Annotated in this window: 54 protein-coding genes, 5 tRNA genes and 1 other RNA gene (1 of these 60 running past the window's edge); 33 read left to right on the top strand and 27 right to left on the bottom strand. The window is 37.1% G+C overall.

The window, feature by feature from the left end:
• Positions 1-298, bottom strand: partial view of a 30S ribosomal protein S2 gene (gene rpsB, locus B4C08_RS06700; RefSeq protein WP_296091572.1) — the 5' end (the start) only. It extends 569 nt beyond the left edge of the window; only the first 298 of its 867 coding nucleotides appear in the window; its start codon is at positions 296-298; its stop codon lies off the left edge, out of view.
• A gap of 135 nt (positions 299-433) precedes the next feature.
• Complete coding sequence (locus B4C08_RS06695; protein WP_296664105.1) at positions 434-1024, bottom strand: Maf family protein; 591 nt, start codon at positions 1022-1024, stop codon at positions 434-436.
• Between the two features lie 55 nt (positions 1025-1079).
• On the opposite strand from B4C08_RS06695, the gene B4C08_RS06690 reads away from it, so the two are divergent.
• Positions 1080-1153, top strand: a tRNA-Arg gene (locus tag B4C08_RS06690).
• Positions 1154-1308: 155 nt separating this feature from the next.
• Here B4C08_RS06690 and B4C08_RS06685 read toward each other — a convergent pair.
• The 3 genes from B4C08_RS06685 to B4C08_RS06675 form a co-directional block, all read right to left on the bottom strand.
• On the bottom strand, positions 1309-2046 hold the full coding sequence (locus B4C08_RS06685) for a HEAT repeat domain-containing protein (RefSeq protein WP_296664104.1): 738 nt from the start codon (positions 2044-2046) through the stop codon (positions 1309-1311).
• A gap of 69 nt (positions 2047-2115) precedes the next feature.
• Positions 2116-2712, bottom strand: a complete 597-nt coding sequence (locus B4C08_RS06680; protein WP_296664103.1) for a hypothetical protein — start codon at positions 2710-2712, stop codon at positions 2116-2118.
• Positions 2713-2809: 97 nt separating this feature from the next.
• Positions 2810-3478: a hypothetical protein gene (locus tag B4C08_RS06675; RefSeq protein ID WP_296664102.1), complete on the bottom strand. Its 669-nt coding sequence runs from the start codon at positions 3476-3478 to the stop codon at positions 2810-2812.
• 157 nt (positions 3479-3635) lie between these two features.
• Between B4C08_RS06675 and coaD the strand changes: the two genes are divergently transcribed.
• The 4 genes from coaD (at position 3636) to rnc (ending at position 5621) form a co-directional block, all read left to right on the top strand.
• A complete protein-coding gene (gene coaD / locus B4C08_RS06670; protein ID WP_295797086.1) occupies positions 3636-4133 on the top strand; it encodes a pantetheine-phosphate adenylyltransferase in 498 nt (165 codons plus the stop codon).
• Positions 4134-4281: 148 nt separating this feature from the next.
• On the top strand, positions 4282-4470 hold the full coding sequence (gene rpmF / locus B4C08_RS06665; RefSeq protein ID WP_013701408.1) for a 50S ribosomal protein L32: 189 nt from the start codon (positions 4282-4284) through the stop codon (positions 4468-4470).
• Positions 4471-4484: 14 nt separating this feature from the next.
• Positions 4485-4721: an acyl carrier protein gene (acpP, locus tag B4C08_RS06660; RefSeq protein ID WP_013701409.1), complete on the top strand. Its 237-nt coding sequence runs from the start codon at positions 4485-4487 to the stop codon at positions 4719-4721.
• A 153-nt stretch (positions 4722-4874) separates the two neighbouring features.
• On the top strand, positions 4875-5621 hold the full coding sequence (gene rnc, locus B4C08_RS06655) for a ribonuclease III (protein ID WP_296664101.1): 747 nt from the start codon (positions 4875-4877) through the stop codon (positions 5619-5621).
• Between the two features lie 5 nt (positions 5622-5626).
• On the opposite strand, the gene B4C08_RS06650 is transcribed toward rnc, so the two are convergent.
• On the bottom strand, positions 5627-7030 hold the full coding sequence (locus B4C08_RS06650) for a CCA tRNA nucleotidyltransferase (RefSeq protein WP_296664100.1): 1404 nt from the start codon (positions 7028-7030) through the stop codon (positions 5627-5629).
• Positions 7031-7070: 40 nt separating this feature from the next.
• Between B4C08_RS06650 and B4C08_RS06645 the strand changes: the two genes are divergently transcribed.
• Positions 7071-7757, top strand: coding sequence for a thiamine diphosphokinase (locus B4C08_RS06645; RefSeq protein ID WP_296664099.1), 687 nt, complete (start codon positions 7071-7073; stop codon positions 7755-7757).
• Here the strand turns inward: B4C08_RS06645 and B4C08_RS06640 are convergent.
• Positions 7754-8110 carry a hypothetical protein gene (locus B4C08_RS06640; protein WP_295797100.1) on the bottom strand — a complete coding sequence of 119 codons (357 nt, stop codon included), beginning with the start codon at positions 8108-8110 and terminating at the stop codon, positions 7754-7756. The genes B4C08_RS06645 and B4C08_RS06640 overlap by 4 nt on opposite strands.
• Before the next feature lie 75 nt (positions 8111-8185).
• Here B4C08_RS06640 and B4C08_RS06635 point away from each other — a divergent pair, with 75 nt between their 5' ends.
• From B4C08_RS06635 to B4C08_RS06625, 3 genes are read left to right on the top strand one after another with little or no spacing between them, the layout of a single operon-like run.
• On the top strand, positions 8186-9016 hold the full coding sequence (locus B4C08_RS06635) for a hypothetical protein (protein WP_296664098.1): 831 nt from the start codon (positions 8186-8188) through the stop codon (positions 9014-9016).
• A 17-nt stretch (positions 9017-9033) separates the two neighbouring features.
• Positions 9034-9420 carry a chorismate mutase gene (gene aroH, locus B4C08_RS06630; protein WP_296664097.1) on the top strand — a complete coding sequence of 129 codons (387 nt, stop codon included), beginning with the start codon at positions 9034-9036 and terminating at the stop codon, positions 9418-9420.
• Positions 9417-10994: a glycogen synthase gene (locus tag B4C08_RS06625; protein ID WP_296664096.1), complete on the top strand. Its 1578-nt coding sequence runs from the start codon at positions 9417-9419 to the stop codon at positions 10992-10994. The genes aroH and B4C08_RS06625 overlap by 4 nt, the downstream gene beginning before the upstream one ends.
• A gap of 71 nt (positions 10995-11065) precedes the next feature.
• Here the strand turns inward: B4C08_RS06625 and B4C08_RS06620 are convergent, their stop codons facing one another.
• The 4 genes from B4C08_RS06620 to B4C08_RS06605 all read right to left on the bottom strand — a co-directional run bounded on the left by B4C08_RS06620 (position 11066) and on the right by B4C08_RS06605 (position 16557).
• Positions 11066-12769, bottom strand: coding sequence for a P83/100 family protein (locus B4C08_RS06620; protein WP_296664095.1), 1704 nt, complete (start codon positions 12767-12769; stop codon positions 11066-11068).
• A gap of 65 nt (positions 12770-12834) precedes the next feature.
• Entirely contained in the window at positions 12835-14568 is a 1734-nt protein-coding gene (locus tag B4C08_RS06615; protein ID WP_296664094.1) for a hypothetical protein, read from the bottom strand.
• Entirely contained in the window at positions 14565-15794 is a 1230-nt protein-coding gene (locus B4C08_RS06610; protein ID WP_296664093.1) for a class I SAM-dependent RNA methyltransferase, read from the bottom strand. The genes B4C08_RS06615 and B4C08_RS06610 overlap by 4 nt, the downstream gene beginning before the upstream one ends.
• Before the next feature lie 109 nt (positions 15795-15903).
• Entirely contained in the window at positions 15904-16557 is a 654-nt protein-coding gene (locus B4C08_RS06605; protein ID WP_296664092.1) for an HAD family hydrolase, read from the bottom strand.
• A gap of 204 nt (positions 16558-16761) precedes the next feature.
• On the opposite strand from B4C08_RS06605, the gene rpmE reads away from it, so the two are divergent.
• Both rpmE and B4C08_RS06595 read left to right on the top strand, forming a co-directional pair.
• A complete protein-coding gene (gene rpmE / locus B4C08_RS06600; RefSeq protein WP_013701421.1) occupies positions 16762-16977 on the top strand; it encodes a 50S ribosomal protein L31 in 216 nt (71 codons plus the stop codon).
• A gap of 84 nt (positions 16978-17061) precedes the next feature.
• On the top strand, positions 17062-18516 hold the full coding sequence (locus B4C08_RS06595; RefSeq protein WP_296664091.1) for a DUF3943 domain-containing protein: 1455 nt from the start codon (positions 17062-17064) through the stop codon (positions 18514-18516).
• On the opposite strand, the gene B4C08_RS06590 is transcribed toward B4C08_RS06595, so the two are convergent.
• From B4C08_RS06590 to B4C08_RS06550, 9 genes are all read right to left on the bottom strand, one after another.
• Positions 18503-19618 (bottom strand): class I SAM-dependent methyltransferase, encoded by a 1116-nt coding sequence (locus B4C08_RS06590; RefSeq protein WP_296664090.1) that lies wholly within the window; start codon positions 19616-19618, stop codon positions 18503-18505. The genes B4C08_RS06595 and B4C08_RS06590 overlap by 14 nt on opposite strands.
• An 18-nt stretch (positions 19619-19636) precedes the next feature.
• The gene (locus B4C08_RS06585; RefSeq protein WP_296664089.1) at positions 19637-20191 is read right to left on the bottom strand and encodes a GNAT family N-acetyltransferase; all 555 of its coding nucleotides are present in this window, start codon (positions 20189-20191) and stop codon (positions 19637-19639) included.
• A 6-nt stretch (positions 20192-20197) separates the two neighbouring features.
• Positions 20198-21235: a S66 family peptidase gene (locus B4C08_RS06580; RefSeq protein ID WP_296664088.1), complete on the bottom strand. Its 1038-nt coding sequence runs from the start codon at positions 21233-21235 to the stop codon at positions 20198-20200.
• A gap of 56 nt (positions 21236-21291) precedes the next feature.
• Positions 21292-21441, bottom strand: coding sequence for a hypothetical protein (locus B4C08_RS06575; RefSeq protein ID WP_296664087.1), 150 nt, complete (start codon positions 21439-21441; stop codon positions 21292-21294).
• Positions 21442-21521: 80 nt separating this feature from the next.
• A tRNA-Phe gene (locus tag B4C08_RS06570) sits at positions 21522-21594 on the bottom strand.
• A 190-nt stretch (positions 21595-21784) separates the two neighbouring features.
• Positions 21785-21857, bottom strand: a tRNA-Pro gene (locus tag B4C08_RS06565).
• An 8-nt stretch (positions 21858-21865) separates the two neighbouring features.
• Positions 21866-21939, bottom strand: a tRNA-Val gene (locus B4C08_RS06560).
• A 72-nt stretch (positions 21940-22011) separates the two neighbouring features.
• On the bottom strand, positions 22012-22356 hold the full coding sequence (locus tag B4C08_RS06555) for a helix-turn-helix domain-containing protein (protein WP_295800350.1): 345 nt from the start codon (positions 22354-22356) through the stop codon (positions 22012-22014).
• Between the two features lie 183 nt (positions 22357-22539).
• Entirely contained in the window at positions 22540-22818 is a 279-nt protein-coding gene (locus B4C08_RS06550) for an HU family DNA-binding protein (RefSeq protein ID WP_295800347.1), read from the bottom strand.
• A 411-nt stretch (positions 22819-23229) separates the two neighbouring features.
• Here B4C08_RS06550 and rpsF point away from each other — a divergent pair, with 411 nt between their 5' ends.
• The 18 genes from rpsF (at position 23230) to B4C08_RS06460 (ending at position 43142) form a co-directional block, all read left to right on the top strand.
• On the top strand, positions 23230-23520 hold the full coding sequence (rpsF, locus tag B4C08_RS06545) for a 30S ribosomal protein S6 (protein ID WP_295800344.1): 291 nt from the start codon (positions 23230-23232) through the stop codon (positions 23518-23520).
• 23 nt (positions 23521-23543) lie between these two features.
• Positions 23544-24032: a single-stranded DNA-binding protein gene (locus tag B4C08_RS06540; protein ID WP_296664086.1), complete on the top strand. Its 489-nt coding sequence runs from the start codon at positions 23544-23546 to the stop codon at positions 24030-24032.
• Positions 24033-24080: 48 nt separating this feature from the next.
• Positions 24081-24395: a 30S ribosomal protein S18 gene (gene rpsR, locus B4C08_RS06535; RefSeq protein ID WP_295800339.1), complete on the top strand. Its 315-nt coding sequence runs from the start codon at positions 24081-24083 to the stop codon at positions 24393-24395.
• 68 nt (positions 24396-24463) lie between these two features.
• On the top strand, positions 24464-24985 hold the full coding sequence (rplI, locus tag B4C08_RS06530; RefSeq protein WP_295800335.1) for a 50S ribosomal protein L9: 522 nt from the start codon (positions 24464-24466) through the stop codon (positions 24983-24985).
• Between the two features lie 143 nt (positions 24986-25128).
• Complete coding sequence (gene dnaB, locus B4C08_RS06525; RefSeq protein ID WP_295800330.1) at positions 25129-26457, top strand: replicative DNA helicase; 1329 nt, start codon at positions 25129-25131, stop codon at positions 26455-26457.
• A 73-nt stretch (positions 26458-26530) separates the two neighbouring features.
• Entirely contained in the window at positions 26531-27475 is a 945-nt protein-coding gene (locus tag B4C08_RS06520; RefSeq protein ID WP_296664085.1) for an MBL fold metallo-hydrolase, read from the top strand.
• On the top strand, positions 27472-28527 hold the full coding sequence (gene mltG / locus B4C08_RS06515; protein ID WP_296664084.1) for an endolytic transglycosylase MltG: 1056 nt from the start codon (positions 27472-27474) through the stop codon (positions 28525-28527). The genes B4C08_RS06520 and mltG overlap by 4 nt, the downstream gene beginning before the upstream one ends.
• A 6-nt stretch (positions 28528-28533) precedes the next feature.
• The gene (gene dnaG, locus B4C08_RS06510) at positions 28534-30336 is read left to right on the top strand and encodes a DNA primase (RefSeq protein ID WP_296664083.1); all 1803 of its coding nucleotides are present in this window, start codon (positions 28534-28536) and stop codon (positions 30334-30336) included.
• Between the two features lie 3 nt (positions 30337-30339).
• The gene (gene rpoD, locus B4C08_RS06505) at positions 30340-32298 is read left to right on the top strand and encodes an RNA polymerase sigma factor RpoD (protein ID WP_296664082.1); all 1959 of its coding nucleotides are present in this window, start codon (positions 30340-30342) and stop codon (positions 32296-32298) included.
• Between the two features lie 79 nt (positions 32299-32377).
• Positions 32378-33241, top strand: coding sequence for a zinc ribbon domain-containing protein (locus B4C08_RS06500; protein ID WP_296664081.1), 864 nt, complete (start codon positions 32378-32380; stop codon positions 33239-33241).
• A gap of 4 nt (positions 33242-33245) precedes the next feature.
• An RNA gene (gene rnpB, locus B4C08_RS06495) (RNase P RNA component class A) lies at positions 33246-33639 on the top strand.
• A 69-nt stretch (positions 33640-33708) separates the two neighbouring features.
• On the top strand, positions 33709-34671 hold the full coding sequence (locus tag B4C08_RS06490) for a tetratricopeptide repeat protein (RefSeq protein ID WP_296664080.1): 963 nt from the start codon (positions 33709-33711) through the stop codon (positions 34669-34671).
• Positions 34672-34708: 37 nt separating this feature from the next.
• A complete protein-coding gene (locus B4C08_RS06485) occupies positions 34709-35761 on the top strand; it encodes a rod shape-determining protein (RefSeq protein ID WP_294016051.1) in 1053 nt (350 codons plus the stop codon).
• A 20-nt stretch (positions 35762-35781) separates the two neighbouring features.
• The gene (gene mreC / locus B4C08_RS06480) at positions 35782-36660 is read left to right on the top strand and encodes a rod shape-determining protein MreC (protein ID WP_296664079.1); all 879 of its coding nucleotides are present in this window, start codon (positions 35782-35784) and stop codon (positions 36658-36660) included.
• 23 nt (positions 36661-36683) lie between these two features.
• Positions 36684-37196 carry a rod shape-determining protein MreD gene (gene mreD / locus B4C08_RS06475; protein WP_296664078.1) on the top strand — a complete coding sequence of 171 codons (513 nt, stop codon included), beginning with the start codon at positions 36684-36686 and terminating at the stop codon, positions 37194-37196.
• Entirely contained in the window at positions 37193-39106 is a 1914-nt protein-coding gene (mrdA, locus tag B4C08_RS06470; RefSeq protein ID WP_296664077.1) for a penicillin-binding protein 2, read from the top strand. The genes mreD and mrdA overlap by 4 nt, the downstream gene beginning before the upstream one ends.
• Positions 39103-40422: a rod shape-determining protein RodA gene (gene rodA, locus B4C08_RS06465; RefSeq protein ID WP_296664076.1), complete on the top strand. Its 1320-nt coding sequence runs from the start codon at positions 39103-39105 to the stop codon at positions 40420-40422. The genes mrdA and rodA overlap by 4 nt, the downstream gene beginning before the upstream one ends.
• Positions 40419-43142 (top strand): TIGR03960 family B12-binding radical SAM protein, encoded by a 2724-nt coding sequence (locus B4C08_RS06460; RefSeq protein ID WP_296664075.1) that lies wholly within the window; start codon positions 40419-40421, stop codon positions 43140-43142. The genes rodA and B4C08_RS06460 overlap by 4 nt, the downstream gene beginning before the upstream one ends.
• 118 nt (positions 43143-43260) lie before the next feature.
• Here B4C08_RS06460 and mfd read toward each other — a convergent pair whose 3' ends face one another.
• Entirely contained in the window at positions 43261-47001 is a 3741-nt protein-coding gene (mfd, locus tag B4C08_RS06455; RefSeq protein ID WP_296664074.1) for a transcription-repair coupling factor, read from the bottom strand.
• Positions 47002-47110: 109 nt separating this feature from the next.
• Between mfd and B4C08_RS06450 the strand changes: the two genes are divergently transcribed.
• The 3 genes from B4C08_RS06450 (at position 47111) to B4C08_RS06440 (ending at position 48638) form a co-directional block, all read left to right on the top strand.
• A complete protein-coding gene (locus tag B4C08_RS06450; protein ID WP_296664073.1) occupies positions 47111-48088 on the top strand; it encodes a hypothetical protein in 978 nt (325 codons plus the stop codon).
• Positions 48088-48477 (top strand): zinc ribbon domain-containing protein, encoded by a 390-nt coding sequence (locus B4C08_RS06445; RefSeq protein ID WP_296664072.1) that lies wholly within the window; start codon positions 48088-48090, stop codon positions 48475-48477. Before B4C08_RS06450 ends, B4C08_RS06445 begins: the two co-directional genes overlap by 1 nt.
• 77 nt (positions 48478-48554) lie before the next feature.
• Positions 48555-48638, top strand: a tRNA-Leu gene (locus tag B4C08_RS06440).
• A gap of 4 nt (positions 48639-48642) precedes the next feature.
• Here the strand turns inward: B4C08_RS06440 and B4C08_RS06435 are convergent.
• A complete protein-coding gene (locus tag B4C08_RS06435) occupies positions 48643-49362 on the bottom strand; it encodes an HAD family hydrolase (RefSeq protein WP_296664071.1) in 720 nt (239 codons plus the stop codon).
• 323 nt (positions 49363-49685) lie between these two features.
• On the opposite strand from B4C08_RS06435, the gene alr reads away from it, so the two are divergent.
• Positions 49686-50837 carry an alanine racemase gene (gene alr / locus B4C08_RS06430; RefSeq protein WP_296664070.1) on the top strand — a complete coding sequence of 384 codons (1152 nt, stop codon included), beginning with the start codon at positions 49686-49688 and terminating at the stop codon, positions 50835-50837.
• Here alr and B4C08_RS06425 read toward each other — a convergent pair.
• Genes B4C08_RS06425 through B4C08_RS06405 form a run of 5 tightly spaced genes read right to left on the bottom strand, consistent with a single transcriptional unit; the run spans position 50831 to position 56969 of the window.
• On the bottom strand, positions 50831-52264 hold the full coding sequence (locus tag B4C08_RS06425) for a bifunctional folylpolyglutamate synthase/dihydrofolate synthase (RefSeq protein WP_296664069.1): 1434 nt from the start codon (positions 52262-52264) through the stop codon (positions 50831-50833). The genes alr and B4C08_RS06425 overlap by 7 nt on opposite strands.
• On the bottom strand, positions 52261-53109 hold the full coding sequence (locus tag B4C08_RS06420) for a hypothetical protein (protein ID WP_296664068.1): 849 nt from the start codon (positions 53107-53109) through the stop codon (positions 52261-52263). The genes B4C08_RS06425 and B4C08_RS06420 overlap by 4 nt, the downstream gene beginning before the upstream one ends.
• Positions 53106-55337: a GldG family protein gene (locus tag B4C08_RS06415; RefSeq protein WP_296664067.1), complete on the bottom strand. Its 2232-nt coding sequence runs from the start codon at positions 55335-55337 to the stop codon at positions 53106-53108. The genes B4C08_RS06420 and B4C08_RS06415 overlap by 4 nt, the downstream gene beginning before the upstream one ends.
• Positions 55334-56053: an ABC transporter ATP-binding protein gene (locus B4C08_RS06410; protein WP_296664066.1), complete on the bottom strand. Its 720-nt coding sequence runs from the start codon at positions 56051-56053 to the stop codon at positions 55334-55336. The genes B4C08_RS06415 and B4C08_RS06410 overlap by 4 nt, the downstream gene beginning before the upstream one ends.
• Entirely contained in the window at positions 56043-56969 is a 927-nt protein-coding gene (locus B4C08_RS06405; protein ID WP_296664065.1) for a ribonuclease Z, read from the bottom strand. The genes B4C08_RS06410 and B4C08_RS06405 overlap by 11 nt, the downstream gene beginning before the upstream one ends.
• Between the last annotated feature and the right edge of the window lie 87 nt (positions 56970-57056).

Below are 57056 nucleotides of genomic sequence, written 5' to 3'. Positions count from 1 at the left end.
TTCCACCAAGCCAGCGGTTGTTTACATAGTACATTCCGCAGCGTTCTGCTTCTTTTGCAATAGCCTGCTGAGCCTGTTTTTTTGTTCCTACGAAAAGAACTGATTTTCCTGATGATGCAACTTTGCGTACAACATCATAGCTGTCTTTGATTGCAGTGATTGTTTTCTGCAGGTCGATAATGTGGATTCCATTGCGTTCTGCGAAGATGTACTTCTTCATACGTGGATCCCAGCGTTTTACTTGATGTCCGAAATGAACTCCAGACTCAAGAAGACTTTTCATGGTTACAACTGCCATGATTAACTCCTTCACCGGAAAATTCTTCTTAATGTTTAAAATTTTCCACCGGCTTTGTTTCTCGTAGCTGACTAATCAGCCCGGATGATTTCGTAACATATTTTCTTATGAAAAAATGTCCGGCAAAATCGTTTATCAAACTGTAAACTTATAATTTTGCTCTTTAAGCATATCATATAGCTCGAAGATAGGCAAGCCCATTACAGAGCTTTCAGTTCCTTCGATTTTTTTTATAAAACAAGATGCTTTTCCCTGAATTCTATATGCTCCTGCCGCTCCGTGCCATTCGCTTGTTTCAAGATAAGATTCAATTTCGGCTTCTGACATTGCGGCGAAAGTTACTTTGTTTACGCTTGTTCTTGTTGTCATGTAGTGAGCACTTCCGTTAAAAAGCGCGATTCCGGTGATTACTTTGTGGGTTGTTCCTTGCAGTGAATTTAGAAAGTCTCTTGCTTCATCCTGATTTTTTGGTTTGCCGAAAATTCTGTTTTTGTGGAGAATTACTGTGTCCGCTGCCAAAATCCATCCGATTTCATTTTCCGCTGGAATCTTTCTTGCGACAGCGTCTATTTTTCTTGCTGCTAAAAATTCTGCGGCTTCCTCTGGCTTTATGTCGGCAGGAATTGCTTCGTCAATATCCGCAGGATTTACAATAAAAGGAATGTTTAGGAATTTTAAAATCTCTTGCCGCCTAGGAGAAGAGGATGCTAATATTATTGGTTCCATAATGTTTTTTCAGTTGACATTTTAAAAGCAAAAATATAATCTATTCATGCTTTTCGGGAGATTAGCTCAACTGGATAGAGCGTCGGCCTCCGGAGCCGAAGGTTGTGGGTTCGAATCCCGTATCTCTCAGTTAATTTTCTAAAAATAAATTTCTTTTCAAAAACAAAACTGATTGTGTAGAAAAATCCGAATAGAAAAATTAAGAGTAATTGTAGTAAAGCGACTGCGTTTGAATATTTCAGCCGCTTTTGTAAAACTTGCAGGCGGAAAATGCCCGCAGTCTTTTATTTTCCCTCTTTATCTTTGTTTGAATTATTGCTGCCCTGAATGGACTTTAAAAGCTGCAATGCCTTTTGTCTTACAGGTCTTACATATTTGTAGTTTGTTCCAATTGAAGAAATTGACTGAATCATTTCGTTTTTATTCTGAACTGTAGGAGCAAGCTTTTCGTAAGCATTAAGAACTTCAAGTGCAAGCGAGCTTGTAGGATTGAGGGCTGCATACTTTTTGTGCACGAATTCAATCATGTTTACAACTTCGTCATTGTCGTTCATGCCGATATTTCCCAATGAACGGATAGCTGCTGTAACAACCATAGGTTCTTTGTCTTCTGTGGCAATTGAAATAAGCATGTTTTTCGATTCAACTGTAGGAATTTCTCCAAGAAGGTCGCAGGCTTTTGCGCGGATGTCTGGGAAGTTGTTCATTATGCGGCCGTTTGTGCGCGATTGGCTTTTTATTCCTTCACCTGCAAGGCGGGAAAGAGCTGCTGTCATGTCTGGAGAACTTCTTCCAGCTCCAACAGCTTCTTCCAAGTACTGCAAGGCTACAATCTTATTGTCATATTCATCAGAAGCAGCAAGCTCTCCAATTATTACATCTTGCACGCTGCTTAAGTATTCATCTTCTACAGTCGTTTCGTTTCTTGAAGTCTGGTCTTTTCCATTCTGCTGTTCCTGTGCAAAAACTGCCTGACAAATAAAAATACAACAGGCACCTGCAATCAGCTTTGATACTTTCATAACTATTCCTCCTTATGGAATCTTTTCAAGTTTAGAATATATTTCACAAAAAAGCAAGAAAAATGTAATTTAGTCCGGGTTCTTTGGAAGTACAAGTTTCCACTGGTCATTGACTTTATGGAAGTTGTAGTAAACTACGTCTGTGTTGTTCTGAACTTGGACAGCTTTTACAAGCGACTTTGTTTCGTAACGGATTTCGTCAACTGTGTGTCCAGCTCTTGCTGGAATAAAAACAAATTTGAAATAGTCTTCGATTGTATTTAGCCGAAGTCCTTTTTTTGGTAGCCTGTTCGCTGCTTTCTGAAGGTTCTGTCTTTTTGACCAATAGTTCAGGCTGTCTGCATCAAGATATGAAATCCATCCGCGGTAGTCCATGTTTTTCATATAAGTGTCAAGGTCTTTGATTATATTGAGGATTCTTGACTTGTCTTCATTGAAAACTTCCTTTGAAACAGAAACTGCCGATGTTGATCTTGTGTATTCATCGTCTGTTTTTTCAATAACAACCGGCTCTTCTTCAATTTCTTGAACTGGCTCTGGTTCTTCTATTACTATTGGTTCTGTTAGCTGCTCTTCTATCTGTGGAGTTTTTTCTACAGGCGCAGAGGCGCAGGATAAAAATGCAAATACTGAAATTAAGCTTAGTTTTGTAAAGAATTTTTCCATGGGAACAATTTTAATATCTTTATCTTGTTTGGTCAATTAAAAGAAGCGGCAAAAATTAAGGGCGCTTGCATTGCTGCCGGCACCCTTTTGCGGGAAACTAGAATTTCCAGCATATTCCTATTGTAGGAACAAATTTAAAAGCGCCTTTGTAGTCAAATTTTTCATCGCCATCAAAAATTTTTGTTCCATTTACTTTTTGTGTTATTTCAGCTTCTACTTTTGCAGGGAACATATAATTTGCGCACACTGAAGCAAAAACTGAAAAATGCTTTGCAGGAGTGTAAACAAATGTTGCGTTTGCTCCAAGAACAGAGGCCGCATGTGTCATGCTGTATTTGGATTCTGACTCATAATAATATGAAGATTTAGTATACTCGCGGAAAAGCACGGTTACATCTGCTCCAAGAACACCGTATAGTCCAAGAAACATCTTGTCTGTGCAAATTGGCGCATATCCAGCTCCGATAAGAAAAAGTCCGTTTAGTCCATTAAGTTCGTCATCATCATCTTCGACTGTAAGATTTGAGCTTGAATAATTGATGTCAAAAATTCCGCGCACAGAAAATCCGCTTTCGTGTGTTCCTGCATAGTCAATTGAAAGTCCTGTCTGGTTCTTGAATTTGATGTCGTCCATTCCGTCTTCGTCTGCTTTTACAGTTGTTGATGTCGGAAGTCTCCATCCAAATCCTGCGTAGTTTGTCCAAGTTTTTGCAGAAACAGACAATCCTAATACAAGTGCGGCAAAAAGTGTTGTGAATTTTTTCATAAAAATCTCCTAACTAACTTTAATAGTTGTGTTTTATAATGTATGTTATATAACAAATGTAATTTTATTGCAATATATATTGATTAAAAAAAATTTTCAGCATTTAACTAATTTTGTTTTCATTGTTAAAAATTTTGAAATCTGCTAAAATAGAGACATGACTACAGCTGTTTTTCCGGGCTCTTTTGACCCTCCGACTTACGGACATTTAAATATAATAGAAAGAGCGAGCCGCCTTTTTGATAAGATTGATGTTTTGATTTCTGTAAATCCTGACAAAAAGTGCCTTTTTTCTGACAAGGAACGCTATGATTTGCTTATAAAGCTTACTGAGAATTACAAGAATGTTACCGTTCATATATGGAATACTCTTGTTGCCGACTACTGCAGAAAATCCGGCGCAAATGTGCTGATTAGGGGGGTGCGGAACGCTATGGACTTTTCGCATGAGTTTGATCTTTCCCTTATGAATAAACATTTGAACAGCGATGTTGAAACTCTTCTAATTCCGACTGCGCAGAAATATTTTCTTGTGCGATCAAGCAGCATAAAGGAAGTTGCAAGGTTTGGAGGAGACATAAGCACAATGGTTCCAAAACTTGTTGAAATTGAGATGAAAAAGAAATTTTTTGAGCAAAATTCGGCTTCAAAATAACAAAAATCGTCAAAATGTCATAAAAAGGTGTCAAAATTCATTGACAAATGTTTCATAATGCAAGTATAATTCTTGACAAGAAATAGGAATCTGTAGTAATATCAAAAACCGTTATACAGACGACTAAAAATTATAGCGAGGATATATTATGGCAGTACCTAGATCGAAAACTTCAAAAGCTGTAACCAAGAGAAGACGTGGCGTTAATATGCATCTTGACACACCGAATCTTGTGGCATGTGGAAACTGCGGAAACTTAGTTCTTCCACACCATGTATGCAAGAAATGCGGTTTCTACAAGGGCCGTCAGGTTCTTACTCCAGAAGTTAATGGCTAAATCAGGAGACTAAAATGGACGAATTGTTTGTAAAGATTCAGAAGCTTATCGCTGAAAAACTCGGAATTGATGAGTCAAAAGTTACAATGGATGCATCTTTCCGTGGCGACCTTGGAGCAGACAGCCTTGACACTTATGAGCTTGTTTATGCTATTGAAGAGGAAATGGGTGTTTCTATTCCTGATGACAAGGCTAATGAATTTGAGACTGTAAAAGATGCTTACGACTATATCAAGTCTCAGCAGCAGTAATTTCTGTTTTTCAGTTTTAGCAAGGCACAGTCTGTTGGCTGTGCTTTTTTTGTTTATTTTAGTTTTACACAAAATGAAAAATCAGCAGATTTAAGTCATTTTGTTTGGCTTGTTTTTTTTGTTGTGTTTTTATAATTTTATTCGGATTATACAATGGGTTTTAAAAGTCTTTTTTATCCAGAGAAAAGTTTAACAAGAGAAAGAAAAAAGGAGCTTGATGAATTTTGCAGGCATTTAAAGCTTCATTTTAAAAACTATTCCTTGCTAGATTTGGCGTTTCATCACAGATCTTATTCAAACGAAAATTCTTCCTACAAAAGATATAATAATGAGCGTCTTGAATTTCTTGGGGACAGCGTGCTTGGACTTGCGACTGCTGCATTTTTGTATAATGATATGTCGCAGAACAAAGAAGGTGATCTTGCAAAAATAAAGGCGAATGTTGTAAGCGAGCAGTCTCTTGCGCCGATTGCTGTTGAAAAAATGCACATTGATAAATATCTTGTGCTTGGAAAAGGCGAGGAGCTTTCAGGTGGAAGATCAAAAAAGGCGATTTTGGCCGATGCTGTTGAGGCAGTTATTGGAGCTTTGTATATTGACTCTGGATATGAAAGCGCAGAAAAGCTTGTTCTTGAATTGATTATTCCTGAAATAAGAAAAGTTCAAAATGATCATGGAAGCAAGGATTATAAAACTTTGCTTCAGGAATTTTATCAGAAAAAAACAAACGCTTGTCCTTCTTATTCGCTTGTAAAGACAACAGGACCAGACCATGACAGAGTTTTTTATGTCTCTGTAAAACTTGGAGATGTTGTTTATGGACCTGCTAGCGGAAAAAATAAAAAGTCAGCGGAACAGGCGGCAGCTGGAGTTGCTTGCAAGGCTCTTGGAATTGAATAAGCTATTTAAACAGAATATTTTTCACTGAATAGTTTTTTTGAAAGTTCGATCAGTTTTTCTTTTGTGTTCATTTCTGGAGAGTCGGTTACGGTTTCGAAAAGCTCATTTAGAATTTTTCCCATTACTTTTCCGCTTGGAATTCCTTCCGATATTAAATCTTTTCCGTTCACTTTTAAATCTTTCAGGCTTAGCGCGGAATTTTCAGCCATAAGTTTTTCAATCCGTTTTTTTAATTCAACAAGAAGGTTCCACGACGGAGTTTTTTGCTGAAGCGGAATTCTGTGCATTCCGTAAATGTCTGCGAGCCGCAAGAGAAAAAGGTCGTCAAGATTTTCTGCGCCAACTCTTATTATAAATCTGCGCACCGCTGAATCTGTCCAGCTGCTTTCATAGTGGAACATGTGCTCTTTTACAAGGTGGCTTACTTTTTTTATTTCATCATTTGAAAATTTTAAGGAAGTCATTGATTTTTTTGCTTTTTCAGCTGAAATCTGTTCATGCCCGTGAAAATGAATTCTTTCTTTTCCGTTGACTGTTTCAATTGTTTTAGATTCTGGCTTTCCTATATCATGATAAAAAGCCGCAAGCCGGACTGTAAGATTTTCTTTTGGACATCCATCGCAGGCGTATAAAATATGATCCGCAACATCAAATTCATGGAAGCCTCTTTCATCCTGCTGGAGACAATTTCTGCAAACAGAAAACTGCGGAATAAATATTTTTAATATTCCTGTCTGCTCCAATAGTTTTAATCCAAAGCTAGGTTTTTCTGTCTGAAGGATTTTGCAGAATTCGTCACGGAATCTTTCTGTGGAAATGCCTTCGACTTTTTTTAGAATTTCTTCTTGCGAGATTGCATCAAATGTTTTTTCTTCAATTTTAAATCCGAGCTGCCCTGAAAATCTTATTGCTCTTACAGGACGAAGCCCGTCTTCTGAAAAACGTTCGAATGGATTTCCGACTGTTCTGATTATTTTTTTTTGAATGTCTTTTTGCCCGCCAAATGGATCTGTGATTTTTCCTGTTGAAAGCTCCGCGGCAATCGCATTCATTGTAAAGTCGCGCCGTGAAAGATCTTCTTCGATTGTGTCTGCGTATTTTACTTTGTCCGGATGCCTTCCGTCTGAATATTCTGTTTCTGTTCTAAATGTTGTTGTTTCAAGCTCAAGTCCGAAAATATGAATTGTTACAGTTCCGTGCGCTATTCCAGTTGGGATTACATTCTTGAAAATTTTCATTACTTGCTCAGGTGTTGCATTTGTCGCAATGTCGTAATCGTGGCAAGTTTTTCCCATCAGCATATCGCGGACAGCTCCGCCAACAAGATATGACTTGAATCCGTTGTCTGAAAAAATTTTGCTTACTTTGATTAGTTTTTCTGGAATTTTTACACTTTTTGATGAAAACATGATAATATACAATATCAAATTTTGAACGGAATTTCTATCTATGAACATTTTTATTTTTACCGGTGGAGAAGCTCCGTCTCCAGAAACTGCAAAGCCTTTTTTGGAAAAATGCCAGCCGGACTATGTTATTGCCGCTGATTCTGGACTTGAAACTTTGGATTTGTATGCGGAATTTTTTGGTAAGGTTTTTGGGCCGGATTTAATTCTTGGCGACATGGACAGTTTGAAAAATTTGTCTTTGCTTGAAAAATATAAAAATGCAAAGCGGGAAGTTTTTCCGAGCGACAAGGATTTTACTGACACAGAACTTGCTCTTTCTACAGCAAGGCAAATTTGCAAAACATCGTCGGTTGTTCTTGTGGGCGGAAACGGCGGCTGTTTGGATCACCTTATTTCAATTTATGATTCTTTTTCTGAAGATTTTCATGCTGACGTTTGGCTTTGTGTGAATCAGGCTGTTTATTTTCTTGCTGAAAAAAAATCGGCGGAAGTTTATAATTTGCAGCTTGAAGACAGAATTTCAGTTTCGCGTCTGACAAATAATTTTGACAATTCTTTTATTGAAGCAGAAGGATTTGAATGGAACTGCTTTAGAAAAAAAGGAATGGCAAGTGTTTCAAATAGAATTTCAGAGGAAAACTTTGCTCATAAAAATCCTGCGAAACTTTTTGCTTCAAAAGGCTCTTTTTTAATTTTTGCTCCGTATCATTGCGAAGTAAAAATTTAAATTCCTTTTGCAATAATTGAAATTGTTCTTGCAAGAAAAAAAATTCCCGCTGAAAAAACGCACGAAAATATATATACAAAAAAATAAATCCAGTATGATTTTCTTTTCGATATAAAAAAAAGAACAACGCTTTGGAGAATTCCTGCTGCGGAAAAAACAAAAAGTCCTAGAATTGTTGCTGAGCATGAAGTTAAAACAAAGTTCAGTGTGCTGTCAAGAAAATCTTGGTAAGAGCCGCTCACATAAAGAACTATAAGAAATACAGAAAACAGAAATAAAAAAAGGGAAGTGCGCCCTGTAAGTTTAAAGAGAAAAGAACGGTTGATTTTTTTTAATCTATTTAAGGAATCCATTTTTTGTGAATTTGCTTTAAAATATTTATATAAATCAGTATAATGGAAAAAGCATAATTTATCGAGTGGGGCAAAATGAAAGTAAAGAAGTTTTTTGCTAATTTTATAGTTTTGCTGATTTTTTCAGCGGTAGTTTTTTTTATTGGATGGATTCAGTTTTATGTGCGCCCTGGAACTTGCGCTATAATGAAATCAAAAACTGGCGGATTGTATCATTCTGCGGTCGTTCCTGGAGTTTTTACTTGGAGATGGGAGCGGCTTCTTCCAACAAATGTTTCGCTGGAAATTTTCGACCTTTCAGTTTACAAGGCAACCCAGTCTGTTTCTGGAGAACTTCCGAGCGCATCTTTTTATAGTTCCCGCTTTTCTGATAAAAAAGTTGATTTTTCATACAATGTTGAGATTTCAGTTTCGATGAGCCTTTCTCCTGAAGGAATTTACAAGCTGGTTTCTGAAAATAAAATAACTTCAAATGAAGATTTGCAGGGATTCTACGATGCGAAGGCAAAACTTGCGGCTTCTCTTGTAGCAGAATATCTTGTTTCATCTTCAGCCTTGGTAAAACCTTCCGCTTTAAGCCAAAAAGAAATTCAAGAAATAGTTGAAAAAAAAGCTTTCGAGTTTGATGGAATTTTAATTTCGTCAGTTGAACTTCTTGATGCAAAAATTCCAGATGTTGAACTTTACAACCTTGCAAAGGCAAACTATGCATCTTATCTTGAACTTTTGAATTCAAAAATGGCGCAAAAGGCTGAGTCTCAGGCGGAATTTTTTGTTGAGCAGGACAGAACTTTGGCGCAGCTTGAAAAACTTGGTTCAATGCTTCAGAAATTTCCGCAGCTTGAGGAAATGTTTAAAACTGGAGATGCCGCTCAAATTATAAATGCTGTAAAATCAATGCGCTAAAATTTTGAGGATAAAAAATGGAAAAAAGAATTTTTGGAATCCGTGGTGCTGTTTGCGCTGAAAATACTCCAGAGTCAATAAAAGAAAATGTCGGTGAAATGTGCCATTTGATTTTTAAAGAAAATAATTTGCAGCCCGATGATATTGTTTCTGTTCATTTTACGATGACGCAGGATTTGAAATGTATGAATGCCGCCGCTGCGCTTAGAAAAAGCGATGTTGGAATTGATACGTCTTTGCTCGCGCTTTTTGTTTCTCAGGAAGCTTCTATAGACGGAATGTTGCCTCGTGCTATAAGAGTTCTAGTTACAGCTTATCTTCCTACTGAAAAAAAGCCTATCCATGTTTATATTAACGGGGCAGAAAAACTTCGGCCTGATTTTTCAATAAGGAAAATAAATTGAACATTTGGCTTGTTTCAAGGGAATATGCCGGGATTGCGGAGGCGGGCGGTGTAAAAAATGTTGCCTGTTCTTTGGCTGAAAGTCTTTTGCATTTAGGACACAAACTTTGTGTTTTCATTCCGCTTTATGACTGCACTGATTTATCGCATGTTGAAAATTTTTCTGAAACTTGGCGGGATTCTGTTGCTTTTGATATAAATGGAAAGCCTACTGAAGTTTTTTTCTCGCGCGGAATTTTCAATGGTGTTGAAATAATTTTTATTCGTCATAATTCTTTCTCTGAAAAAAAAGCTGTTTACACTTATACTTTTGATGAGCAAAAATATAATCCTGAACATCGGCAAGGGGAAGGGCATATTGATAACGATTTTCTGAATATGCTTTTCCAAAAAGCTGTTGTGTGCTATTCAAAAAATTGTCTTAATGATGAAATTCCAGACATTGTGCATTGCCAAGATGCTCCTGCTGCAATGATTCCGGTTTTTGCTCGCTTTATGCCTGCTGTAGCCGGATTTTTTTCAAAGACAAAATTTGTTGTAACGATTCACAACGCTGGCCCTGGGTATCATCATGAATTTAAAAATATTGAAGAAGCCGAGCGTTTTTCAGGTCTTCCAAAGAAAATTCTTGAAAAAGGAAAAAACGGTTTATGCATAGAGCCTTTCCTATTGGCTTCAGAAAATGCCTGTGTTACTACTGTTTCCCCTGAATATGCTAATGAAATTATTTCAGGAAAAACCGACACTGCAGGTCTTTCGGAAGGTTTTAAGAAAAAAAGAATTGAGGTGATTGGCATTACAAACGGAATCGATTTTTCAAAATACGAACCTTCTGACAAAAATAAGTCGCTTTTACCTTTTGCCTTTGATCCTTTAAAAAACGACTTGGAAGGAAAATACAAATGCCGCGATTTCTTCTTGGAAAAATTTGCTTCAAAACAAAGCCTTGCTTCCAAAAACTTTGCGGATGGAACTTTGCAGTTTGGCTTTATTGATTCTGCTGAAAAAAATTCTAGTTTTACTTATATTGCTTATCATGGACGGGTTGTTCATCAGAAAGGAATTGAAGTTATGCTTGATTCCGCTGAAAAAATGTTTGAGTCAAATTTGCCTGTGAGATTTATTTTTGCAGGTCAAGGTTCTGTTGAGCTTGAAAATTCTTTGATTGCTTTTTCTGAAAAATGGAGTGGAAAATGTGTCTACATAAAAGGATACAATAAATCCATTGCCCGGCTTGCAGTTGCCGCTGTTGATTTTTCATTGCATCCAAGCTATTTTGAGCCATGCGGACTTGAAGATTTTATTGCGCAGACTTTTGGAACTTTGCCTGTTGCCCATGCGACTGGCGGACTTTGCAAAATTGTCGATGATGAAACTGGCTGGCTTTATTTTCCTAATACATCAGAATCTTTGCAAACCGAACTTACATCTTTGGTGAATATAATGCGTTACGCTGGGCGTGATATTTTTAAAGGCATGATTTCTTATGCTTCAAGGTATATTCATGAAAAATATTCCTGGAACAAAGTTGCGCTGATTTATGAAGAACTTTATAAAAAACTTCTTGCCTGCTGAAATTTATTTTTGAAAGAAAAACGGCTGACCAAAAAACGTAAATTTTTTGATCAGCCATTTTCTTGTTAATTTTACTGTTCTATAACTGACAAATCAGAAACTGAAAGAAGCACTGGAATATTATTTGAATTTGTAACAACAATTCCTTTTCCCGTAACTGTAATCGGAGTGCTTTCTGAAATGTTTACTGCGCTTTTTTGAATCAAGTTAAGGGATTTGTCATAGCGGCCAAGAACCCATCCTGATTTGTCTTGAATTACACAGTAAAAATTGCTTCCATTGTTTACAAGAACTGAATGCTCTGAAACATTTTCTTCTGATTCTTTTTGAATCTCCATTTTGAATGCGTCAATCAGGCAAAGTTTTATAGCGCCTTTTCCTGAATTTTCACCGCAAATAGCCATGTAGAATATTGAGTCTCCAGAAGTTTTTGGGAATGATGCGCCAGTTGCAACTCCGACAACTGCATCTTGAACTGCGATTATTGTTCTTCCGCGGATAACTTTTACAGGAGATTCTTTTACGACTTTTCCAGTTTTTGAGTTTACCTTTACAAGCGTACTTAAGTAATCTGCTTCTTTTACAACTTTTAGTCCGATTACAGTGCCGTCTTCAAGTTGCTTAAGTTCCGATTCAAGAATTTCCTGCTGATCTTTTGCAATTTCCATTCTTTCATTTTGAGCTTCGTCAAGTTTTTTGTCGGCTTTCTGCTGCTGCTCTTCGGCTTTTTTTGCAGATTCATCAGCTTTCTGCTGCTGCTGCTGAGTTTTCTGCTGTTCCTGATCGGCATTTGATTTTGCTTGGTCAGCTTCTTTTTGAGCGTTTTCAGCTTTTTGCTCAGCCTGCTTTGCTTCAGCTTGCTTTGCTTTGTTCTGTGGATCTGCGGCGGCTTCTTTCTTGGCACTTTCAGCATCTTTTTTTGCTTTGTCCGCTTCGTTTTGCTTTGTCTGCGCTTTTTTTTCAGCCTGTGCCTGATTTTTTTTCTGCTCGTCTAAAGCCTGCTTGTCCTGAGCTGCTTCTTTTGCTGCTTCCTGAGCTTTTGCTTCTGCGTTTTCAGCCTCACGCTCTTTTATGTCAACCATGTTTTTGCGCTCGTCAACGCCTTTGTCATCATCTTCCTTCATGGATTCAACAACTTTTTTGTCGCTGATAACAGAAGTGTCTACAGAAGAAAGACCGCCTTCTGCATATTCTCCAAGCGGAATCACAATCTGTGAATTTCCTGGCCAGTCGCTCCATTTTATTGAAAGCCCGCATTTTTTTTCAGTAAGATTGCTGATTACAATGTTTTTGTATTTTGATTTGAATGTGTCGAGCTGATTTCTATAAACTGCGTTGTATACAGTAACGAACGTTGCGACTGTCGAAGCGTCCTGCTGGGAATATCCGTAAGCCGCGCTCAAGTAGGACGCAATGATTCTTCGCAAGTTTCTGATGTGGTCAACTGTTGCGTTCGGATTTATAAGAATAATGTCTGCGTCAAGTTTTCCTTGCTCGGAAGGATCGACTGCATGAATAACTGTATACTTTCCATTTGCGCCGAATGTTCCGCTTGACTGTGTTCCTGCATTTTTTAGCTGATTTCCAAGTCCTGCGCCAATTGAACTTATAGCAGCCGCTGTTTCAATTACAGAATGAGGACCTTCGTAGTTTTCAAAGACGATTGTGCTTGCGTCTCCTGCGCTTCTAAGTTCTCTTTCGTTTACATTTTGCGCCGAAACGAAAAATACTGAGCCTGCCGCAAAAATCAGCGAGGCTAAAAACTTTCTGTTCATATTTCCTCCAGACTGAAATATTTTATCATGGTTTCTGAAAAAATTCTACGAAAATGCGTTTAAAGTTAAAGCTGAGATTCAATAATTTTATCGAGAGTTTTTAGAGCATAGTCTTTTGTTTCTTTATCGAACTGAGGGTAAAGCATGTATTTTAAAATTTCCTGGCCTTTTCTGAAAAATGAAGGGCGGCCCATAAAATGGCATATTTCGTATGTTGAGTCAGCAATTTCCTGCAAAAGTTTTTTGTCATTTTTGCTTGTTTTTGTTTTTAAAATGATTTCAATAGAAGAAAGAAGTTCACCTTGCGGATCGAATGAGCTTTTTCCGGCAGCCCTGACAAGACAAAGCAATAGTGAAGGGTCGTCTGTTTTTTTTAAAAGCGAAGAAAGTTTTCCAAAGTAAATTCCGCTTTCGCTTTCTAGTTCTATAAGTCTTTGGCAATAATCAATATTTCTTTTAAAATAGGGTTTTTCGTTATAAAAAAGGTTTTCGGTTTTTGTCCAGTCCTCGTAAAGAAATCCCAGTTCGCTTTGGATTAAGGAATTCCAATTTTCTTCTTCCGCTCCGAAATTTCCTTGTGAAAATTTTTCTTTCATTTGAGCTTCAAGGTTTTCATTTATCGCGCGCCCTGAAAAATCGTCAGACTTTATTCCGGAATATTTATAGTTGTACGGCGAAACTTTTTTTTCTATAAATGAATCTTGTGATTTTGATAAATTCAGCCTGGTTTGAAAAACCTCTAAAGCCCAGTTGCTCATGCAGAAAACAAGATAGCCTGAATCTGAAGCAAACATAAAATTCCATTTTTTTTGCGGATTGAATTTTGCCTTCCATGAAACTTTTCCATCTTCTTTGTAGCAAGCTCCGTTATGCGCGCTGCAAATTACAAGGCCTTGGGACGTGTTCTCTGAATAGAAAAAATTTTGCACGCCATTTTGAAATTCTGAAATTTTTCCACCAGTTTTTTCGTTTAAATAGTAAACTGAATTTTTGTATATTGCCGCTATTTTTCCGGAAACTTCTAAAAGTTTTGCAGAACCTGAATCTTTTTTTAGAAAAGTCCATTTTGAATAAGAGCCGTTTTCGTTTACAGAGCAAAGTCCTATGCTTCCGTCTGAAAATGCAAGCGCGACACCTTCTTTGCATGAAACTGCCTGTAAAACTTGTCCTGCAAAAATAATTTCTTCTTTTTCTGTTCCAAATGGCGAAATCCTTTTTGCAATTGATTTTCCGTCGTGAGTTCTTGAAAGAAAAACTAAAATTGTGCCGTCATTTAAAGTTACAAGCGGAATTGAAATATTTTGCATTTCGGTTTCAATCTGCCATCTTTTTACGCCCTTTAAGCCGTAGCAGGAAATTCCATTTGTTCCGCGAATAAAAATTCTGCCGTCTCTTCCGCACAAAGGAGCTTCTTCTATGTTGAAATCTGATTTCTGTGTCCACAAGACAAGCCCCGAGGAATTCATCATAAAAAGTGTAGAATCTGTTGTTGCGCCGTAAATTAAATCGGCAGGACCTTCTGTAATAAATGGCTTTAGTCTTCCTGGAGCGGCTCTTTGCCACAAAAGTTTACCGAGTTTTGAAAAGCCCAAAATTTGTTTCCCATCTCCTGCGGCAATGTAACCATAGCTTGTTTTTACAGGCTGACAGAGGATATTTCCGCCAAGCACAGATACAAAAGAAGGCTTTTCATTTGTAAAATCAATTTCTTGAGACGTAAAGGAATTTTGAGCAGATAAGATCAAAATTTTTGCTATAAAAAATATTATGATGTATGTTTTTTTAGACAGATTTTTCATTTTTCAAAATTTCCAAGGCTTTCGATATGCCCAGTTTGCGGATAAAAGTCTAAAAGGAACAGTTTTTCCAATCTGTAACCTGAATTTATGAGAGCCTTTGCATCACGCGCATGTGTCGAAGGATCACAAGAAAGGCTTCTTATCTGCGGAATTTGAGAATTTTGAAGCCATTTCTGCACAGATTTTTCCATTCCGCTTCTTGGAGGGTCAATTACAACCGCATCAAAATTCCCACATTCCTTTGTGCAAGTTTCCGCATGATATTTTACCCAGACATCTCCACTTACGCCAAAACTTTTGTGCTTTTTTCCAGCAAGATTTTGCTCTGCGTAGACAACTGCACTTTTGTTGTGTTCCACTAAAATAACGTTTTCAAAAGTGTCTGCAAGAAAAACAGAAAATGTGCCAGCCCCGGAATACATATCCAGCACATTTTTTCCAGAAATTCCGCCAGTGATAAGAGGAATTGACTTTTCTAGCACTTCTAAGTTGGACTGAAAAAATCCTAGAGCGTCAAAAGATATGCTTTTTCCAAGGAGATTTACTGTGCAGGCGGTTTTTGATTCTGAAGATGTTCCTTCGTAGCGCGCTTTTGCTTTTTTCTGTTTTCTTCCATTACATCGCTTTGTTGCAATTTGCTTTTTTTCTGATTGTTCTGCAACCACAATTTTATCGAATCCTGCGGGAATTGAAACTATGTTTTTGCTTCCGAAAATATGAATTCTTCCTTTTGGGCGCTCGCTGAATGGAATTTCCTTTAAATATTTATTTACTTCTTCTGTTGCGCAAGGGCACTGGTCAATTTGAACAATTTCATTGCTTTTTTTTCCCATAAGTCCGCCGTTGTGCAACTGAAACCTTGCTCTGTAACCTTTGTCTGCACCCGAAACAATCTGGATTTGCGGAACTTCAATTCCTTCTCGAAAAAATGCATCTTTTAAAGTCTGAACTCTTAGCTGTCTTTGAAATTCTGGCTCTATGTGTTGAAGGTTACAGCCTCCACATTTTCCATAATAAGGGCAGAAGGGGACAGTTCTGTATCTGGATTTTTCTATTATTTTTAGATTTTTTGCAATGCTATAATCTTTAAAATCTTTTTCAATTTCAATTTCGACTTTTTCGCCGGGAATTGTATATGGAATAAATATTTTCTTTTCGCCGCTGTTTTCCGCTATGCAGTCTCCGCCAAAGACCATTTTTCCTACAATTACTTCCATTGACAACATGCTGAGATTATATCTAAAAAAAATATAGTTTACAATGGTTGCATTTTAGTTCTTTTTGGCAATGGTTTTTACAATAAATTTTCTTTTTCTATTAGCAAAGCTCACAATTTTAAAACTTCAGTTTAATTTCATTTAAACTTGAGCAAACAAAATCAACTTTCTTTAAAAGCTCTTCATCTGGCTCTATTCTGTCTGGAACCATGATTGTAAAAAGTCCAGCGGATTTTGCGCTTTTTATTCCGTTTGGGCTGTCTTCTACTGCCGCGCATTTTTCAGGCGGAAGATTTAAACTTTTGCAGGCAAGTTTGTATATTTCAGGATCTGGCTTTGAATGTGAAACTTTATCTCCTGTTGACAGTGACTCAAAAAATGAAAGCAGGCTTGCGTTTTTCAGCTGCCTTGTTACGACTGGACCTCTGGTTGAAGATGCGAGTGCAAGTCTGTAACCTTTGCCTTTTAAATATTCAAGCGTTTGTTTTGCAAAAGGCATAAGCGCGATTCCTTCTGATTTTTCAATTTCTGAGAAAAAAATTGAAGTTTGCTCCATAAAGTTTTGAACCGAAAAATCAGCTCCGAGAGAAGTTTTTAGAATATTGAATGTGTCGTTTTTGTTTGTTCCGATGCATTTTTTGAACAGTTCCATGGCTTTTTCGTCTTGAATTCCAAATTCTTTTCCTGCCTTTATCCAAGTTTTTTCACAGATGCTTTCCGTGTCAAGAAGAATTCCGTCCATATCAAATACAAATGCTTCTATTTTTTTCATGTGGAGATTATAGGAAAATTCTAGCGAAATTTCAATTTGAATATTGACCATGAGATGTTGTTTTTATATACTAGATGAACAATAAAATTATCTTGTGGCGTTAATTTGTTAGATAACGGTAAGGGAATGATACAACACTACTTTTTTAAGTGTATGTAGTGCTGACCGGTCTTTCTTTAATGCCGGGCAAGAACAGGAGTTGTTATGAAAAAGGGAATTCACCCAGACTACAAACTTACAAAAATCACTTGTGTATGTGGCAATGTGATTGAGACTCGCTCAACAGTATCAGATATTCATGTTGAAATTTGCTCTGCCTGCCATCCTTTCTATACAGGAAAGCAGAAGCTTGTTGATACAGCTGGACGCATTGACCGCTTTAACAAGCGCTACGGTGTAAAAGCTACAGAAACAAAATAAGTTTGTTCTTTTACATTTTGAAGCAGGCTGCAATAAGCCTGCTTTTTTTTTAGGTTTATCCAAAGCTTACTGGAGAATGTTATTATGAAGTTAAAAAAAATAATTCTAACTTTGTGTTCTTTTGTTTTTGCCTTTAATGTTTTTGCGCAGACTGCTGAAAGTGCAGAAAAGACAGATGTTTCCGTGGATTTTTCAAGTGAGACTGTCGAGTTCGATTCAAAAAAACACTATTTTGTCGCTGCTGGTGGAATGTTGCTTTCAAATATTGTTATTGCCGGATGGAACCGTTTTGGTCCTGCAAGAGCTAGCTGGGCTCAAGTTTACTGGGACGATATAAAAGAGCCTTGGAATAGGAAAATAAAGTTTGACCGCGACTGGTACTGGACAAATTTTGTTCTGCATCCTTATCAGGGCGGACTTTATTATCTGGCTGCGAGAAATTCAAATTTGAATTGGTTTGAGTCTTTGCTTGTTTCAGCGGCAGGCTCTTTTATGTGGGAATACTTTTTTGAAACAAATTCCCCGTCAACAAACGATCTTACATATACTCCAATTGGTGGTTTTGCTACAGGAGAAATGGTTTACAGGCTTGGTCTTGAAGCAAATGCCAAAGGACACAAATTTCTTGGCTACGTTGCGAACCCGCTTAGACTTTATACTGATCCGGTTTTTAAAAGAGCCCCGCAAGGACCGAGCGGACTTTTGCAAAGTTTTTCTTTAAAAACTGGATTTGGACTTGCTTTTGCAAATACTTGGCTAAAAGACCCTTACGACAATTGTTCTGAATTTTTCCCGGCTTATGGAACTGTTGGACTTGATGTTGTGTATGACGACCCTTATGGGCACGACTCAAATACTCCGTACAGCCAGTTTGAGCTTTCAATGCAAGGTTCTGCAGGTCTTGGTTCTGGTGAAGGCGCGGATTCCACAGAAGAAAAAATCATGTACAGCATAAATATTTTCAGCAACGGAATGCTTTTTGCTAGAAATCCTGATTTTGGGGAAAACCGAGATACAACTATCGGGCTTGTCCTTGAGTATGATTTTATGTGGCATTCGTTCATGGAATTTTCTTCACTTGCGCCTGGTTTCGCCATAAAGCAGAGGATAAACACAGAAAACGGAGCTTTTGTCTGGCAGTCCCATTTGGCAGGAATTATAATGGGAACAGCTGATTATTATTACTTGCGCCGTGGAATTGTTCCTAAGCCTGATTATGTTTCCTGCGATTACGGATATACAACTGGTGCTGAGATTGTTGAAAAGATTGCTTATAATGCGCATTCTGGCTTCGTTTTTGACTGGACTGTTCACGGATATGCAATGTACAAGTATAAAGCACAAAAGCAGGATTGCGATGACACTGGCTGGGAATATTTTGCTTTTTCTCAAGCCGCTGTAGAGTTTCCTGTCTCTAAGAAAGTTTCACTGGGACTCTCTGATGATTTCTATATAAAATATGCTGACTACGATAATGTTGAAAATGTTTTTTCAGTTTTGAACGCAGTCAACTTTTATGCACGATTCAAATTGATGTGATTTTCCAAGCCCTGTGGATTTTAGAATTTCTGTAATCCTCGGGGATTGTTGAGCTTGTTATTTCTTCTGCTGACATTTTAGGCGGAAGAAGTTTTTCATCCATTTTTAACTTGCGGCTGTTTGTGCTGAAATAAAGAATTCCTTTTGAGCTTAAAAGCTTTGAGCAGTTTTCTATTAGCTTTGGCCAGTCCCTATTTAAATCAAGCGTGGTGTCTGTATTTTTTGAATTGCTGAAAGTCGGCGGATCAAGAATTATTATATCGAATTTTTCATTTTCTTTTATTTGTTTTGATTTTTCTTCAAGATAATGAATAACGTCCATTCGTGTAGTTTTGTAGCTCGGTGTGTCCAAAAAATCATTCATCTTAAGGTTGTTTTTAGTCCATTCAGTGTAAGTGTTGCTCATGTCAACGCTTTCAACAAAAGATGCTCCTCCTTCAGCAGCATAAACTGAAAAACTTCCTGTGTAGCAAAAAAGGTTTAATACACGTTTTCCTTTGCAGTTTTCGCGTACTTTTAGCCTGAGCGGTCTATGATCGAAAAAAATACCTGTATCTATATAGTCTGTCAGATTTACAAAAAAGAGCTGGCCTTGCTCAAAAATAATTCCCTTTATGCTGTTTGATTCTTCTGCCTTTTTGTACTGGCTTCGTTTTCCGCTGTCGTCTTCACGCTGTCTTTTCCTCATTTTTACTATTACATTGGATTCTGGAATTTCCAGCGCCTTTGAAGTTTGAAGGCTCATTTCCTTCAGCCATAGTTCTTCCTCTTCAAAAGGTTTTTCGTAAGGACGTTCATAAAGATAAAGTCTTGCGTAAGTTCTTTGCTTTTCCTGCGCTAAAAGTTCCCTCGCTTTTTGCCCGTTTTCACTTATTGCAGAATTCAGCTCGGAATTATATTTTGCCGCGTCGATTTTGTTTTCAACGAATTCTGGAAGAAATGTGTAAACGTCAAGGCATAGCGGAATTTCTGGAATGTCCTTGTCGTAAATTCTATAGCATGAAATTCTATTTTTTCTTGCCCATTTTTTCAGGTGCTTCTGATTTTTTGAAATTCTGTTGAAAAAAAGTTCGCCTTGGTAACGGTTTTTGTTTTCTTCCATAAATAGTAGTTTCTCCAGTTAAATTTTAAATTCTGAAAACGGAATAGGTTCTTTTGGATTTTCAGAGATTTCGCTTAGCTGCATTTGCATCCATGAAATTCCGTACCATTTTCCATTTTTGTTTCCTGCATTTGGAAAGTTTCCGATTTCCTTAAACCCAAGTTTTTTGTGCATTGAAATGCTTATTTTGTTTTCTGAAGTTATTACGCCGTAGACATATTTAAATCCTTGGCGTGAAAGAGTTTCCATAAATTTTTTATAGAGCGCAGTTCCAATTCCGCATCTTTTTGGAGCGTCTGGGGAAAGATAAACAGTGGATTCAACATTCCATTTATATGATTCGTGAGGTCTTAACTGATGTCCGTAGATAAATCCACAAATTCTTCCGTTTGAATCTTGCGCGACAAAATACGGATAATTTTTTTTTGTTTCAGCAATTTGCTTTTTGTATTCTTCGATTGACGGATTTTCAGTTGAAAAAGTTACAACTGTATTTTTTACGTAGTAATCATAAATGTCGTGAATTTCTTTTGCATCTTTTTCTTCTGCGATTCTGATTGAAAAATTTTCCATGATAATTCAGCTCCATTTGTATTTTATCGTGAAATTTTTTCTGTTCGCAAAAACTTCCGCAGGAATTCCCATTGCAATAGGAACAGCAGGATCTACGTGCCCAATGTCAGCGTCCATTATTATCGGAAGATTAAATTCTGAAAGTATGTCTGTAACTGCATTGTGCTGATTTATTCCAAAAATTTCTTTTCCAAGAGAAGCGAGCGGACGTCCGATTATAAATCCTGAAGCTTTTTCAAACCAGCCGGCATTTTTTAATTGCCATACTTGCCTCCTAATTTCCGCTGGATTTCCGTCGCAGCTTTCAAGAACCCAGATAATTTTTTCTGCGCCGCGGTTAAATTCTTTTACGCTGTCAAGTTTTGTTCCGCACAAATTTGCAAGAACATCAAGGCAGCCTCCTAAAAGGACTCCTTCCATTTTTACTGAATCATTTTTTCCTGGAAAGATTTTGAGTGTTTTTTTTTCTGTAAGATTGTAAGTTAAATTTTCAAGATTTTCTGTAGAATCGCTGTCGTTCTTCGGAAGCTGAAATTTTTCAAATCCAGAAATTTCTTTTATTTTTCCTTCCAAAAGTCCAAGAGAATAAAGTTCAGGTGTTTGCCATTTTTTTCCAAAACCTGTGATTGTCGGTCCGTAAATTGCCGCGACTTTGCATTTTGTTACTAAAGGAAATGTAAAATTTGTGTTGTCGGAATATCCCATGAACCATTTTGGTTGTGCAACTGAAATTTTTTCAAAGTCAATGAAGCCGGCTGTTTCGCACATCATTTCTCCGCCGCCTGCAGAAATAACTGCGGAATTTTCATCAGAACAATAAAAATCTTCGAGTTCTTTTGCTGCTTTTTTTGGATCTGTTGAAATTCCTTTTCCGTCGCTTTTAAATACAGTTTCTCCTGCAAAAATTTTGTAGCCAAGAGATTCAAATTTTTTCTTTGCAAAATTAAAGCGGGAAGTGTAGGGTTCTGTTGTGCATCCAAATGAAGGAGCTGTTACGGCGATTGTGCAGCCTTTTTTTATTGAAGGCGGAATTCTTATGTTCATTCTGCGATTATATAATTTACGCAAAAAAAAATAAATTCTTTTTTCTGAGAAATTTTCTAGTTTTCTGCATTGTTTTCAGGCGGTGCTTCTTTTTCCCGTTCACGCTCGTTCAGCATTTCTGCATCTTCTCTTCCATGCAATGAATTCCATTCTGAAAATTTTTGCTTTTTTGACTTATGAAAAACAGGTGAGTATTGTCTTTTCATTGCTGAATAATATTCTTCATCATCCATTGTGAATTTCCGTAAAAATAAAAAAAGCACCCTTTTAAAAGAGTGCTTGAAATTGCCAGCGGTCAGAATCGAACTGACGACATAAGGATTTTCAGTCCTCCGCTCTACCAGCTGAGCTACACCGGCAATTGATGTATACGACTATATTGTTTTTTATTATTTATGTCAATAGAAAAACCTGAAAAATTTCAAAAATTATTTTTATTTTGGGATTATAAAATAAAACTTTTCTAAGACATGAAAAATTCCAGTCAACCCAAAAAAAATAATTTAAAATAAAAAAAAAGACTTGCCCAAATAAGACAAGTCTTTTAAATCGGGATGACAGGATTTGAACCTGCGACCCTCTGGTCCCAAACCAGATGCGCTACCAGCTGCGCTACGTCCCGAAACGAAATGGGCTCTGAGGGGATCGAACCCCCGACATTCTGGGTGTAAACCAGACGCTCGTACCAGCTGAGCTAAGAGCCCGTTTCAAGTGTCGCTATATTAACAAGTCATCACTTTTTTGTCAATAGAAAAATATGAAAAACTCAAAAAAAATTAATGCTTTAACTTGAAATTTTTTCTGTTTCGCTTGGATGTGTTTTTCTGCTCGGAAAAAGTTTTGTCAACTAGCTCGGATATTGTTTCTGTAACGATGTTTTTGTATTTTATAAAGTCTTCTTTTGTTTCCGTGAATAACTGAAACGGCTTTACTTCTAAAATTTCCAAAAACTTTTCTATAGTTTCTTTTTTAGGCCAGGTTTTTCCTGTTTCAATTTTTGAAATTCCTACCGATGTTATTCCTGATTTTTCTGCCAGTTCCTCTTGCGTCATTTTTAATTTTATTCTGTAACAGCGGATGTTTGAGCCCAAAATTTTGCATAAATCCCTAGGTTTGTCCATGAGGCAATTTTATACTTGCAGTTTAAGTGAAAAGAAGAAATCTGCAATTGCAAAATTAAGTGCTGATTAAATTGTCAGTTTAAGTAATATGTTTTTTTATTGCTGATATTTGAAAGGAAAGATTGTTTTTGCAAAACATTGAAATTTATTCTATGAATTGCAAAAACTTTTGAAACTGATTTTTTATTTTTTGTTCAAGCGGTCTTTGAGTGCTTTTCCAGGCTTGAATTTTGGTGTTTTTGAAGCTGCGATTTTGATAGTTTCTCCAGTTGCAGGATTGCGTCCTTCTCTTGCCGCTCTTTTTCCAACTGAAAATGTTCCGAATCCGATGAGCTGTACGTCATGTCCTTTTTCAAGTTCCTTTGAAACAATCTCAAGAAATGATTTGAGCGCGCTTTCTGTGTCTTTTTTTGGCAACCCTGTCGATTTTGCCATTTTTTCAATAAGTTCAGCTTTGTTCATTTTTTTTTCTCCCATAAAAAGTCAATGAGGAAATTTCAATTTCCGATTTGGCTTTTTTGAGCATATTCGCAATGAAATGAGAATATGCAGTTGATAAGGAAGTTTGCAACGCAAACTTGTGAATAAAAACTTTGACGCTATTTCAGACGAAGTTTTTATTGCACTCTCCTAATGTAAAAACTTTTGAAATCACATCGAACTTAAAAAAATAAGATCTTGGTATTTTTCAAAATGCAATAGACAAGAGTATACTTGAATATTTATAAAAACTCTAGTGCAAAATTAAATTTTTCTAAAAAATACTGAACTTTTTTGAAGTTTCGTTGACTATCCATATAAAAACTGCTAATATCAATTACCCCTTGGAGTTGCGTATGCGGCTCCCATTCTGACCATAAGGAGAAACATACGATGAGAAAGTATGAACTTATGACAATCTTTCCTTTAGAGGAAGAAAAATCTAAGGCCGGTCTTGAAACTCTTAGAGCTGACCTTGCAAGTTTCGGCGCAGAAATCGAAAAAGAGGAAGTTTTCGGCGACCGTGATCTTACATACGAAGTAAAAAAACAGAAACGCGGACACTTTGTTCTTTTTACACTGAAATTGAATCCTGCTAAAATTATTGAGCTTGACGGTAAATTCAAATTCAACAACAATCTTTTGAAATATCTTTTTGTTTTAATTGAATCAAAGAACGTATAAGACAAAAAATTCCGGAGTAGATTATGGCGACTTCTGATATAAACAGCGTTGTTATTGTAGGAAGACTTACAAGAGACGCAGAATTAAGGTATCTTAACAGCGGAACTGCTGTAGCTTCTATTTCTATTGCTGTAAACCGCAGCAAAAAAGATGGAGACCAGTGGGTCAGCGAGGCAAACTTTTTCGATGTTTCATATTTCGGAAAAGGCGCGGAAGGTATCAAGCCGTATCTTACTAAAGGAACACAAATTGCGGTTCAAGGTTCTTTGCGTCAGGACAGATGGGAAAAAGACGGACAGAAATTCAGCAGGGTAAATATTCTTGCTGACTCAGTTGAGCTTTTGGGCTCAAGGTCTTCTGGAAGTCAGAATAACGGCGGCTCTGATTCATTCGGGGGTTATCAGCAGCGCGCTTCTTATTCTCAAAATCAGTCTTCCGGCGGCGGATATGAGCCTTCTTCAGAAGCTTTTGGCGGAGACAACGCTGGTTTCCCTGAAGATATTCCGTTTTAATTCGGTTTCCGCAGTTTAAAAAAAACTCTTAAAAACAGGAGCTATATTATGGCAGACGAAAAAGAAGTAAACGAAAATACAAATGTAACACAGGAGCAGCTTCAGGATTCAGGACGTGAAGATGAAGTTCGTGGGGCTCGTGGAAAAGGAAAATTTTTCTCACACAAGAAAGTATGCCGCTTTTGCGCAAACAAGGGAAAAATTGATTACAAAGATGCAGATGGACTTCGCCGCTTTACAACAGAACGTGGCAAGATTCTTCCGCGCCGCATAACTGGAACTTGTGCAAGACACCAAAAAGAAGTTGCAGCTGCAATTAAACGTGCGCGTGCAATTTGTCTTCTTCCTTTTGTTGCAGACTAATTTTTTAGCAGTGAAACCAACTCCTGGTGGAGCTGCGTAAAACTAAAATTTTATAGGAGCTTGAAAAAATGAAAGTAATTCTTAATGAAGATGTAAAACACCTTGGAGAAATGGGTGATGTAAAGAATGTTGCAAATGGATATTTCCGCAACTATCTTTTCCCTCGTATGCTTGCAGTTCCATGCACGCCAGAAACAGAAGCTTATTTTGCTACAAAAAAGGCTGAAATTGAAGCTCGCAAGGAACAGAAGCGCAAGGACAGCATGAGCTTGAAGGAAAAACTTGAGGCTCTTGAAGTTGTTATTTCTATGCCTGCTGGAAACAATGGCAAATTGTACGGAGCTGTTACAAATCAGACAGTTTCTGACTTTTACAAGAAGAGTGGATTTGAGATTGAGCGCAAGAAAGTTGAAATTCCTGGACACACAATCAAAAATACAGGCTCTTATTCTGTAAAAGTTCATCTTTATGAAACTACAGTAGCTGAAGTAAAAGTTACAGTAAAATCACAGGATGATGTAACTGCTAAGAAGGAAGAAGCTCCTGCAAAAAAGGATGAGGCTCCAGCTGAAGAGGCAAAGTCTGAGTAATGTCTAAAATTGCTTAGGAAAAATAAAACCGTGAGATTTTTCTTGCGGTTTTTTTTATTTAGGGTTTACTGAAACCGTAAAAATGGACGAGTCGAGGTTTTTGTCGTTATTTTGCCTTGACCGTGCTATTGCAAAGAGGAAAAATGGATTTAAAAGATAAGATACCTCCTCATAATGTTGAGGCAGAACAGGCTGTTCTTGGAGCTCTTTTGCTGGACTGGAGCTCTGTAAGCGATGTTGTAACATATTTGCGAAGCGAAAATTTTTACAGTCAGCAGAATCAGCTTATTTATGAATCCTTGATGCATCTTTTTTCAGCTGGAATAAAAGGCGACTTACTGACTCTTGTTGATGACCTTACAAAAAATGGAAAACTTGAGGCTGCCGGCGGAGTAGCGTATATTTCCTCTTTAACGGATATTGTTCCCACAAGCGCGAATGTTGACTATTACGCTAAGATTGTTCTTGACCAGTCTACTAGGCGGAATCTTATAAAAATTTCCTCTGAAATAAAAGCATCCAGTTTTGATGAAACAAAAGAAAGCCGCTCTATTCTTGAAGATGCAGAGCAGAAGATTTTCAAGCTCACTGATATAAATCAATCTGCGCAAGTTCTTGCAATGAAAGATGTTGTGCCTAAAGTTATTCAGATAATCGATACGAGATACAAAAATAAAAATGCGTTTTCCGGAATTCCATCTGGACTTAACGATCTTGACAGCATGACAAGCGGTTTTCAAAACAGCGAAATGATTATAATTGGCGCGCGCCCTTCAATGGGAAAAACTGCCCTTGCATTGAGCATGATGCAAAACATTGCGATTGACCGTGGAATTCCGTGCGGATTTTTCAGCTTGGAAATGTCTGCGGATCAGATTGCTCAGCGTCTTCTTTCTCAGATTGCGAGAATTCCTGGAACAAAGCTTAGAAACGGAATGCTTAAAATAGAAGATTTTAAAAAACTTCAGGATGCGGCGGGAGAATGTTACAATGCGCCTCTTTATATTGTTGACACGCCGAACATGAAGCTTCTTGATCTGCGGGCGATGGCAAGGCGCATGAAAGTCAATCAGAAAGTTCAGATTATTTTTATCGACTATATTGGACTTATTACTAGCGAAAATCCTGATGCCCAGCTTTTTGAACAGCAGTCTGCAATTTCAAAGTCCTTGAAAAGCCTTGCGCGCGAACTTGAAATTCCGATTGTTGTTTTGTGCCAAGTTGCAAGAGCAGCAGAAGGAGAAGAGCCGAATCTTGCACAGCTTAGAGGCTCTGGCTCGATTGAACAGGATGCCGACATGGTAATGTTTATTCACGGAAAGCGGAACGACAATAAGGAAACCAATGAAGGCTATAATCCGGTTCAAGAGCGAAAGCTGATTGTGGCAAAACAGCGCAACGGTCCGATTGGCGATGTTGATGTTATTTTCCTTTCAAGCTATACGAAATTTGAAAACAAAAGCAAGGAATAATCTGTTTACAGTTTGTTTCAATTTCTGTATACTATAATCTCAAAAATTCTACGGAATTTTATGGAGGATGAAAGTGCTGATTCATTTCTGGGGAGTTCGGGGGTCTTTGCCTACGCCGCTGAAAAATGCTCAGGTACAGGCAAAAATTGCAGCCGTTGTTTCCCGTATTTCCCCAAAGGATTTGGAAAGCGCCGAGTCAAAAATGAAATTCCTTTCATCTCTGCCTGAATGGATTTATGGAACTATAGGCGGAAACACTCCTTGCATAGAACTTAGGTCAAAATCAGACGAGCTTTTTTTGCTTGACTGCGGAACTGGTCTAAGGGAATTTTCTGTTGCTGGCCGTCAGCCGGAAAGTAGGCATTATAATATTTTTCTTTCGCATTTTCACTGGGATCATATTCAAGGATTTCCGTTTTTCGGACAGTCTTTTTCGCCTAATTCAAAAATCGACATTTATACACCTTTTGCTAATGCCGAGGAATATCTTGAGCGTCAGAGCAGCCTTCCGTATTTTCCAATAAATGCTTGCTTTGAATCTGTGAAAAATCAGCTTTCGTTTCATTTTATGCAAGAAGGAACTCCAATAGAAATCGGCGGTCTTAAAATAGAATGCCACAGAATGTTTCATCCGGGAGATTCATATTCTTATTCATTTGAAGAGGACGGAAAACGCTTTATTTACAGCACGGATGTTGAGCTTCAGACTTCAGATTTTGACAAGAATTGCACAAGAAATAAATTTTTTGAAAATGCTGATGTTTTGGTTTTTGACAGCCAGTATACAAATCCGGAGGCTGCAAAAAAAGTGAACTGGGGGCACAACTCTTTTAGTTCCGCAATAGATTTTGCTTCTAACTGGAATATCAAGAACCTTTACTTTTTTCACCATGAGCCGAATTACGATGATAAAAAACTTGATTCAATTCTTGATGCTGGAAACAACTACAAAAAATATAAGTCGAATGGAAATTTAAATCTTTATATTTCAAAAGAAGGTCAGGAAATTCAGCTTTGAAACGGATTTTATATAAGATTGTTGTTTTTTTTACATGGATTCTGGCGGCGCTTTCAATTCTTTTTGTTGCAGCTTTTGGAATGTGGGCTTATGTTGTCAAGCCTGTTGATTCCGTGGAAAATAGCCGTGTTGAAAAAATCAGCGTGCCTTCTGGAGCTTCTGTAAGAAAAATCTCGCTTCTTTTAAAGGAAAAAGGGCTTGTGAAATCGGCTGATGCTTTTTATTATGCCGCAAGGTTCAGTGTTTTTGACAGAACAAAGCCATTCAGCTTGAAAAGCGGCTCATATACTTTAAGCACTTCGATGGGGTTAAAAGAAATTTACTTGATTTTGCAGTCTGGTGCAAGCGAATATATTTCTGTTGTTATTCCAGAAGGCCTTACAATGTCAAAAATTGCAAGAATTCTTGAGGATAAAAATATTTGTTCCGCTGAAGATTTTTTGTTTTACTGCAAGAATTCAGAACTTTTGGAAAAATATAAAATTCCAGCCGAGAATTTTGAAGGCTATCTTTTTCCTGACACTTATTTTTTTATAGCTCAAATGAAAGCGCAGGATGTTCTTTGCATTATGGCTGACAACTTTTTTTCTAAAACCGCAGAAATTTTAGAAGCTAAAGAGCTCTCTCCTTTGGAACTGCATGAGCTTGTTACTTTGGCTTCGGTTGTTGAGCGCGAGTACCGAGTCAAGTCTGAAGCTCCTATTATTTCCAGTGTTTTTACAAACAGACTTAAGCATGGAATCGGACTTTATTCCTGCGCCACAATTGAGTATATTTTGACTGAAATTCAAGGAAAGCCGCATCCAGAGCGCATAACTTACGATGATTTAAAGATTGACAGTCCTTACAACACTTACAAGTGGGCAGGACTTCCTGCAGGGCCTATTTCAAATCCCGGGCTTGTCGCGTTGACAGCTGCATTTAATCCTGCTAAAACCGACTATTACTTTTTTGTTCTCACAGACCCTGCGACTGGACGCCATACATTTTCAAAGAATTTTGACCAGCATAAGGCGGCGGAAAATACAAATTACTATTCAAAAGGTTTTTAAAATCAAATGCCCGGTCTGATAGCTAAAGAATCAATTGACGAAGTTGCGGAAAAAACTGATATTGTCAGCCTTGTTTCCGAGTACGTTTCTCTTGAACAGCGCGGCTCAAACTGGTGGGGCTGCTGTCCTTTTCATAATGAAAAAACTCCTTCGTTCAGTGTTTCACAAGATAAAAAATTTTACCATTGCTTTGGTTGCGGAGCTTCTGGAAATGTCTTTGATTTTGTAAAGGAGATGGAAAAGATTTCTTTTGTTGAATCAGTGGAGTTTCTTGCAAAAAAAGCAGGGGTTCAGCTTTCATATTCAAGTGGTTCTGCAAAAAGTTTTGATTCTTCAGCTTCAAAAATCAAGGATGAATATAAGAATTTGTATACAAGAGTTGCCGGAATGTTTCACTATATGCTTATGGAAACTCCAGCCGGAAAATTTGCACTTGACTACATTTTAAAGCGAGGACTTTCTCAGGAAACACTTGAAAAATTCAAAATTGGTTACAGTCCTTCAGACCGAAAATGGCTAAAGCAGTTCCTTTTGAAAAAAAATTATTCCGAAGACTTTTTGAATAATTCAGGTCTTTTTAGTAAAAATTATCCGGACTGCGCTTTTTTTTCAGACAGGCTGATGTTTCCGATTTTTGACAAGGACGGAGATATTGTAGCTATGGGCGGACGTTTTTTGCGCGGCGATGCTCAAAAGTCTCCTAAATATCTTAATTCCGGCGATTTGATTCAATATAAAAAGGGAAGCACTCTTTATGCATTTAATTTTGCAAAATCTTCAATACGAGAAAAGCGCAAAGTAATATTTTGCGAAGGCTACATGGACTGCATTGCTTATCATCAGTGCGGAATTACTTGGGCGGTCGCTCCTTTGGGAACATCTCTTACTGATGAGCAAATTTCACTTGTAAAGCATTTTGTTGAAGAAATTTATCTTTCTTTTGATTCTGACGGGGCTGGACAAAAAGCTACAAGACGCGCAATTCTTATGTGCAGAAAACAAGATGTGGCTGTAAAAGTGATAAGGCTTTCCGGCGGAAAAGATCCTGCTGAAATTATGCTGAATTTCGGGGCTGAATACTTGACGAATGAAGTCAATAATGCTATATTTGATTCTGATTATCTGTTGTCTAAACTGCAAGAACTCTATCCTAAAGATACCCCTATGGGCAAGTCTAAGGCGTCGTTAGATTTTTTTGAGTACATAGATTCTTTGCAGTCGGATGTTCAGAAAGATGCCTGTCTGGATCAGTTGTGCCAGACATACGGTATAGAAAAGGAGGCTGCTCGAAGGGATTATTTCAACCGGGACAAGGTTTCATACCGTTTTAGAAATGTAATTACGGAGCAGAAAAACCAGGCGGATTCTGAAAAAATTAAAGTAACCGCTGAACTGCAAGCTGTTATGACAGCCGTAACTGAAGATGTCAGTCTTTTCCAAAAAATGCGTGAATGTGTTTCTGTTGATGATTTGTCGGACAGTTATTCCAAGCAACTTTTTGCTGTTATGCAAGAGTGCCAGAAAAACGGTTCTTTTTCAGTAAGCAATATACTTAACCGGATAGATCAGGAAAATTTCAGAAAGCTTATAATTGAAGCTATAAGCAAAAATACTGGGCGAATTCAAGAATCTGCCGAAAGTTGTATAAATTACTTGAAAAGAAATGCTTACAAGCGAAAAAAAATGTATCTTATGGAAAAAATTTCCTCTTTGTCGAGGAGTATTTTGCCGGAAGACAAGGCTCTTTTAGCGGAACTTGCAAAACAAAAAATGGAACTTGATTTCCAAATTGAAAATTTGAAGGATTAATCAATGGCTAGAAAGTCACCTGAAAAAAAATCTGAATCAGTTAAAAAAGAAAAAAAATCACTTGAATCAAAATCAGAAAAAAACAAAAAAACTGCGGATTTAACCGAATTTGATGAATCAGAAGAAAATGACTCTGATCAAGAAGAAAATTCAGAAGATGAGGAAGAGTCTGCGGATTCCGAGCAGGATTCAGAAGAAGTTCTTGATCCAAATGTAAAAAAACTTTTGGACTATGCGTGCAGCAAGCAGATTATTTCATGGGACGAAATCACTGAAATTTTAACGCCTGAATTTGTGAATTCTCCAAAAATGGAGGAGGTTCTTCAGCTTCTTACAAAAAACAATATTCAGGTTATGGAAGAGGACAATCTTCTGGACGATGAAGAGGAGGAAGATGAGGACGACGAGGATTCTCTTTCTGATTCCGAAGATGATTCTAAGTTTGACGAAAAGCACCGTCTTGTTTCAAATGACAAGGAATCTGGAATTGATGATCCAATCAGGCTTTATCTGCGTGAAATTGGAAAAGAAAATCTTCTTACGGCAGAGCAGGAAGTCATTCTTTCAAAGCAAATGGAAGACGGTCAGAATATAATAAAAAATGTCATAAGAAATTCCGGCATGATTATTCCTGAATTTTATCAGATTTGCCACACAATTTATAAAAAAATAGATCCTCATGAGCCTGGAAAAGCCAGAAAAGAAATTAACGAGCTTATGGCTGAACGTCGCCGCTTGAGAAGCTGCTATGTTGAATATGTTAAGCCGATTCGCGAGCAAATGTCTGAATACATGGCATTGAAAAAACAGCTTCATTCTGAAGATCCTACAATAAATATTTTTTCTGATGAAAATTTAAAGCGAGTAAGAGATTTTATAAAAGAATCGCTTTTAAATGCAGATCTCCAAACTGAAGAAATTGAAACTTTCAGCGCAAAATTTATTACGGCTTCAAAAAAAATTGACGAGTACCACTTGATTCAAGAGCGCCGCATGAAAAAACTGCGGATTACGGATGCTGTTGGTCTTCGTTCAATTGGCCGTCGTCTTGCAATCAGAACTGAATCCGCAAAGCTTGAAAAAGAGCTTGCTATGACTGCTGATGAAATTCGTTCTGATTATACTGAAATTCAGAAAATTGACCGAAAACTCCGCGAACTTGAATACGATTTTGAAAATTCCGTTGATGAAATTCTTGAAATGAAGAAGGAAATCGAGCGCGGAAGATTGCAGCTTGAACAGGCAAAAAACCGGCTTATAAATGCAAACCTTCGACTTGTTGTTTCAATTGCAAAAAAATACACAAACCGCGGACTTCAGCTTTTTGACTTGATTCAGGAAGGAAATATTGGTCTTATAAAGGCTGTTGAAAAATTTGAATATCGCAAAGGCTATAAATTTTCAACTTATGCGACTTGGTGGATTCGGCAGGCGATTACAAGGTCTATTTCTGATCAGGCAAGAACAATCCGTGTTCCGGTTCACATGATTGAGCAGATAAACAAAGTTGTCCGCGAGAGCCGACAGCTTATGCAAAAATATGGAAGAGAACCGACTGATGAAGAAATTGCAGCGCAGCTTTCATGGCCTCTTGCGCGTGTAAAGCAAGTTAAAAATGTTGCTAGAGAGCCTATTTCTCTTGAAACTCCGATTGGAGAGGAAGAAGATTCTTCTTTGGGAGATTTTATTGAGGACAAGGAAATTGAAAATCCTGCTAACCAGACTGCGTATACATTGCTTCAGGAACAGCTTCGTTCTGTTTTAAGCACATTGCCGCAGCGTGAGCAGGAAGTTTTAAAAATGAGATTCGGACTTGATGACGGATATTCTCTTACGCTTGAAGAAGTAGGTCTTTATTTCAATGTAACAAGGGAAAGAATCCGCCAGATTGAAGCAAAGGCTTTAAGAAGACTTAGACATCCGCGCCGTTCAAGCGGTCTTAGGGACTACATTGATTCTTAAAGGAAATCGTGTAGACATAAAAGTCGAAATTGTGTAAAATACTGCACCTATATATAGAATTTACAAGAGGTTGCCATCTATGCAAATGACAGAAGAATTAGAAAGATTAAAAAACTTGCAGGACGTGCTTGCTGAAAAATATGAAATTGAAGCAAAAGTTGAGGAATTGCCGAAAACTCTTGATGGCAGCACGGAAAGCCTTGACCGTTTCAAAAGAGAATATATCGAAAAAAATAAGCTTTACGAAGAAAAAAAAGATATTGTCGCTCGTTTAAGAGTTGAACTCGATGAAGCCCAAAGAAAGCGTGAAGAAGGCGAAAAGGGAATGGATTCGATTTCCACACACCGTGAATATGAAATTCTTGAAAAGCAAATTTCAGAAGCGCAGGCTTTGGAAGATTCAAAAAGAAAAGAGCTTCAGCGTGAAGAAAAAAGCATGGCTGAGCTTAACGATTTGCTTAAGAGCGAAGAAGATTTGATTGCTTCAACAGAAAAAGATGTAAATGAGGCCCGGGAAAATCTTGACAAGGAAATTGCTTCTTGCAATGAAAAACTTGAGGCTTTAAAATCAGAAGAAGCAAAATGGTCAGAAGGCATTGATTCTGAAACAATTATGAAGTTTCAGAGAATAATAAAAAGAAACCGCAAAGGAATTGTCGCTGTAAAAGGAAAAGTTTGCGATGGCTGCCACATGATTTTGCCGGCGCAGTTTGCAAATGAAGTTCACCATGGAGAAAAAATACTTTTCTGTCCTTATTGCAGCAGAATTCTTTTCTATGAAGAAGCCGCTGATTTGGATGAAAACTATGTTTCAATTCATGATGACATTTCAGCTGATGACATGGATGAAGATCTTCTTGATGATGAGGATCTTATTGATATTGAGGGCGATGATTCAGAAGATTCAGATTCTTCTATCAAATCCCTTGATTATGAAAATTAAAAAAATAAGGATATGTTGATCGCGCTAAAAGAGATGATGATTTCTTTTTAGTGAGGTAAAGTCCGGGCTCCTCCGGAAAAGATGCCGGGCAATAACCGGGCGGAAAAGAAAAACTGCTGGTTTTCAGTAAAGTTTCTTTGCCGACAGAAAGTGCTACAGAAAATTACCGCCTGTAATGGGTAAGGGTGAAAAGGCAGGGTAAGAGCCTACCGCGTTTTTGGCAACAGAAACGGCATAAGTAAACCTCATTAGGAGCAAAATCATATAGCAGTTTGGTTTTCCGGCCTTATGCTGCGGGTAGATTGCTGGAAATGCCGGGCAACTGGCATTGCAGATAGATGGTCAACACGTTTTTTAATAAAACGTTCCAGAACCCGGCTTACCATATCCTTTTTTTTATTTTTGTTTGCTTCAGTTTTTCTGAAAGCGGATTTGATTTTGTTTATTGCATTTTTCGGGTGGGGAAAATGAAAGCTAGATACGGTTTAGACTTATTCTATCATAAAAGGAAAACCTTTGTCATTAAGTTTATAATCGCGTCTTTTGCAATTGTTTTTGTAACGTTGCTTTCTTTTATTTTTATAAAATTTATCGGAAACAAATTTTTTAAGCTTGATTCAGTTGATTCGATGTACAAAAACTGGTCGCTTCACACGGAAGATGGTTATAAATCTGTTTATAGTTCAGCTTCAAAAATTCTTGATGAAAATCCTTATCATAATGCTGCTCTTACTTTTTTGGGCTACAGTTCATTTATGCTGGCTGAATCAGAGACTGACAATATAAAGTCTCAAGAGCTTTTGGATAAATCGATTTTCAGCCTTAGAAAAGCAATGCATGGATGTAAAAAAGACACGCTTCCGCAGATTCAATATATGCTTGGCCGAGCGTATTTTTATAAGAACAAAGTTTCAGCTTACCATTATTATGCTGACTTGGTTGTAAAATATCTTTTGCTTGCGGTTTCAAATGGATATAAATCAGTTGATATTCCGCTTTTGCTTGGTTTAAGCTATGCGTCTCTTGGTGAAACTGATGAAAGCATTGCGGCTTTTACAGAGGCGCTTCTTGTGCGTGAAACTGACACGCTTTTGTTCAACATTGCGAAACAGTATTGCAATAGTGGGCAGGAATCTGTTGCAAAGCAGTATCTTGTCCGCGTTATGGAAACAAGCCAGAATGAAGAGCTTTTGGACGACAGCCATATTCTTCTTGGGCAGATATATACAAGTGAAGGTAATTTTTCGGATGCGGAAAAAGAATTTAATTCAATTCTTGAAAAAAATCAAAATTCTGCTGACGCGCATTACGGACTTGGTGTATTATATGAGAAAAAAGGCGATAATATAAAAGCTCGGTCTGAATGGCGCAAATGCCTGAAAATTCAGTTCAACCATAAAGGCGCGCTGAAAAAAATGTCAGGTCTATAGAAATTTGAATTTTACAGAAAAGCTTGGAGGAGGAAAAATGAGCTTTCTTGATAATTTTACAACTGATATAGGAATTGATTTGGGGACTTGCAATACACTGATTTATGTCCGTGGGCAGGGAATTGTTATTGACGAGCCTTCAGTTGTGGCAGTTGAAAAAGGAACTGGAAGAATTGAAGCTGTTGGTGTTGAGGCAAAAAGAATGCTTTGGAAGACACCTGGAAATATTGTCGCTATAAGACCTTTGGCGGACGGTGTTATTTCAGACAGTGATTCGACTGAAAAAATGCTTAAGTATTTTATTTCAAAAGTAATTCCGCGGCACAATCTTTTTAAGTCTATAAGAATGAAAATCGGAATTCCTTCTTGCATTACTCAGGTTCAGCAGGATGCGGTAATGGCTGCCGCTTTGAAGGCTGGTGCAAAAGAAGTAAAGTTGATTGAGGAAAGTCTTGCCGCTGCAATTGGCGCTGAAATTCCGATTTACGAGCCAGCCGGACACATGGTTTGCGATATTGGCGGTGGAACTACAGAAGTTTCAGTTATTTCTTTGGGCGGAATGGTTGTTACAAGTTCAATTAGAATCGGAGGAAATGCTTTTGATGAGGCGATTATAAAGCATATTCGTTCTGTTCATAACCTGATTATTGGACAGCAGACTGCGGAGCGTCTTAAGATTGAAATTGGAAATGCAATTGCCGAAAAAAATATCGATGATGATAAAATCCGGAAAATGGAAATCCGCGGAGGAGATGCGATTACAGGTCTTCCACGCCGCCTTGAAGTTGATTCTGTAGAAGTGCGTGAAGCTTTGAAAGAGCCGGTTTCAAAAATCATTGAAGAAATAAAGAAAACTTTGGGACGCACTCCTCCTGAACTTGCAGCTGATATTGTTGAGCGTGGAATTGTTATGTCTGGCGGCGGCTCAATGCTAAAAGGCTTGAAAGATTTGATAAAGAAAGAAACTGGTGTTCCTGTGTTCCTCGTAGAAAAGCCTCTTGAATGCGTTGCAAAAGGCGCAGGCGAAGCATTTGAATTGTTCAAGGATATGTCTACTCGTCGTTCAATTTATGAAAATTTGAATGACTAAAAACATCGGGTTGTTTGCTCATGGCGGGAAAATTTAAAGCTTCTATCCGCATAAAAACTGCGGAAATTCTTTTGGCATTTCTTGTTGTTTTCAGCGGAGTGCTTTTAGGTTTTTCTGGTGGCGGATTTGTTGTCAATTTTAATAAAGTTGGTTTTTCTGTAGTTTCTTTAATTCAAAAAGGAAGCAGTTCTGCGATAAGTGCTGTAGCTGGAATTGTTACATCAATAAGAGATATTACAGTTCTTCAAAAAGAATACAATGAGCTTTCAGAAAAACTTAAAGACTATGAATTCATGCAGCGCAACAATGTCGAAATCAGAAAAGAAAATGAACGCCTGCGTGAACAGCTTCAGTTTGCCTCTGAAATTGAATATAAAAATATTCCTGCACAAATAATCGGACGTGACCCAGACAATCTTTATTCTGGAATTACAATAAACAAAGGTGCTAGAAGCGGAATAAAAAAAGGTTTTCCTGTTATTGCGATTCAAAATGGAAATGTCGGCGTTGTAGGCAAAGTTGTTACAGCTGGTATTGATACAAGTCTTGTAATGCCTGTTTACGACACAAAATGCAATATTTCCGCGCGGGTTCAAAATACTCGAGATATTGGAATTGTTTCAGGAAATGGTTCATATGGAAGTCCGTTAAATCTTCAGTATATACGGAAAAGAGTTTTTGACAGCTTGAATCATGGCGATATTGTCGTTACTAGCGGAGAAAATGGAAACTATGTCAAAGATATTCCTATTGGCCGTATTTCTAAAATCAAAATTCTTGATTACGATTCATCGCTTAGCATTGAGCTTGAGCCTGTTATAGATTTTTTGCGTCTGGAAAACGTGCTTGTTGTTGACCAAAAAAATTTAAATGACAAGCCGCCGCTTGCAAAGAATTAGCGCTTTTATTGTTTGGAGAAAAAATGTTACGAGCTTTTTTTTCAAGTTCTGCCATTCTGCTTTTTGTTTCTGTTTTTGAAGCCGCAGTTCTTTCGAATATTGTTTTTCTTCCGGCTTTGCCAGACTTGTCTTTGATTTGCGTTTTGTTTTTTTCTATAAATAACGGAAAGTTAATCGGTGAAACTACAGGTTTTGTTTCCGGCTTGTTCTTGGACTTTTTGAGCGCATGTCCGCTTGGACTGAACTGCCTTCTTAGATCTGTGCTTGGATATTTGGGCGGAATTTTCAACAAGTCCTTGAATACAGAGGGATTTTTTGTTCCGCTTTTTCTTGGAATTTGTGCTACGGTATTGAAAGTTCTTTTTATTTATCTCATTTCCGTTTTTTTTCCTCTTATTGTCGCTTCGTATAAAATTTTTTCTTTCAGTTTTTTATTTGAAATTTTATTGAATGGATTTCTAAGTCCTTTTGTTTTTAAATTTTTGAGGCTGTTCAGAAACAGCATTATTTTAAAACCGGAGAACATTTTTCAATGAGCGGAAAAAATCGTTTTGATTCAGCTTTTGAAGATTCAAAAAACAAAAGCGGCTCGCTTAAAAAAAATTATAAAGTTTCATTTTTACTTGGAATTATTTCTGTTTTTTTTGCTGTTTATGCGCTGAAACTTTTTAGTCTTCAGATTTTGGAAGGTGCGCAGTATCAAACCCGCTCTGTTCGAATTTCAAGAACTATAACAACAATTGCGGCTCAGCGTGGAGAAATTTTTGACAGAAAAGCAAAACTGCCGATGGTTATTAATACAGATTCTTTTGCTGTTGATTTGATTCCAGGCGAAATTCCGCAGGGATATTTTGATACTGTTGCAACGAAACTTGCTAAATTTCTTGGAATTTCAAAATCGAATATTGACGCAAAAATTCCGCAGCGGCTTAGAAGAAGCTTTTCGCCTATTGAAATAAAGACGAACGTTCCCTTTGAAATTATTTCGAATATTGCCGAAAATCTGACTGATTTGCCTGGAGTTTCCTGGAGAAACAAGCCTGTCCGCTATTATGCTGAAACTGGTTCTATGAGCCATGTCTTGGGATACGTAGGCGATATTACAAATGAAGAACTTAAGCTGATGTACAATAAAGGCTACACTTCAAATTCAATCGTTGGAAAAACTGGAATTGAAAGGCAGTATGACAGTTTGCTTCAGGGAAAAGAAGGAAGCATAAGCCGCACAGTTGATGTTCACGGGAGAATCTTGAATGAAGATCCTGTTGTAGTTCCGCCTGTAAGTGGAAAAAATCTTGTTCTTACAATTGACAGTGAAATTCAGACTTTGGCAGAAAAAGCCCTTGGAGAGCGGGTAGGGGCTGCGGTTGTTTTAAAGCCTGCTTCCGGGGAAATTCTTGCCATGGTTTCATATCCGTATTTTGATGCCAATATATTTTCAAAAGATGACGCTTCTGTCCAATATGCAAAACTTGCTGCGGACAAAAATAAGCCAATGCTGAATAGAGTTGTAAATGCAGAGTATCCTCCGGCTTCAACTTTTAAAATTATTATGAGCACTGCGGTTCTTTCGGAAAAAGTTTTTCCTGCGGAAAAGAAGATAGAATGTCCAGGAAGAATTACTTATGGAGACCGTGTTTTCCGTTGCCATATCGGGCTTCCTGGTCATGGCTGGCTTGATTTAAAAAATGCGCTTGCCCAGAGTTGTGATGTTTATTTCTGGGTCATAGGAACTGATCATCTTGGAGTAGAGCGAATTGCAAGTTATTCCAAGGAATTTGGATTCGGTCAGAGCCTTGGAATTGATTTGCCTGCTCAAAGCAATGGTTTTGTTCCTACGCCGCAATGGAAAGAACGCCGTTACCATGAAAAATGGCTTGGTGGCGATACAATGAATATGTCAATCGGGCAGGGCTATACTCTTGCAACGCCTCTTCATGTTGCGAATATGATGGCGATGGTTTGCAACAGTGGAAAAATTTATAGGCCGCATCTGCTCAAAGAAATTCGTGATTCTTCAAATGATTCAGTTCAAGAAATAAACCCAGAAGTAATGCGTGAGTCAACTGTAGCTCCTGAAATCTGGAAAGAAATTCAAAGGAATTTGAGGTACACAATTACAGATGGAACAGCGGTTTATCCTATGCACAATACTTCTGTTCAGATTGCGGGAAAAACTGGAACTGCGGAAGTTAATGGTGTTGGAAAAAATCACTGGCATTCTTGGATGGTTGCCTATGCGCCTTTTGATGCTCCGCCTGAAGAGCAAGTCGTTGTCGCAGTTTTAGTTGAAGCTGTAAACACTTGGGAATGGTGGGCGCCTTATGCTACAAATATAATTATCCAGGGAATTTTCAATAATCAGACTTTTGAAGAATCTGTGGATGCTTTGAAATTCCGCTATTTACTGAACAGGCAAAGAGCAGCCGGAGGAAGACGCGAATGAAAATCAGATTTTTTAGTTCAATTGACTATATTCTTCTTTTGTGTGTTCTGTTTTTAATAACTGTCGGCATTGCGTTTATATATTCTTCTGGAATAAATTCTGAAGGCGTTCTTGTTTCCAATGAATATATAAAGCAGATTATCTGGTTTTGCATTGGATTTTCTGTAATGACCATAATGGCTTTGCTGGATTACAGAAGACTGGAACGATATTCCCATTACTTTTTTATTTTTATAGCGGCAATTCTTGTATATACAAGATTTTTTGGAAGATATGTAAATGGAGCTAGAAGCTGGCTTGGAATTGGGGATTTGGGAATTCAGCCTTCCGAGCTTATGAAGATTGCATTTATACTTTTTTTAGCGCGTTTCCTTGACAAGTCGTCTGCAGAAAAGCCGATGAAGCGTTTTGCGCTTGCAATTTGCATTATGATGGTTCCAATGGGACTTATACTTCTTCAGCCTGACTTGGGAACTGCAAGTGTTTTTCTTCCTATCTTTCTTTTTATGTGCTTCATGGCTGATGTTCCTGTCCGCTATCTTATGATTGTTTTTCTGACAGGAATGTTTACCATTGTTTTTGCGGTTCTTCCAATTTGGGAAACTGAAATTTTACGGAAATCTGTTCCTGTTATTCATGTTCTTTCAAATATAAAACTTAGAATTCTTGTTTTTTCAGCTTCTCTTGGAATCTGTATAATTGGAATTTTGGGAAATATGTTTTTTAAGAAAAAATACTATTACTGGATTACGTATTTCTTTGGAATTTTTTCATGTTCAATTGCTGGTTCTTGGGCTTGCGGAAAAGTTTTGAAACCTTATCAAATTGCAAGGCTTATAGTTTTTATAGATCCAAACAGCGACCCTCGTGGAGCCGGCTGGAATATAATTCAGTCCAAAACCGCAATAGGCGCCGGAACTCTTTTTGGCCGCGGATTTATGCAGGGATCTCAAAGCCATTTGCGTTTTCTCCCTCAGCAAAGTACTGACTTTATATTCAGCATTTTTTCAGAGGAAATGGGATTTTCAGGCGGAATTATTTTATTCTGCGCATTTTTTGCAATCTTGCTTCGAATTACGCACATAATAAGGCAGACTAATAATTCCTATAGCTGTTACATTGCTTCAGGAATTCTTGGTATGTTCTTTTTTCATTTTATTGTAAATGTTGGAATGGTTATGGGAATAATGCCAATCACGGGAATTCCTCTTCCGTTCCTTTCTTATGGCGGTTCAGCTCTTCTTACAAATATGCTTGCTATCGGTCTTTTGATGAGCATTAACAGCCGCCGTCTTGATTTTAAAACGACTTTATGAAAACTTCTGATTTAATTGATCCTCTGAAAATTTTTGGTTCTAAGCTGAATACTGTTCAGTCGCCATCGCGTTATGTTGGCGGAGAATTTGGAATCACTGTTAAGCCACATTCCGGGTCAGATGAATATTTTAATTTTGCAGTTGCATTTCCTGATTTGTACGAAATTGCAATGTCAAATCTTGCAGTAAAAATTATTTATAATGGACTGAATCTTCTTCCAGATGTAAGATGCGAGCGTGTTTTTGCTCCTGATGTTGATTTTGAAAATCTTTTAAAAGAAAGCAATGTACCGCTTTACACAATTGAAACTGGAATTCCGTTGTTTAAAACAGATATGATTGGCTTTTCAATTGGATACGAGCTTGGAATAACGGAAGTTTTGGCAATGCTTGATTCCGGAAAAGTTCATCTTCTTGCAAGCGAAAGAAATGAAGATGAGCCAATCGTTATTGCTGGCGGCTGTGGTGTTACAAATCCAGCTCCTTTCAGCGATTTTTTTGATGCGTTTTTTATAGGCGAAGCCGAGCCTGCGCTTTTTAACTTAGTTGAAGATTTGTCCAAACTGAAAAAAAACGGCGCGTCAAGAAAAGAACTGATTGAATTTATAGAATCAAAAAATTTTATTTGGACTAAAAAAAAGCATCTTGAAAAAAAAGTTGCAAGAAGAGTAGTGCAGTCTGATTTTGGGCTTGTTCCATCTGTGCCCGGATGGTTTCCGCTTCCATCCAGCAAGCCTGTGCAGGATCATGGCGTTGTTGAAATTATGCGCGGATGTCCAAACGGATGTCGTTTTTGCCATGCTGGAATTTATTATCGGCCTATGCGTGTAAAAAACAAAAACTTAATAATTGAAGAAATTGACCATCTTGTTTTTGACGCAGGCTACAGAGAAGTCAGCCTTAATTCATTAAGCAGCGCGGATTTTCCTGAAGTTTCAAGTCTTCTTGATATTTTAAATGAACGCTACAAAGGCTTTAATGTTTCGTTTCAGCTTCCATCCTTAAAAGTGAATGCGTTTTCACTTGATATTCTTGAAAAGCTTTCGAAAATCAGAAAAAGCGGTCTTACATTTGCTGTTGAAACTCCAGAGGAAATGTGGCAGCTAAGCCTTAATAAGGAAGTTTATGCAAGTCATCTTGAAGAAATTATAAAAGAAGCAAAGAGCCGTGGATGGTCAAGCGCAAAATTTTATTTTATGATAGGCCTTCCTCTTGGCGATTATTTTGAAGACAGAAATTCTGCTCCCGGAGCTGAAGGCAGTGAAGAAAAAGCTATTGTTGATTTTCTTCTTGAACTTCAGGCAAAGACAAAAATTCAGTGCAATGTAAATGTCGGCGTTTTTATTCCCAAACCGCATACTCCTTATGAGCGTGTAAAACAGATAAAGCCAGAAGTGGCAGAAGCGAAAATTGAATATATATTTAAAAGTCTCCCACGTGGAAAATTCAAAATGGGACGGCATAATTACAATGCGACTATTCTTGAAGGGCTTTTGAGCCGAGGCGATTTTAATGCGGGCAAAGTTATCTTGAATGCTTACAAAAAAGGTGTTCGATTTGATGCTTGGGATGATTATCTGCGCAAAGATTTTCCTTTGTGGGAAGAGGCTTTTTCTGAAGCTGGTTTTGATGTCAAGAACTGGATTTTTCATACTTGGAACGAAGAGGAATTGCCTTGGAAGTCTGTCAGCCTTGGTCCTGCGCAAGGTTTCTATAAAAATGAATGGAAAAAGTCTCTTGAACATAAGCTTACTGAAAGGTGCAGTACAGACTGTAACCATAAATGCGGTGTTTGCAATACAAAAGAAAAAATAGGGGTTTTTACAGAGCAAAAGATAGAATCAGCTTTAAAATGTATAAAAAATAATACAGTTGATATTCCTTTGCAGATGCCTGAATGTAATATTCCGGTTCTTTATAGAGTAATTTTCAATTTTACAAGAAAAAACGGCGGAGAATTTACTGCTTATTTGTCTCAAGTTGAAATTTTTCACAAGGCTGTTTTACGTTCTGGGCTGAATTTCGTGTTTTCATCTGGTTTTAATCCGTTGCCGCGCTTGGAATTTGCTTCTGCAATGACTTTGGGAATTCCTTCCTTTGAAGAAACCGCATCCTGTTTGCTTTATGAAAATATGGAAAGTTCCGACTTTGTTTCGAAAATGAATAAAGTTTTGCCTTCAAATTTGCAGATTACAGAGGCTCTTATTTTTCCCGTGACGAATATGAGAAAACGTGAATCCCTGAGCCAGGGACTTTGGGGCGGAATTTATAGATACAGTTTTTATTTTCCAGCAGGCACTTTTTTTGAATCATCACAATATAAAGAATTTCTTGAAAAAAATTCAGCCGCAAAAATTGAGTGTATTGGAAATAATGAGTATCAAGCGACTTTGCCAGTCAGTGATAAAAGTTTCCGCATTGCAATTGAATCCTTTTATGAAAAAAAGTGGTATGAAATTGTCTGCATAGAAAAACTTCATACGTTTGCAAAAAATCAAATAAACGGCTGGACTGCGGAAGATGAAGAGATGTGGAGAAAAAATAATAAGAATTTTGTAAAGTCAACTTCCTGCAAAATTGAGCAAGCTCCGGTTTCGTATATGGAGCTTTATTCGCAAATTGCAAAAATAAATATTGAGCTTATAAACAAGCGGAAAGAACTGCAAATTGAGCAGGAAGAATTTTTAAAGTTGCATCCTGATTTTAGAGGAAAAATTTAGCTAAATATAAAGAAACATAAGAAATAAGTGAGTTATAATATATTTTAGTAGACAGAATGCGCATTATAGTCAGTAATGTATATTCCCAAAACTTTTCTTTTTCGGAAGAAAACTGAATTTAAATCAGTTGCTCGAGTTTTTCCTTTATAAATTCACTTTTACTTTTTAAGTCGATTGCTTCGGTTTGCAAGATAATTTGGTTTGGCTTGGCTGAGTTTAGTTTTACGCGCCCAGAACTTGTTTTTATCAGTCCTAGAAGTTTGTCAATGTTTACTTTTGAAACTTTGCTGAATTCGACTTGGACAATTCCTTTTTTTTCTTTTAAAGAACTTATTGATAGCTTGTTGCAGATTATGCGGATTTTTGCAAGGCTTAAAAGGCTGCTTACTTCATCTGGAATCGGACCGAATCTGTCAAAGAGTTCTTCCCAAACTGAATTTAATGAATCTTGAGTTTGAACGGATGCGATTTTTTTGTAAAGCTCCATTTTTGTCTGTGCGTCTTTTATGTAGGTATCTGGGATGAATCCCGTGTATTCCAGTTCAAGAAGAACTTCTTCTGGCGCTGTCCAGTTGCTGCTTGAAAGTCTTTCTATTGCGGAATTTAAAAGCGTTAAGTACATTTCAAATCCGACTGCGTAAACTTCACCGCTTTGGTCTTTTCCAAGAAGATTTCCTGCGCCTCGTATTTCCATGTCTTTCATTGCAATTTTAAATCCAGAGCCTAATTCTGTAAAATCGCTTATTACTTGAAGCCTTTTCATTGCAACTTCGCTTAAAGCTTTGTTCTGCGGATAAAAAAGATATGCATAAGCTTTTCTGTCGCTTCGCCCTACACGTCCGCGCAACTGATAAAGCTGGCTTACTCCGTACATATCCGCACGGTCGATTATTATCGTGTTTACGTTTGGAATATCGATTCCATTTTCTATTATTGTAGTTGCCACTAAAATATGAAATCCGCCCATCTTGAATCTTCTGAAAATGTCATCAAGTTCTTCGCTAGTCATTTTTCCGTGCGCAGTTTCAACTAGCATTTCGGGAACAAGTTTTTCAAGTTTCAGTCTTGTTTCTTCAAGCGTTTCAACTCTATTGTGAAGGTAAAAAACTTGACCTCCACGCTGAACTTCGTTTCTTATTGCCCGGGCGACTTTTTCATCATTGTATTCTTCGATTGCAGTTTCGATTGGCTGTCTGTTTTGCGGCGGCGTTGTAAGGAGCGACATATCACGGATTTTTAAAAGACTCATGTGCAGCGTGCGTGGAATTGGAGTTGCGCTCATTGCTAGGCAGTCGATGTTTGTTTTTAGAGTTTTTAGCTTTTCCTTGTCTTTTACGCCGAATCGTTGCTCTTCATCAATTATCATAAGGCCAAGATTTTTAAAAATGACATCTTTCTGAAGAATTCGGTGTGTGCCTATGAGAACGTCTATTTCTCCGCTTGCAAGTCTTGAAATTATCTTTTTTTGTTCCGATGGAGAAACAAATCTTGAAAGCTGTGCGATTGTAACTGGAAAATTTCTGAAGCGTTCCTGACAGTTTTCAAAATGCTGCTCTGCAAGAATTGTTGTCGGCGCAAGAAATGCGACTTGTTTTCCGCCCATTACAGCCTTGAATGCTGCTCGCATTGCAATTTCTGTTTTTCCGTAGCCAACATCTCCGCATACAAGCCGGTCCATCGGAACTGGTTTTTCCATGTCCGCTTTTATTTCCTGTGTCGCAGAAAATTGGTCGGGCGTATCTTCATAAGGAAAGGCTGCCTCAAATGCTGCGTTCCATTCTGTATCCTTTGGAAACGGAAAGCCGCGTGAAGCTTGGCGTTTTGAATACAGATCTATAAGTTTTTCTGCAATTTCTTCAACTTTTTGCTGGACTTTTGCTTTCCTTGCGCTCCAGCTTTTTGAGCCGATTCGGTCGAGCCTTGGTTTTTCGTTTTCGCTTCCTATATAACGTTGAACCATATTTACTTGCTCGATAGGAACAAAAGCAATTTCCTCATCGGCATATTCAAGTTTTATATAGTCGCGTTCTGTACCCATTGCTTTTACGCGCTCAATTCCTTTGAAAAGCCCGATTCCATAATTTACATGGACAATATAATCTCCTGGAGTCAGATCCACGAATGTGTCTATTGGCTTTGAATTTACTTTTTTAATTGACTTTGGCGTATTTTTTTTGCGGCCGAAAATTTCATTTTCCTGAATGACAAGAAGTTTTTCGTCTGGAATCATAAATCCGGCTATTAAAGCCTGCGGAAGAACTTGAACTCCAGAATCACAAAATTCCTTTATAATTTCTTTTATTCTTAAAGCCTGGTTTCCATTGTCAGCAAAAACGAAAATGTTATATTTCTCTTTTAAAAATGATGAAAGCTGCTCTTTTAAGTAATTTATGTTTCCGAAATAGCTTTGCCCTGCTTGTGATTTTATTTCTAGCGATGTGTTGAATGAAATGGATTTGTCTTGAATATTTTCTTCAGAATTGCTTAGCGTGTCTAAAGTTCTGAATGCAACAAGTTTTTTACATTCTGTTGCCAGATTGAAAAAATCAAGCTGCATGGTTGCAGGGGGAAACACTGGAATATTTTGACGCGCAAGCCTGTATGCCACCGTATATTCATTTTCTAGCATTTTTTCTGCATTCACAAGTCTGTCCCAGTCGAAAAAATAAATATCTGTATTATTTGTTAAGTAGTCTAAAATTGAATACAGTTTGTCAAATAGAACCGAATAATACAATTCTTCGCCTTCTGTTTCTTTGAATTCGATAAGTTCGGCGAGTGTTCTGTCTTTTTCTTGTTTTGCGGCATCTGTAAGAGCAAGGTGTATATTTTTTTTGTCTAACAATCGATTGTTAGCATTGGTTTGTATTTCTGTTTTATTTTCATTAAAGTCTGACTGTTCGTTAGTTTGTGAATTGTTAGTTTTGTTATTACTTATTTCTGCCGAACGTTCGTTTGTTGATTGTTTTTTTGATTTATCATAAAGGGCAAAATCATTTTTTATGCCGGCTTCATCCTCTTTTTTCCATTCACTTTCTAGTTTTTCAATAAGTTCTTCTGTCCAAATAATTTCCTTTTGTGGATAAATTACAAGATGCTCTATGTTTTCCTTTGAAGTCTGAGTTTCTGGATCAAAAAGTTTTATTTGGCTTATTGTGTCAAAATCGAATACAATTCTGTGTGCGAGTTTTTCTCCGCTCATAAAGATTTCGAGGACTTCACCGCGCAAAACGAACTCACCTTTCATTCCGATTTTTGGAACTCTAAGATAGCCCTGCTCCGCCAGTTTTTCCGCCAGTTTTTCTGGATCAAATTCCTGTCCTTTCTTTAAAACTGTAACCAATGTTTTTGTGTATGAAATCGGCGGAACTGGAGTTAAAAAAGCTCTTTGTGTTATTATGAAAACTCTTGGCTTTTCAGAAAATGGATTTTTTACTGCAAGTTTTGCAAGGATTCCTGCTCTTTCTCCAAAAACAGCTGAGCCTTTTGCCGCAGGTCTGTATGGAATTGTTCCCCACCAAGGAAATTTAAAAATTTCTACAGAATCTTCAAAAACTGTATTTAAATCTGTTTCGCATTCGTCAGCTTCTTTTTGAGTCGGAACAACTATGACAATATCTTTTTGGAACTGGAAAAATTTATTTTCATACTGAGTTTCATGGATGCAGTTCTGTCTGTACCTTTCTTCGGTCTGCCTGATAAAAAAAGCTGGAAGGCTTCCTTTTAGCCCTGAAATTTGCAGCGGAAAATCTTCTGGCTTTGCGTCTGCGCACTTTATTGCGGCCGAATGAAATTCATTGCAGGAATTAATAAGATTAAACAGTGGATTTTGACTTTTTGTTGATAATGTATTTTTCATAATTGACCGATAATTAATTATATAGAATAATCTGCTTATTTTAGCTTTATTTTAGGGAATTGCAAAGCCCTGTAAATCAAAAAAAGAGGTTTTCCTCGGGAGTATTTTTGTGAACATTAAACGCTTTTTGCTTATGGTTATATCAATTTCCTGTTTTTTTGCCTATGCGCAGGTTCCAGAAAAATCAGAGCAGAAACTTGAAAATGCGGAAGTTTCAATAAAGTTTTATGATAGAACTGTTTATTATCCGGGAGACTCGGAAAATAATCCTGTTTATGTTTATATAACAGTTTCAAATAAAGGCTCTTCCACTTTGAGATTTAAAATCGCTGATGACAAAATGTTTTCCGTGGATTTTATTGCTTTCAATGTAAAAAAGACGCAGCTTCCTTCAACTCAAGGACTGATAAGAAAGCGCACTACAAATCAGACTGTGTATTTCCGCGAAATTTCCCTTGAACCGGGCGAAGAATATTCTTTCCGTGAAAATCTAAAAGACTACCTTGAAATAAAAGATCCTTCTATTTATTACGTTGAGCTTAGATTTTATCCGGAACTTTATAGAAACAAAAATGTCAGCTTGACTTCAAACCGACTTAGCCTTGAAGTCCGCCCTAGCCCGTCCGCAGCCTCGTCATCTGCACTTCCTGTTGAAACAAACACTGCGGTTGTTCTTCAGCCTGAAGACATAAGTCCGGATCGTGTTGTTGAGCAGACAATTGTTGCGCGCCAAAAAAGCCTTTGGGATCAGTTCTTCCTTTATATGGATTTGGAGGAAATGCTCAAGCGTGATCCTTCCCGCGGAAGAAAATACAATCTTGTGAGCGCAGATGAGCGAGCTGATATGCTTCGGTCATTTAAAGCTGACTTGATGCTTCAGTGGATTGACTATGATATTGTGGCAATTCCGTCTAAATTCAAAATTGAAACAACTTCATATTCGCAGACTGAAGGCACTGTAAAAGTAATTGAATGGTTTAAAAATGACAACTTCATGGAGCGCAAACGCTATACTTACTATGTCCGCCAGCGCGATGGAATTTGGCAGATTTACGACTATACAGTAGACAATTTGGGAACTGAATAATGGCTGAAGCAAAACGAGCCAAGTATTTCTGTGAAGGCTGCGGTTCAGAAGTCGCTCCGAATGCAAAATTTTGTCCAAAATGTGGGCGTTTTTTTGCTGCGGTAAGATGCCCGAACTGCGGCCACATAGGAACTGTAAGAAATTTCTTAAAAGGCTGTCCGGCTTGCCATTATGCGGTAACCCAGGAAGAACTCTACGGAACTTCTGAAAACGTAAAAGATTCAGAAAAAAAACAACTTTCACGAAAATCACGAAAAAAAATAAAAAAAGCTTTTAAAATCCATGAAAGTTCAATTTTCTCTGATGATGTTCCTGCATGGCTTTTTGTGGCGAGCATTATAGCTTTGATTGTAGTTTTTGCGATTTTATTTATGAGATGCAAAAGCTGAAATTTTGTTTTCTTTTTATGAATTCAGCTAAATATATTTGACAAAAAACTGATATTTAAATATACTGTTCAAATCTTGCCCAGGTGGTGGAATTGGTAGACACGCTAGTTTCAGGTACTAGAGTCCGTAAGGATGTACGAGTTCAAGTCTCGTTCTGGGCATTTTTCAGTCTTTTATTGCATTTTCTATTATTTCAATCATTTCATAGAAGTCTTTTACTTCTGCATATAGCGGATTTTTCTGCTCGATTTTTAGTTTTCCTTGCCGTTTTCTGTTAAGATACAACGTGTTTATTCCAAGTTTTCTGGCTGGAATTATGTCATGCTCCGTGCTATCTCCGATGTACCAAGTTTCGCTTTCTGATGAATTTGCAAGTTCCATTGCTTTTTGAAAAATTTTCAAGTCCGGCTTGCTGATTCCAACTTCTGAAGAAATTATAATCGGGTTGAAAAAATCTGTTACGCCGGCTTTTTTTAGCTTTGACCGCTGATTTTCAGAATCGCCGTTTGTTATAATTCCCATTTGAATATTTAAATCTGAAAGTTTTTTTAATACAGGAATCGCATCTGAAAAAAGATTGTATTCCTTTTCATAAGTTGACCAATAAAGGCTGAATCTTGAATCAAGTTCATTTTTTGATTTTATTGGGTTTCCGTTGAGTTCGAATATTTTTACAATTCTTCCCTTTCGCTGCTCGTCAAATGTAAGTTCCCCTGCTGAATATTTGTCAAAGAAATGCTGAGCCCATTTTTTCCATTGAATGCAAAACTCATCAAAATCCATGTAGATTTCATTTTTATATTTTTGAAAAACTGCTTTTATTCCAAGATTTTCCGCAGATTCAAAATCCATTAACGTTCTGTCCAAATCGAAAAAAAATACCATAAACTTAAGTTATCATTTTTTTTGCTTATATTCTATAGAAAGAAATTGTTTTAATTGGGTAAGTTTGAAAAGCTCAATTACTACAGTAATAATATGTTGATTAGCGCACTAATAAGGAGTCAATTACTGCACTAAATGGGTGTTTATTAGCGTACTAATAATGAGGCATTTAGTGCAGTATTTAAAAGGCAATTTAGGAGAAGTTGCTATAATTTGTCTTTGCAGCCGTCTGTCTTGCGGCGTATTGCATATATTTTAGAATTAATATTTCTAATTTCTCCTTTCTCTTGACAAAATTTGTGATTTGACTAGACTTTTTGATTATGCGTGCTACAAGAGCTTTGATTCATTTGGATAATTTAAAAAACAATATTATAGAAATAAAAAAATGCTTAAAGCCTGAAACAAAAATGTGCGTTGCTGTAAAAGCTGATGCCTACGGACATGGTTCTGTTCCTTGCGCAAAGGCTGCTCTTGAAGCTGGCGCAGATTATCTTTCTGTTGCGACTTGTGAAGAAGGCGTTGAGCTTAGAAATGCTGGAATTTCCTCGCCTATTCTTATGTTAAGTCTTTGTACTCCAGATGAAGTTGAAGAAGTTGTTTCCGCTGGAATTACGCCTTTTGTTTTTGATGAAGAATATATAGAGCTTTTTTCTGTTGCCTGCAATAAACTTGGAATAGAAAATTTTGCGGTTCATCTTGCAGTTGATACAGGAATGGGCAGAATTGGATGTCTTCCTTCTGAAGCTGGAAAAATTGCGCTCAAAATAAAAAACTGCAAAAATCTTGTCTTGGGCGGAACTGCGACTCATTTTGCGCTTAGCGACTGTGTTTCTGAAAAAGGAAAATCGTATACAAAGTTTCAGTTTGAAAATTTTCTTGAGGCAATCAGCAATATAAAAAAGGCTGGAATTAATCCCGGACTTTGCCACTGCGCGAATTCTGCCACTACACTTGATTCTCCTGAAATGCATCTTGACATGGTTCGGCCAGGAATTATTGTTTATGGCTATTATGCAGATGAAGTTTCAAAAGAATATTTAGCTTCAAAAGGAAAAAGTGTGGAACTAAAACCTGTTATGACTTTAGAAAGCTGTGTTTCTTCGATTCGGCAATTTAAAAAAGGAAACTTTGCAGGTTATGGATGCAGATGGGAAGCCAAATCTGATACCAACGTTGGAGTTATTCCTGTTGGCTATGCAGACGGATGGTTCAGGCGGTTTTCTGAGTGCGGTGTGAAAATTGCAGTAGATGGAAAAAACTATCCTATTTGCGGCCGTATTTGCATGGATCAGTGTATGATAGACTTGGGTGCAGACTGTAACGCAAAACGATGGGATAAAGCCATTTTATTTGGGGACAGTTCGGATGGAGCTTTGCAAACTGCCGATGACATTGCGCGTCTTACAGGTACAATTTCATACGAAATAACCTGCGGAATCTCAAAACGTGTCATTCGTGTCTTTGTTCAGTGAGAAAACTGCACAATTGTTTTCTGTGCTAAAAGATATTTTTTTACTTCCGCAACTAGATAGAACGAGCCTGTAACTAGAACAGTAGCCTTTTCTTCTGCGGCCTTGGAAAGTATGTACGGAATGGCTTTTAAGTAATCAGGAATTGCAGTATATTCTATGCCGGATTTTTCAAAAGCTGCCTTTAGCCGCGGAAAGTCGGATTCTTTTGTTCCTCCTGGCACGGTTAAAATTATTTGGCTGAATTTTCCTTTGAATAATTCTGCGATTTCCTCTGCATTTTTGTCTGCCGCGCAAGCAAAAAGAAGGTACGAATCATTTTTTTCATTTGGAAAAAGGTTACAGAATGTATCCATTGTAAAGCCGATGCTTTTTACAGTGTGCGCCCCGTCTAATATTAAGTTTGAAATATCCTGAAACTTTGAATTTGCCAAATCGACTGGTTCAAATCTTCCTGGGAGAATGGTTTTTTCAAGTCCTTTTTCAATTGTACTTTCATCAAGATTTGGAAGTATTGTTTTTACAGCCAGTGACGCAACAGCTGCGTTTTTTGCCTGGAACTCTCCTAGTAGCGAAAGAGAAACATTTAAAGGGCGTGAAAATTTTTCAGAATCCAAGGAAAAACACATTTTTATTGAATTTTGTCTAAAAAAGTGTACATCGTGAGAGATTGTTGAATTTTGCTGTATATTTTTGTATACAACTTTAGGTATTTTACAGTGTTCATCTGTGAAAAGAATTGGAGCGTTTTTTTCTTTTGCAATTTTTCTAAAAACATTTTTTACTGATTCTTTTTGCCCGGAAACGATTACGGGAATTCCTTGCTTTATAATTCCTCCTTTTTCTGTGGCGATGAGTTCTTCTGTGTTTCCAAGATATTCTGTGTGTTCAAGTTCAATTTGGCTTATGCAGCTGCAAGCTGGAGTTATTACATTTGTTGCATCAAGTTTTCCTCCGATTCCAACTTCATAAACTGCATATTTTGTTCCGGCATTTTTAAAGCACAACATTCCAAGCAATGTTGCAAGCTCAAACCAAGTGACAGGTCTTTTTCCGGGAAGCTCTTCGGTCTTAATGGAATTTATGCTGTCTATAAGCTGTTTTACAGACTCTTCGTAGACTTTTTCAGGAAAGGGACCAGAAGCTGTACCTATTCTTTCGTTGAAATTCAAGATATGTGGCGATGAATACAAACCTGTGTAATATCCGGCTTCTTCCAAAATACAGGCAATCATTTTTGAAATTGAACCTTTGCCTTTGCTTCCTGCGACATGAAAGCTCGGACAGCAATCTTGCGGGTTGTAAAGACGTTTGCAAAGAAATTCCATCGTGTCGAGCCAAAAAATATTTTTCTTTGGAGTTTTTTCAAAGTTCAAATACTCTTCGGCAAAGTTTTCAAAGACACCGATTGCAGATTTTTTTTCATTCATTTATTTGCCTCTAGGAATTTTTCATAAGTCCATTGGCTTATTGAATATCTGTAATTTATTGATTTTATTGCCTCTCCATTTTTTTTCAGAGAAGAAAATGAAGGTATAACAATGTAAGAGTCATCTTTTTTGTAAATTGAATAAACAGCTTTATTCGTATTGCTGAATATTCTTGAAATAACTTTTTCCGGCTTGATATTTTCTGACGGTGAAAGATACACAAGCTGCCCTCTTCTTAGCTTTGCGGAAGCTTCATTTTCATCAGCTACGCATAAAGGCTCTATGTACGGATCAGCCCAGAACGAGGCATCTTTAAAAAGAAAATTTGAGACAGAAGTTTTTGTTTCCCAAACTGTCTGTTCTTTTGATGTTCTGAATGAAATTCTTTCAGTGATAGAATCTTCTATTCCAAAGAAAAATTCTGAAACTTTTTCACTTCCATTTTTGAAAAAAGTTATGCGGCATGAATTTTTTTCATCTACGCCAAGGCTTGCCCAGGACGAAACTTTTTCAGCTTTTTTATACAAAGTGTTTTCTTTTTCGGCTTCTGCTAAGAAATTTTTTATTGTCTGAATGTCGCAAGGCCAGTTTAGCGTCATGTTTGAGTCGTCATCTGTTCCAAGCCATATATTATCTTTCTGTGATATTATAATTTTTTTTCTTTCCTTTGCGTTATAAATTTCAATGAAAGAAATTTCTTTGGCATTGCTAATGAATTTCAGTTTTGAAGTTTCTGGAATATTTTTTCTTGACAGCGGAAGAAAAAGAAGCAGCAGAACTAGAACAAGAATTATGTCGAATCCGTAAAATATAAGAAGAGCTTTTTTTGATGAAATGCGCTTCATTTGTTGAACCTCCTTCTCTTTGAAAAGAAAACAAAACCTATTGTTAGGTTTATAAATATTGGCAGAAAACATGTTATAAGAAGTGTTTTTATTGCAGCTTCTCTTAAATTTTCATTGCTGATTTTATAAACTGAAGTGTTAAATGTTGTTTTATTTTTTAAGGTTAAAAGTTCATCCTCACCATTTAAAATAAAAATTCCATTACATAAAAAATCAAGGCTTCTTGAGTCAACATCTAAAATAGAATTTGAATTATATGAAAGCAGCGAATCTGAAAAAGCATATTGATCTGCAAAAAGTATTAGAGACGGGGATTTTTCATTTTCCTTTGCAGAGAAAGCGCAGACTGAAAAAGATGAATATTCTTGCTCTGATTCAGCTGTCTTTGGAACTGCAAAAGGATTTGTTATAAAACTTTCTGTTCTTGGAATTTGCCATGAGCGACTGCTTGTAAAAAGAATCGGAACTGTTTTTAAGTTTTCAATTTCTGCAACTTCATCGTCAATATCGAATGCGCAAGGCCAAAAAAGTGAAAGCCCGGAAACTGCATTTTTCTGCGCCCTTAAGGAAATCCAAAGTGGATAATTTATATATTCTGTCTGAGATGCTTTTTTATTTCCATTGACATCGGAATTGCTTGTCATTGTAATTCTTAAATTTGAAATGTCGCAAGTCAGAGTCTGTTTAAAATAAATTCCAAAAGTGAACATAAGCCGCTCAAAAAGCTGATTGGATTCATTTTGCTTTACAGACCAATTGTCTTCAAAGTCTATTGAATAAGGCTGGCTTGCAATAAAAACTTTTCCGCCATTGAGAATAAATTTTTCAAGAACTTTGCAATCGCTTTTTGTGAACTTGTCGCTTCCGAAAATAATCAGAGGAATGTTAGGAAGTTCATCAAACGAAATATCAACGCTTGAGCTTTTTTCAGAAGGAAGCGATGTTTGGATTACTGAAAATCCTTCCGCCCCAAGATATTGAAAAGCAAGATTGTAGCCGTTTGCAAAAGATGAGGCACAGACGACTTGAACTGGATTTTCTTTTTCTTCAACAAGAGATTTTATTTTTCTAGTCAAATCAAATTCTAGCCTTGATATATTCAGCACAAATGGAATTGTTTCGCTTTTTCCAAGGTAGTCAATTTTTATAGCTGAATAAACATTTGTGATACTTGCAGAATCTGCGGAAGAAGTTCTAATCGGATAACCTCTTATTCCTGCTTCTGAAAGTTTTTTTGCAATGTTTTCTTTTGCCGGATTTATAATTTCAAGTGAAACTTTTTTTGATTCCCCTGCATAGCTTTGTAAAAAATCAGTTACATCTTTTACTTGCGGATAAAGGCTTTTTAATTTGGGGCTTAAATAATAAGAAATTGAAACAGGATCTTCAACTTGGCTTAAGATTTTTTTGCTGTATTTACTTATGCTGAAATTTTTTGATGAAGTAAAATCAATTTTAAAATTTAAGTTTTCATTTACAATTGTAAAAAGTAAAAATGAAAATAAAAATGCGCGTTTTAATTTTTTTAAATAAACAGACTTGTTCCCTTTTTTGTGTTCCTGAATAAAAAATGCAAGTGCATAAAAAAATACAGCGCATGAAGCAAAAAAAAGAAAATCAGAAATGCTGAAAATTCCTTTTGAAAAAGAATCAAATCTCCAGGCGAATGAAATGAATTTTATTATTGCGCTTAAGAATTCCGGCTGATTAAAATAAAGCGGAATGTTGTGAATTGAATTTATGATTGCAAGAAAAAATGCTGAAACTACAAAAGAAACTCCAGCGGATTTTATTATGCTGAAAATAAAAATTACAAAAGAAACTGATGCGGCAAAGTAAAATAAAATTCCTATAAAGCCAATGAAAACTTGAGAAATTTCAATATCGCCAAAAAAAGAAACGCAAACTGGAACTAAGACAGAAAGCAATGTTGCAAAGCAGCAAATAAAAAAAACTGAAAAAAATTCTGGAAAAAATATAAAAACTGATTTTAAAGGAAAATCTTTTTTTACATTTGAAGAAATTGAAATTAGCCCTGGCAAAAATAAAATGCAGGCTGGCGGAAATGCTGAAAAAAAACTATGCAAGTCTGTAGAACCAGCTCCAAGAAAAAACTGCTGCCCAACAAAAAATCTAAGGCTTATGAAAATTCCGAATGCGGCAATTAAAATATATGTGAACGGATTTATTGCAAAATTAAAAAAATATCTTTTTAAAATATATTTCATTGTGATTTTTCCGTGGCGAGAATAAACGCTTCTTCAAGATTTTTACAGTTAAATTTTTTTACTATTTCTTTTTCAGTTCCGCAAGCTGCGACTTCTCCGTTTGCAATTATGTAAATTCTATTGCACATAGAAACTGCTTCTTCAATATGGTGCGTTGAAAAAATAATTGTCATTGAGCTTGAAAGATTTTTTAGCTTTTTTCTGAACGAAGCAATTTGCGCTGGATCTAATCCTGCTGAAAATTCATCAAGAACAAGGATCTTTGGAAGTTTACAGATTGCTTTTGCGAGGCTCGTTCTTTGTTTAAATCCTTTTGAAAGCTTTGAAATTTTCTTATTGAAAACTTCTTCTAGTCCACAAATTGCAGCTGTCTTTTTTACAGTTAAATCAGCTTCGTTTTTTTTCTGTCCTGAAATTTCAGCTTCAAAAAAAAGAATTTCTTTTACTGTAAGGCTTGAATCAAGTTCTGGAATTTCTGGAACAAAAGCCGTTGCCTTTTTAAATTCATCAGTTTCTTCAGTTCCGCAAATTCTTACAGTTCCGCTGCTTTGGTAATGAAGTCCGCATATTGCTTTTAAAACAGAAGTTTTTCCGGCTCCATTCGGTCCAAGAATTCCAGTGATAGAATTTTTTTCTGCATAGAAATTTATATTTTTGCAGGCTGAAAATTTTCCGTAATTTTTGCAGAAAGAAATCAGTTCAACTTCATTCGACATAAGGAATCTCTATTCTCATTCTGTCTTTTGTAAGGCGTGCTTCTGGATAAATTTCTTGCGCCTGCTCTAAAAGAACATTAAGCTCTTTGTCGTTGTAACGCGGACTGTAGTGAATGAGTCCCATTCTTAGCGCATTGGCATCTCTTGCAATTGTGGCTGCTTGACGGGATGTCATGTGTTTTTTTTCTTTTGCCTGATCTTCACATCCGTCTGCAAACATCCCCTCGCAAATCAAAAGGTCGCTGCCCTTCACTTCTTTTGCAATCGACGGAAGATACATTGTATCTGTTACAAAACTAAATTTACGTCCGCTTCTGTTTTTTCCAACAACTTGCTCAGGCTTTATTTCAATTCCGTCTTCATTCACAACGCTTTCGCCGCGCTGAAGTTTTCCCCACAAAGGGCCTTTTGGAATTTTCAAACGTTCTGCTTCTTCCGGATTGAATTCTCCTGGACGGTCAAGTTCTTCCAATGTATATCCTACACAAGTTTTTGTATGCTCAAGAGGAAAGGACCTTATATAAAATCCGTCGCCTTCATAAACTACGCCCGGCTCTGTTATTTCTTTAACAACAATAGGATAATTTATGTACATATCCAAAACTTTGCGGCTTGTTTCTATATATTCTGCGATTTTCGGTGGACCAAAAATATAAAGAGGCTCGGTTCTGTCAACTTGAGAAGAAAGCATAAGAATTCCGGGAAGCCCTGTAACGTGGTCTGCATGCGTATGAGAAACAAAAATCGCATTGATTTTTTTCCATTTTAAATTAAGCCGCCTTAAAGAAACCTGCGTGCCTTCTCCGCCGTCAAATAAAAACAAGTCTCCGTCGCGCCGAAGCAAAACTGATGTAAGGTGGCGATATGGCAACGGCATCATTCCTCCGCAGCCCAAAATAAAAGCTTCCATATTCATGAAAACGATTTTATACAAAAAAAAGACTTTCTTCAATCTAGCGTATTTAAAATTCCTTATGTAACCTGTCAATAGTTTTTGTTAATC

This window comes from Treponema sp. UBA753 (assembly GCF_002297325.1).
In the GTDB taxonomy this organism is placed as follows: Bacteria; Spirochaetota; Spirochaetia; order Treponematales; family Treponemataceae; genus Treponema_D.
The sequence above is the reverse complement of the archived record's forward strand: the minus strand, read 5'-3'. Positions and strand labels throughout refer to the sequence as shown.

Bases quoted from the DNA above. Each gene is read 5' to 3' on its own strand.
- B4C08_RS06635 (WP_296664098.1), top strand. From the start codon at position 8,186: ATGAAAGTAAAGAAGTTTTTTGCTAATTTTATAGTTTTGCTGATTTTT.
- B4C08_RS06685 (WP_296664104.1), bottom strand. From the start codon at position 2,046: ATGAAAGTATCAAAGCTGATTGCAGGTGCCTGTTGTATTTTTATTTGT.
- mrdA (WP_296664077.1), top strand. From the start codon at position 37,193: ATGAGCGGAAAAAATCGTTTTGATTCAGCTTTTGAAGATTCAAAAAAC.
- B4C08_RS06460 (WP_296664075.1), top strand. From the start codon at position 40,419: ATGAAAACTTCTGATTTAATTGATCCTCTGAAAATTTTTGGTTCTAAG.
- rpmE (WP_013701421.1), top strand. From the start codon at position 16,762: ATGAAAAAGGGAATTCACCCAGACTACAAACTTACAAAAATCACTTGT.
- B4C08_RS06640 (WP_295797100.1), bottom strand. From the start codon at position 8,110: ATGGATTCCTTAAATAGATTAAAAAAAATCAACCGTTCTTTTCTCTTT.
- rpsF (WP_295800344.1), top strand. From the start codon at position 23,230: ATGAGAAAGTATGAACTTATGACAATCTTTCCTTTAGAGGAAGAAAAA.
- B4C08_RS06595 (WP_296664091.1), top strand. From the start codon at position 17,062: ATGAAGTTAAAAAAAATAATTCTAACTTTGTGTTCTTTTGTTTTTGCC.
- B4C08_RS06610 (WP_296664093.1), bottom strand. From the start codon at position 15,794: ATGTTGTCAATGGAAGTAATTGTAGGAAAAATGGTCTTTGGCGGAGAC.
- aroH (WP_296664097.1), top strand. From the start codon at position 9,034: ATGGAAAAAAGAATTTTTGGAATCCGTGGTGCTGTTTGCGCTGAAAAT.
- rplI (WP_295800335.1), top strand. From the start codon at position 24,464: ATGAAAGTAATTCTTAATGAAGATGTAAAACACCTTGGAGAAATGGGT.
- B4C08_RS06615 (WP_296664094.1), bottom strand. From the start codon at position 14,568: ATGAAAAATCTGTCTAAAAAAACATACATCATAATATTTTTTATAGCA.
- mreC (WP_296664079.1), top strand. From the start codon at position 35,782: ATGGCGGGAAAATTTAAAGCTTCTATCCGCATAAAAACTGCGGAAATT.
- B4C08_RS06490 (WP_296664080.1), top strand. From the start codon at position 33,709: ATGAAAGCTAGATACGGTTTAGACTTATTCTATCATAAAAGGAAAACC.
- mfd (WP_296664074.1), bottom strand. From the start codon at position 47,001: ATGAAAAATACATTATCAACAAAAAGTCAAAATCCACTGTTTAATCTT.
- acpP (WP_013701409.1), top strand. From the start codon at position 4,485: ATGGACGAATTGTTTGTAAAGATTCAGAAGCTTATCGCTGAAAAACTC.
- coaD (WP_295797086.1), top strand. From the start codon at position 3,636: ATGACTACAGCTGTTTTTCCGGGCTCTTTTGACCCTCCGACTTACGGA.
- B4C08_RS06575 (WP_296664087.1), bottom strand. From the start codon at position 21,441: ATGAAAAGACAATACTCACCTGTTTTTCATAAGTCAAAAAAGCAAAAA.
- B4C08_RS06695 (WP_296664105.1), bottom strand. From the start codon at position 1,024: ATGGAACCAATAATATTAGCATCCTCTTCTCCTAGGCGGCAAGAGATT.
- rodA (WP_296664076.1), top strand. From the start codon at position 39,103: ATGAAAATCAGATTTTTTAGTTCAATTGACTATATTCTTCTTTTGTGT.
- B4C08_RS06445 (WP_296664072.1), top strand. From the start codon at position 48,088: ATGGCTGAAGCAAAACGAGCCAAGTATTTCTGTGAAGGCTGCGGTTCA.
- B4C08_RS06500 (WP_296664081.1), top strand. From the start codon at position 32,378: ATGCAAATGACAGAAGAATTAGAAAGATTAAAAAACTTGCAGGACGTG.
- B4C08_RS06590 (WP_296664090.1), bottom strand. From the start codon at position 19,618: ATGGAAGAAAACAAAAACCGTTACCAAGGCGAACTTTTTTTCAACAGA.
- B4C08_RS06540 (WP_296664086.1), top strand. From the start codon at position 23,544: ATGGCGACTTCTGATATAAACAGCGTTGTTATTGTAGGAAGACTTACA.
- B4C08_RS06605 (WP_296664092.1), bottom strand. From the start codon at position 16,557: ATGAAAAAAATAGAAGCATTTGTATTTGATATGGACGGAATTCTTCTT.
- B4C08_RS06645 (WP_296664099.1), top strand. From the start codon at position 7,071: ATGAACATTTTTATTTTTACCGGTGGAGAAGCTCCGTCTCCAGAAACT.
- rpsR (WP_295800339.1), top strand. From the start codon at position 24,081: ATGGCAGACGAAAAAGAAGTAAACGAAAATACAAATGTAACACAGGAG.
- dnaB (WP_295800330.1), top strand. From the start codon at position 25,129: ATGGATTTAAAAGATAAGATACCTCCTCATAATGTTGAGGCAGAACAG.
- B4C08_RS06415 (WP_296664067.1), bottom strand. From the start codon at position 55,337: ATGAAATATATTTTAAAAAGATATTTTTTTAATTTTGCAATAAATCCG.
- rpoD (WP_296664082.1), top strand. From the start codon at position 30,340: ATGGCTAGAAAGTCACCTGAAAAAAAATCTGAATCAGTTAAAAAAGAA.
- rnc (WP_296664101.1), top strand. From the start codon at position 4,875: ATGGGTTTTAAAAGTCTTTTTTATCCAGAGAAAAGTTTAACAAGAGAA.
- B4C08_RS06485 (WP_294016051.1), top strand. From the start codon at position 34,709: ATGAGCTTTCTTGATAATTTTACAACTGATATAGGAATTGATTTGGGG.
- B4C08_RS06425 (WP_296664069.1), bottom strand. From the start codon at position 52,264: ATGAATGAAAAAAAATCTGCAATCGGTGTCTTTGAAAACTTTGCCGAA.
- B4C08_RS06410 (WP_296664066.1), bottom strand. From the start codon at position 56,053: ATGTCGAATGAAGTTGAACTGATTTCTTTCTGCAAAAATTACGGAAAA.
- alr (WP_296664070.1), top strand. From the start codon at position 49,686: ATGCGTGCTACAAGAGCTTTGATTCATTTGGATAATTTAAAAAACAAT.
- B4C08_RS06420 (WP_296664068.1), bottom strand. From the start codon at position 53,109: ATGAAGCGCATTTCATCAAAAAAAGCTCTTCTTATATTTTACGGATTC.
- B4C08_RS06620 (WP_296664095.1), bottom strand. From the start codon at position 12,769: ATGAACAGAAAGTTTTTAGCCTCGCTGATTTTTGCGGCAGGCTCAGTA.
- B4C08_RS06405 (WP_296664065.1), bottom strand. From the start codon at position 56,969: ATGAATATGGAAGCTTTTATTTTGGGCTGCGGAGGAATGATGCCGTTG.
- B4C08_RS06680 (WP_296664103.1), bottom strand. From the start codon at position 2,712: ATGGAAAAATTCTTTACAAAACTAAGCTTAATTTCAGTATTTGCATTT.
- B4C08_RS06550 (WP_295800347.1), bottom strand. From the start codon at position 22,818: ATGAACAAAGCTGAACTTATTGAAAAAATGGCAAAATCGACAGGGTTG.
- rpmF (WP_013701408.1), top strand. From the start codon at position 4,282: ATGGCAGTACCTAGATCGAAAACTTCAAAAGCTGTAACCAAGAGAAGA.
- B4C08_RS06555 (WP_295800350.1), bottom strand. From the start codon at position 22,356: ATGGACAAACCTAGGGATTTATGCAAAATTTTGGGCTCAAACATCCGC.
- B4C08_RS06435 (WP_296664071.1), bottom strand. From the start codon at position 49,362: ATGGTATTTTTTTTCGATTTGGACAGAACGTTAATGGATTTTGAATCT.
- dnaG (WP_296664083.1), top strand. From the start codon at position 28,534: ATGCCCGGTCTGATAGCTAAAGAATCAATTGACGAAGTTGCGGAAAAA.
- B4C08_RS06675 (WP_296664102.1), bottom strand. From the start codon at position 3,478: ATGAAAAAATTCACAACACTTTTTGCCGCACTTGTATTAGGATTGTCT.
- mreD (WP_296664078.1), top strand. From the start codon at position 36,684: ATGTTACGAGCTTTTTTTTCAAGTTCTGCCATTCTGCTTTTTGTTTCT.
- B4C08_RS06585 (WP_296664089.1), bottom strand. From the start codon at position 20,191: ATGGAAAATTTTTCAATCAGAATCGCAGAAGAAAAAGATGCAAAAGAA.
- B4C08_RS06650 (WP_296664100.1), bottom strand. From the start codon at position 7,030: ATGTTTTCATCAAAAAGTGTAAAAATTCCAGAAAAACTAATCAAAGTA.
- B4C08_RS06580 (WP_296664088.1), bottom strand. From the start codon at position 21,235: ATGAACATAAGAATTCCGCCTTCAATAAAAAAAGGCTGCACAATCGCC.